Below are 54,087 nucleotides of genomic sequence, written 5' to 3'. Positions count from 1 at the left end.
TCCGCAGCGGCGCGTACGCGTCCTGATGCGGTTCCTCGAGTTGGTCGCCAAAGAGTATGACGCGCTGGCCGAGATATTGGCGCGCGAACACGGCAAGACCATCGCCGACGCCAAGGGTGACATCCAGCGCGGCCTCGAAGTGGTCGAGGTCTGTATCGGTGCGCCGCATATGATGAAGGGCGAGTTCACCGATGGCGCCGGCCCCGGCATAGACGTCTATTCGATGCGCCAGCCGCTCGGCGTCGTCGCCGGCATCACGCCGTTCAATTTTCCGGCGATGATCCCGCTGTGGAAGATCGCGCCGGCCATCGCCTGCGGCAATGCCTTCATTCTCAAGCCGTCCGAACGCGACCCGGGCGTGCCGATGCGCATTGCCGAACTGTTTATCGAGGCCGGTCTGCCGGCGGGCATCCTTAATGTCGTCAACGGCGACAAGGAAGTGGTCGACGCCATCCTCGACGATCCCGACATCAAGGCCATCGGTTTCGTCGGCTCGACACCGATCGCCCAGTACATCTATTCGCGCGGCTGCGCGGCCGGCAAGCGCGTGCAGTGCTTCGGCGGCGCCAAGAACCACATGATCATCATGCCGGATGCCGACATGGACCAGACCGTCGACGCGCTGATCGGCGCCGGCTACGGCTCGGCCGGCGAGCGCTGCATGGCAATCTCGGTGGCCGTCCCGGTCGGCAACGACACCGCCAACCGGCTGATGGAAAGACTGGTGCCGCGCGTCGAGAGCCTGAAGGTCGGTCCGTCGACGGATTCTTCCGCCGATTTCGGCCCGCTGGTGACGGCGCAGGCGTTGGAACGGGTCAAGTCCTATGTCGACACCGGCGTCAAGGAAGGCGCCAAGCTGGTCGTCGACGGCCGCGGCTTTTCCATGCAGGGCTACGAGAACGGCTACTATATGGGTGGCTGCCTGTTCGACAACGTGACCGCCGACATGCGTATCTACAAGGAAGAGATCTTCGGGCCGGTGCTGTCGGTGGTGCGCGCACCGACCTACGAGAACGCCATCAAGCTCGCCAACGAGCACGAGATGGGCAATGGCGTCGCCATCTTCACCCGCGACGGCGACGCGGCGCGCGACTTCGCCTCGCGGGTTCAGGTCGGCATGGTCGGGATCAACGTGCCGATCCCGGTGCCGATCGCCTACTACACCTTTGGCGGCTGGAAGGCGTCCTCCTTCGGCGACCTCAACCAGCACGGGCCGGACGCGTTCCGCTTCTACACCAAGACCAAGACGGTAACGTCGCGCTGGCCGTCCGGCGTGAAGGACGGTGCCGAGTTCGTCATCCCGACGATGAACTGACCGAACGGTTTCCTGTCAGCGCGTCCTCACCTTCGGCTTGGGGCGCGCGGGCCGGCGTGAAGGATGGCGCCGAATTCGTCACCCCGACGATGAACTGATCCAAATCGCAGAAAGCAAGAAAAGGCCCGGGCACCAAGCTCGGGCCTTTTTGTCGCGGTCTTCATCGGCATGAACACTAATGTGATGGAACCAAGAAGGCAGCAATCTTCTTAGGTTGCAGTCCTGCCGCGAAGGAGATGCTGGCAGATCAACCAACGGCGCTGGTGACGGCTCCGGGGGATATCGTCCGGCGCAAAGGAGGTGTCAGATGGCACGTCTCATGGCGACTATAGCTTGCGCTGCGATGGCCCTTTCCGCCGTCCCGGCAATGGCTGCCGAGCAATGTGCGGCACGCGCCGATATGGTCAAGGCGCTCGGCGAGAAGTTTCATGAAAACCCGAGCGCGGTCGGCGTCGTCAATCCGAATGTGGTGCTTGAAGTCTTCGTTTCCGACAAGGGCACATGGACCATCCTCGCCAGCGACACAAAAGGTCAAAGCTGCGTGATTTCAGTCGGCGAAGGCTGGGAGAGCGCGATGACGAAAGCGGCGCTGCCAGGCACCTGAACGATTTATCACGGGTCTGCGCGCCTCGGCATGGCCGCGCGGCCTGTGGCTCATTCTTTCGGCGACAGCCGTAAAACGGATCTGCAGGCGCCCGCTTGGGCGCCTGCTTGCGCTTTTCCATTATCGATACCATATATCGAGAACATAATGGGAACATCTTAAATCGTTCCCACCAATGGCAGACCGGAACACAGAAAGGAACGACGCGATGATGATGACGTCGGAACCGGCCTGGATCGCTCCGGCAAAATGAGGCCGTCAAACCCCTCCTTTGCCGGAACGTGATGGCAAAGGAGGTGCCCTATGGCACGCAAATCGCTGTTGAGATGGGTGAAAACCCTGGTTCTTGCTGGCGCATTGGCGGTGGGTACGAACACCGCAGGCGCGCAATATCAACACTGCGTTGAACATGGCGAGCTCGTCGCCCATTTGAGCGAGAAGTTCCAGGAAAGGCAGTTTGCTTTGGGGCTGATCGGTCATGAGGCGGTCATGGAAGTCTTTGTCGCCGAGACCGGAACCTGGACCATCGTCGTCACCGATATCGCCGGCAGAAGCTGCATCGTCGCGGCCGGCGACAATTGGGAAAACGTGATGGCCCTGCCCGGCCAGGGCGCATGACGAAATGGCAGGCTCAGCGTGTGGCAGCTGCCTCGGCATGGCCGCGCAAAAGCGCCATCAGGCGCTTGGCGTCCTTGGCCGCGGCATCTTCGTCGCCGGCGAGGATCGAACGGATCAGTGCGACATGATGCTCGGCGGATTCGGCCAAGCCGGTATCGGCCTTGTAGCGGAACCAGAAGCGACGGCTATGGGTTTGCAAGGGTGCCGCCAGGCGCGCGGCGAACGGGTTGTCGGCAGCCAGGGCCAGCGCCTCGTCGAGCGCCTTGTCGGCTTGGATAAAGTAGAACACATTTTCCGAAATCACCGCCTTTTGCATGGCAAGGGCAGCGTCATGGAACAGGTCGGCGGCCTCGCGGGTGACGAAGCGGGCGGCCGAGCGGGCAAGCACCACCTCGACGCCACGGCGGGCGTCGAGGACACGCAGCCAGTCGCCGGGGTGAAGCGGCGCGATGGCGATGCCGGCGCGCGGCCGGACCTCGAGCAGGCCCTCCCAGGCCAGCCGCTGGATTGCTTCGCGAACCGGGGTGCGGCCGAGGCCGAGCCTGTCAATCAGCGCCCCCTCGGTGATGAAGCTCGCCGGCGCCAGTTCGAGAGTTACGATCATGTGCTCGAGCCTGCGGTAGGCCTTCGCAGTTGCCGGCTCGGAGCCCGGGCTGTCATATACCAATGCGGCATCTCCTGATATATTGTTGATATATCATATCAGATTCAACGTTGACAGCCGGCTTCTTAAGAAATATACGACTGATATATCAGATGGAGCGATCGACATGTGGGCCGGAGTCTTCCCCGCCGTTACGACCAAATTCACCGAGGACGACGGCCTCGACCATGCCGAGATGGAGCGCTGCTTTGCGCTGCAGATGGAGGCCGGCTGTGACGGCATCATCGTCTGCGGGTCGCTCGGCGAAGGCCCGATGCTGTCGCACGACGAGAAGATCGCGGTGCTGAAGACCGCGCAGAAGATCGCCGGCAAGAAACCGGTGCTGTTGACGGTCAACGAGGCCGGTACACGCGAGGCGGCGGCGATCGCGCGCCGCGCCGCCAAGGAAGGCGCCAACGGTTTGATGGTGGTGCCGAGCCCGATCTACCATACCAATGCCGAGGAGACGGTCGCGGCACTCAGCGCCGTCGCCGCGGCCGGCGACCTGCCGGTGATGATCTACTCCAACCGGCTTGCCTACCGCGTCGACGTTACCGTCGACCAGATGGAGGAGTTGGCGAAGGACCAACGCTTCGTCGCCATAAAAGAGTCCTCCGACGACATCCGCCGCTCGACCGAGATCATCAACCGCCTCGGCGACCGCTACGACCTGTTCACCGGCGTAGACAATCTCGCCTTCGAGGCGCTGTCGGTCGGCGCCATCGGCTGGGTGGCGGGCCTGGTCACCGCGTTCCCGCGCGAGACCGTCGCCATCTACCAGCTGATGCGACAGGGCCGCCGCGAGGAGGCGTTGAAGATCTACCGCTGGTTCCGGCCGCTGCTCGACCTCGACGTTTCGACCTATCTGGTGCAGAACATCAAGCTTGCCGAAGTGCTGGCGATCAACACCAACGACCGCGTGCGCATGCCGCGCCAGCCATTGTCGGGCGAGCGGCGCAAGGCAGTCGAAAAGATCGTCAGGGATGCGCTGGCGGTGCGGCCAGAGCTGCCGACATTCTGATCCAGTCGCTTTGAAGGCATTTGCAGATGTGCAGCGCGGCGCACGGCAATGAATGATAATGCTACGCTCGATGTCGCCATCATTGGTGGCGGCATCATCGGCATCTGCGCCGCCGCCCTTCTGGCAGAGGCGGGGCGAAACGTGACGATCTTCGATCGGACGGGGATCTGTGAGGAAACCAGCTCCGGCAATGCCGCTGCCTTTGCCTTCTCCGATGTGCTGCCGCTCGCCCACAAGGGCATGATCAAGCAGTTGCCGAAATGGCTCGCCGACCCGCTCGGCCCGCTCAGCATCCCACCCGCGTATCTGCCGAAGCTGCTGCCCTGGCTGGTCCGCTTCTGGCGCGCCGGCCGAAGCGACCGCTATGAAGCCGGCCTTGCCGCGCAGGCCGGGATGATGAAGCTCGCCGAGGCGGAATGGATGGGCTTGCTCGACCGTTCCGGCACACGGCCGATGCTGCATGAGGACGGCTCGCTGGAACTCTACGACAGCGAGACCGAGTTCAAGGCTTCACTGCCCGGCTGGGCGGCAAGGCAGCGCTTCGGCATCGGCTTCGGCCATGTCGAGGGGAGCGCTCTCACAGCCCTGCAGCCCGGTCTGTCGCCGCGCTTCGTCAAGGGAACGTTCGTGCCGGGGTGGAAAACCGTTGCCGATCCCAAGCTGCTTGGAAAGGCCTTGTGGGCCTATGCCGAGAGGTTGGGCGCCGTGTTCGAAAGGGCCCGGATCGAGCGTGTCGAGGCGGGACAGGACGGCGCGATCCTGACCACGGCCGACGGCACGCGGCGACGGGCGAAGCACGTCGTCATCGCTGCCGGGGCCTGGTCGCATCTGCTGGCGAGACATCTCGGCGACGGAATCCCGCTGGAGACCGAGCGTGGCTACAACACGACGTTGCCGAAGACTGCCTTCGACGTAAAGCGGCAATTGATCTTCTCCGGGCATGGCTTCGTCATCACGCCGCTCGAGACGGGCCTGCGCGTCGGCGGCGCGGTCGAACTCGGCGGCCTTGAGAGGCCGCCCAATTATGCGCGCTCGAAAGCGCTGCTCGAAAAGGCGCAGAAATTCCTGCCGGGACTGGATCCGGCCAATGGACGCGAATGGATGGGGTTCCGGCCGTCGCTGCCGGATTCGCTGCCGGTGATCGGGCGGTCGCAACAAACGCCGTCGGTGGTGTATGGTTTCGGCCACGGTCACCTCGGCCTGACCCAGGCCGCGGTGACCGGGCGCTTGATCCGCGAGCTCGTTCTCGGGCAGAATCCATCGCTCGATCTCGGCCCGTTCAGCCCGCAACGGTTTTGAGTTCGAAGACAGTCAGTTGGGAGCCGGCATGGCCAAGAATTCCTTCTTCTGCATAGACGGCCACACCTGCGGCAATCCGGTGCGGCTGGTCGCCGGCGGCGGGCCTTTGCTCAAGGGCTCGACGATGATGGAGCGGCGAGCGCATTTCCTGGCCGAATATGACTGGATCCGCACCGGGCTGATGTTCGAGCCGCGCGGCCATGACGTGATGTCCGGCTCGATCCTCTATCCGCCGACGCGTGAAGATTGCGACATCGCCATCCTGTTCATCGAAACCTCGGGCTGCTTGCCGATGTGCGGCCACGGCACCATCGGGACGGTAACTTTTGCCGTCGAGCATGGGCTGATCAAGCCGAAGACACCGGGCGTGCTCAGGCTGGATACGCCGGCGGGCGTGGTCGTAGCCGAGTACAGCCAAGTCGGCGACTATGTCGAGGAGGTGCGCATCACCAATGTGCCTTCCTTCCTCTATGCCGAGGCACTGACGGTCGAATGCCCCGGGCTCGGCGAGATCAGCGTCGATGTCGCCTATGGCGGCAATTTCTACGCCATCGTCGAACCGCAAAAGACCTATCGCGACATGGCCGACCATTCGGCCGGCGAACTGATCGCCTGGAGCCCGGTGGTGCGGCAGCGGCTCAACGAAAAATATACCTTCGTGCATCCGGAGAATCCCGGCATCAATACGCTGTCGCACATATTGTGGACCGGCGCGCCGACCAACCCGCAAGCCGATGCCCGCAACGCCGTCTTCTACGGCGACAAGGCAATCGACCGTTCGCCCTGCGGCACCGGCACCTCGGCGCGCATGGCGCAGCTTCACGCCAAGGGCAAGCTTGGGGTCGGCGACGACTTCGTCCACGAATCGATCATCGGGTCGCTGTTCAAGGGCAGGGTCGAGAAAGAGGTCACCGTCGCCGGCAAGCCGGCAATCATTCCGTCGATCGGCGGGTGGGCGCGGATGACCGGATTGAACACGATCTTCATCGACGACCGCGACCCGTTCGCGCACGGCTTCGTCGTCAAATAGAGAAAACGCTGACGCAAGCGAAAGAAAGAGAGCGCAAACGGATTGCCTTCGACGGCGCAACGATCCCGCTCATCAACTTATTTTGACGGCGATTTCTTCGAAATGGGTCGCATGCTGCGATTGAATCGTCAAAGACATTGCGTTAGGCCAATGGTAGGGTCCGCGATGGTCCAGGGGGCGGACGGGAACCAAACGGGCAATCGGACGACGTGCGGCGAAAACACGCGTAATGATCGAAAAATCACGTTGCAATCCGGGCTCGAAACTTTACGACTAGGGAAAATACGAAAAGGAATGCGTCTGCATGGGCGACATTCCAGGGGAGCCACGACAGCATGCAGTATTTTGTCCAGCAGCTTATCAACGGGCTGACGCTGGGATCGATCTATGGGCTGATAGCGATCGGCTATACGATGGTCTACGGCATCATCGGCATGATAAATTTCGCCCATGGCGACATTTTCATGATCGGCGCTTTCACCGCGCTCATCGTTTTCCTTATCCTCGGTGCATTGTTCTATTCGCTGCCGATCGTCGTTGCGCTGCTGATCATGATGATCGTCGCGATGCTGCTGACCAGCCTGTATAACTGGACGATCGAGAAGGTGGCCTACCGGCCTTTGCGCGGTTCATTCCGGCTGGCGCCGCTGATCACCGCGATTGGCATGTCGATTGCGCTGTCCAATTTCGTCCAGGTGACGCAAGGGCCGCGCAACAAGCCGGTCCCGCCAATGGTGTCCAAGGTCTACAACATCGAAGGCATCAGCGTCTCGCTGAAGCAGATCATCATCGTCCTGGTCACCATAGTCCTGCTGGCGCTGTTCTGGTACCTGGTCAACAAGACCTCGCTCGGCCGGGCACAGCGCGCCTGCGAGCAGGATCGCAAGATGGCCGCACTGCTCGGCGTCGACGTCGATCGCACCATCTCGATCACCTTCATCATGGGCGCCGCCCTTGCCGCCGTCGCCGGCACGTTGTTCCTGATGTATTACGGCGTTGTGGTGTTTTCCGACGGCTTTACGCCCGGTGTGAAGGCGTTTACTGCCGCGGTGCTCGGCGGCATCGGCTCACTGCCCGGCGCCGTGCTCGGCGGGCTGATGATTGGCTTCATCGAAAGCATGTGGTCGGCTTATTTCTCGATCGACTACAAGGACGTCGCCGCCTTCTCCATCCTGGCGATCGTGCTGATCTTCCTGCCTTCCGGCATTCTCGGCCGGCCAGAAGTCGAAAAGGTCTGAGATCATGGCGGTTACCGTGTCTCCGGAAAGCACCGTCGTCGCCACCCCGGTCCAGCGCGCTTTTCGCGAAGCGCTCTATGCCGGCGCCATCTCGCTTGGCCTGTTCGTGCTGTTCATCGGCCTGAAAACCGACCAGAATATCTCCAACGAACTGATCCTGGTGCAACGCTGGGGCTTGCTCGCCGGCGTCGTGATCGCCACCATGGCAGGACGCTTCCTCTATGTCGCCTATGGCCAGCCCTTCCTGGCGAACCAGAAGATCGTCGACGTCGCCACCGGCCTGCTGCCGGTCAGCCTGGCTTCGCGATTCTTCCGCCTTCCCGCGTTCATCGTGGCGCTCGCCGTCGCCGTTATTCTGGTCGCGCTCAGCGGCTTTCTGACCGAGGCCTTAGGGCCGGAACTTTCCGATTTTGTGCGGTTCCTGCGGGCGCTCGCAATCATCTATGCGCTGGCTTGGCTGATATATCGGTTCCGGGCCTTCATTCACGCTCATTTCTCGGCATTGGGCATAACCGCACTGGCGCTCTACCCGATTATCGTGGTGTTGGTGCTGGCTCTATATGCCGGGTCGATGGCCGCCGGTTTCCAGGGCTCGCTGAAATATGTCGACAATTACGGCATCCAGATCCTGATCTACGTGATGCTGGCTTGGGGGCTGAATATCGTTATCGGCTTGGCCGGCTTGCTCGATCTCGGCTATGTCGCCTTCTACGCCGTCGGTGCCTACGCCTATGCGCTGCTCGGCACGCATTTCGGCCTCTCCTTCTGGATCCTGCTGCCCGCCGCTGGCCTGATGGCTGCGTTCTGGGGCGTGATGCTCGGCTTCCCGGTGCTGCGCCTGCGCGGTGACTATCTGGCGATCGTGACGCTCGCCTTCGGCGAAATCATAAGGCTGGTGATCATCAACTGGCGCGAGGTGACCAACGGCTCGGCCGGCATTTCCGGCATCCCGAAGGTGTCTTTCTTCGGCCTGATGTCGTTCAACGTCTCCGATCCGAACTACATCTCGAAGGTGCTCGGCATCGCCCAATCGGGTGCCTACTACAAGATATTCCTCTACTATTTGATCCTTGGGCTCTGTCTGCTGACGGCCTTCGTCACCGTGAGGCTCAGGCGTCTGCCGGTCGGCCGCGCCTGGGAAGCGCTGCGCGAGGACGAGATCGCCTGCCGCTCGCTCGGTATCAACACCACCACCACCAAGCTCACGGCCTTTGCCACGGGCGCGATGTTTGGCGGCTTCGCCGGCTCGTTCTTTGCCGCGCGGCAAGGCTTCGTCAGCCCGGAATCCTTCGTCTTCCTGGAATCCGCGATCATCCTTGCCATCGTCGTGCTTGGCGGCATGGGCTCGCTGGTCGGCATTGCCGTCGCCGCGATGGTGATGATCGGCGGCACCGAAATCCTGCGCGAACTGGATTTCCTCAAGACCGGCCTGAGTTGGGGCAACATCAAGGTTATACCCGGGTTCGGCCCCGACTTCACGCCGGAGCTTTATCGCATGCTGTTGTTCGGCATGGCCATGGTCATCGTCATGCTGTGGAAGCCGCGCGGCTTCGTCGGCAGCCGCGAGCCGACAGCCTTCCTCAAGGTGCGCAGGGCGGTGTCGGGGTCCTTCACCAAGGAGGGACACGGCTGATGAACGCGAGCCCCTCCGTGAACGATGCCATCCTGCAGGTCGATCATTTGTCGATGAAGTTCGGCGGTCTCGTCGCCATCGGCGACCTGTCGTTCCAGGCCAAACGCGGCGAGATCACCGCGCTGATCGGTCCCAACGGCGCCGGCAAGACCACCGTGTTCAATTGCATCACCGGTTTCTACAAACCGTCGGAAGGCATGATCACGCTCAATCGGCGCGACGGCTCGACCTTCCTGCTCGAACGTTTGCCGAACCATGAAATCCCGGCGCGGGCCAAGGTGGCGCGCACCTTCCAGAACATCCGCCTGTTCTCGGGCATGACGCTGCTGGAGAACCTGCTGGTGGCCCAGCACAACAAGCTGATGAAGGCGTCCGGCTATACCATTCTCGGCCTGTTCGGTTATAGCGGATACAGACAGGCTTCGGCGGAATCGGTTGAACTGGCCGAGCACTGGCTGGAAAAGGCCGATCTCGTCGACCGCGCCGACGATCCTGCCGGCGATCTGCCATATGGCGCGCAGCGACGGCTCGAAATTGCTCGCGCCATGTGCACCGGCCCTGAGCTTCTGTGCCTCGACGAGCCGGCCGCCGGCCTTAATCCGAAGGAATCGGCGGCGCTCAATGCACTGCTGATGGACATCAAGGACAACACCGGCACGTCGATCCTTTTGATCGAGCATGATATGGCGGTGGTTATGCAGATTTCGGACCATGTCGTCGTGCTCGAATACGGGCGCAAGATCTCCGACGGCAACCCGCAATCGGTGCGGACCGACCCGCGCGTCATCGCTGCCTACCTCGGCGTCGAAGACGAGGACGTCGAGACGGTGCTGACCGAAGTCGGCGACGAAGACGTCATCGAGCAATTGGATACGGGTCCGGATGCGGCCCATGGCCCAGGCACATCGTCTTCGTATCTCGCCGGACCGGTTGCCGACACGGTTGGCCACAGCGAGGGCGAACGCGTCACCGTGTCAAAGGGCGCTTCGAAAGCCGGGCAGATCGATGCAAGGTCGAGCGCCGCGGCAAAGTCCGGATCGCCGGCCAAAGCCAAATCGGCCGCGAAATCTTCTGCCGCAAAATCTTCCACTGCAAAGCCGGCCTCCAAGGCTCCGGTGAAGTCAAAAACTCCCGGCACCTCTGATCGGCGTGGGGGGCGGAAATAATGGCCGGCACAACGCTGCTCGATATCAAGGGCGTCCAGACCTACTACGGCAACATCAGGGCGCTGAACGGCGTCGATGTCACGGTCAAGCAAGGTGAGATCGTAGCGCTGATCGGTGCCAACGGCGCCGGCAAGTCGACGCTGATGATGACCATCTTCGGTGCTCCCCGCGCCCGCGCGGGTACCATCACATTCGCCGGTACCGACATCACCCAGATGCCGACCCACGAGATCGCGCGCATGCGCATCGCCCAGTCGCCGGAAGGGCGCCGCATTTTCCCGCGCATGACGGTGATGGAAAACCTGCAAATGGGCGCCAGCCTCGACAACCTCGAGCATTATGACGAGGACGTCGAGAAGGTGTTCACGCTGTTTCCACGCCTGAAGGAACGCATTGCCCAGCGTGGTGGCACGCTGTCCGGCGGCGAGCAGCAGATGCTGTCGATCGGGCGCGCGCTGATGGCGCGGCCGAAGCTGCTTTTGCTCGACGAGCCGTCGCTTGGCCTGGCGCCGCTGATCGTCAAGCAGATATTCGACGCTATCCGGGAGCTGAACCGCACGCAGGGACTGACCGTGTTCCTGGTCGAGCAAAACGCCTTCGGCGCTCTGAAGCTCGCCACGCGCGGCTATGTCATGGTCAACGGCAACGTGACGATGAGCGGCACCGGCAAGGAGTTGCTCGCCAATCCGGAGGTGCGCGCCGCCTATCTCGAAGGCGGCCATCACTGAGTTTCAGGAGACATCAATCATGCAGGGCATTGTCTATGAGGAACCCTCGATCTGGCAGTTCTTCTTCGTCACCTGCCTGCTCGGCGGCTGGGCGGCGTGGATGACGGGCAAGGCATGTGCGCAGACGTGGCGCAGCTTCGCCCAGTTGTTCGCCTACATGCTGGGGCTCGGCATCGGCGTAAGATTCATCCATCATGCGCTGTTCGGCGGAACGATGTTTTCGCTGCATTACTACGTGGTCGACACCATCGTGCTGATGATATTGGGCTTCATTGGCTACCAATACACGCGCACCAACCAGATGGTAACGCAGTATAATTGGCTTTACGAAAGAGCCTCTCTTTTGAGCTGGAAACCAAAAGGTTGACATTTATCATTAACGGCGCTTCAGGGATGAATCGGCGTGACAAGTGCCTGAAAATCGGCAAAGTACTCTTTCTGCGAGCAAGAGTGGGCATCGCATGAAAGCAACATCCACGCCCACTCGGTAAATGGGAGCGTTTCAATGAAAAAGTCACTTTTGTCCGCCGTCGCCCTGACCGCGCTTGTCGCGTTCAGCGGCAGCGCGTGGGCTGACATCCTGATCGGCGTTGCCGGTCCGATCACTGGCCCGAACGCAGCATTCGGCGCGCAGTTGCAGAAGGGCGCCGAACAGGCTGCCGCCGATATCAACGCGGCTGGCGGCATTAACGGCGAGCAGATCAAGATCGAGGTCGGCGACGACGTGTCGGATCCGAAGCAGGGCATCTCGGTCGCCAACAAGTTTGTCGCCGATGGCGTCAAATATGTCGTCGGCCACTTCAATTCGGGCGTCACCATTCCGGCGTCAGAGGTCTATGCCGAGAACGGCATTCTCGTCATCACGCCTTCCGCGACCAACCCGAAGCTGACCGAGCGGGGCCTGTGGAACACGTTCCGTACCTGCGGACGCGACGATCAGCAGGGCAAGGTTGCCGGCGACTACCTCGCCGCGCACTTTAAGGACGGTAAGATCGCCGTCGTCCACGACAAGACGCCTTACGGCCAGGGTCTCGCCGACGAAACCAAGAAGGCACTCAATGCTGATGGCGTGACCGAAGCCATGTATGAGGGCATCAATGTCGGCGACAAGGACTTCTCGGCGTTGATCGCCAAGATGAAGGATGCCGGCGTCAACGTCGTCTACTATGGCGGCCTGCACACCGAGGCCGGCCTGATTATGCGCCAGCTCGCCGATCAGGGTCTCAAGGCCCAGTTCATGTCCGGCGACGGCATCGTGTCGAACGAATTGGCCTCCATCGCCGGCGATGCCGTCGACGGCACGCTGATGACGTTCGCTCCCGATCCGCGCAAGAACCCGAACGCCAAGGAACTCGTGGAGAAGTTCCGCGCCGCCGGTTTCGAGCCTGAAGCCTATACGCTCTACTCCTACGCCGCGCTGCAGATCGTCGCCGCCGCCGCCAACAAGGTCGGCTCTTCCGACGACGCGCAGAAGGTTGCGGAAGAGATCAAGAAGAGTGGCCCGTGGAAGACCGCCATCGGCGACATCGGCTATGACGCAAAGGGCGACATCACCCGTCCCGACTACGTCATCTACACTTGGAAGAAGGGTGACGACGGCAAGTACACCTACTTCGAACAATAAGCCGGCAAACGCCTGCAGCCCAAAAAATGCCCGGCGCCTCGCGCCGGGCATTTTTCATTTGTCTTTTGCTTCATCGCATAGGCGCAAGGATTTAAATCGGTTTAGCCGACGTCTCCATTTTTGTTTGCACTGCAGCATTTTCGCGCTAATCATGTCCGGCAGTTCCCTTTCCCGCGTCCGGAGCCCTGTCCTTGGCAATCTCGAAGATCCTTGTCGCCAACCGCTCCGAAATAGCCATCCGCGTCTTCCGCGCGGCCAATGAGCTCGGCCTCAAAACCGTGGCGATCTGGGCAGAGGAGGACAAATACTCCCTGCATCGCTTCAAGGCCGACGAAAGCTACCAGGTCGGGCGCGGGCCGCATTTGGCCAGGGACATGGGGCCGATCGAAAGCTATCTGTCGATCGAGGAGGTTATCCGCGTCGCCAGGCTATCGGGCGCCGATGCCATCCATCCAGGCTACGGCCTGCTGTCGGAAAGCCCGGAATTCGCCGAGGCCTGCGCCACGGCCGGCATCATCTTCATCGGGCCAAAGCCGGATACGATGCGCAGGCTAGGCAACAAGGTCGCCGCTCGCAACCTCGCGATCGAAGTCGGCGTGCCGGTAATTCCCGCCACCGATCCCTTGCCGGACGACATGGCGGCGATAAAGGAACTCGCCAAGACGATCGGCTACCCGGTGATGCTCAAGGCATCCTGGGGCGGCGGCGGCCGCGGCATGCGCGCCATCCGCTCCGAGGCCGATCTCGCGCGCGAGGTCATGGAAGGCAAGCGTGAGGCGAAGGCGGCTTTCGGCAAGGACGAGGTCTATCTCGAAAAGCTGATCGAGCGCGCACGCCATGTCGAGGTGCAGGTACTGGGCGACACTCATGGCAACGCCGTGCACCTGTTCGAGCGCGATTGTTCGATCCAGCGCCGCAACCAGAAAGTGGTCGAGCGGGCGCCGGCGCCCTACCTCGAAATGTCACAGCGCGAGGAGCTTTGCGGCTACGCGCTGAGGATCGCGCGCGAAACCAGCTATATCGGCGCCGGCACGGTCGAGTTCCTGCAGGATGCCGATACCGGAAAATTCTACTTCATCGAGGTCAATCCGCGTATCCAGGTCGAGCACACGGTCACCGAACAGGTGACCGGCATCGACATCGTCAAGGCGCAGATCCATATCCTCGACGGCTTTGCCATCGGCACGGCGGAATCGGGCGTTCCGGAGCAGAAGGACATCAGGCTCAACGGCCACGCGCTGCAGTGCCGCATCACCACGGAAGATCCCGAGCATAATTTCATCCCCGACTATGGCCGCATCACCGCCTATCGCGGTGCCACCGGCTTCGGTATCCGCCTTGATGGCGGCACCGCCTATTCGGGCGCGGTCATCACCCGCTTCTACGATCCGCTGCTGGAAAAGGTAACGGCGTGGGCGCCGACGCCGGCCGAGACCATCGCCCGCATGAACCGGGCGCTGCGCGAATTCCGCATCCGCGGCGTGGCGACCAACCTCACGTTCCTCGAGGCGATCATCAATCACCCGAGCTTCGCCGACAATTCCTACACCACCAAGTTCATCGACACGACGCCGGAACTGTTCGCCAGTGTGAAGCGGCAGGACCGCGCGACCAAGCTGCTCAACTACCTTGCCGACGTTTCGGTCAATGGTCATCCCGAGACGCGCGGCCGGCCGCAGCCAAAGGCCGATGCGGCGCCACCGGTAGTGCCATATCTCAACGGCAACGTGCCTCAAGGCAGCAAGCAGAAGCTCGACGTGCTCGGGCCGGAGAAATTCGCCGCGTGGATGCGCGAGCAAACAGAGGTGCTGGTCACCGACACGACAATGCGCGACGGGCATCAATCCTTGCTCGCGACGCGTGTGCGCACCTATGACATTGCCGGAATTGCCGGCACCTATGCGCGTGCTCTGCCGCAGCTTTTGTCGCTCGAATGCTGGGGCGGCGCCACATTCGACGTCGCCATGCGCTTTCTCACCGAAGACCCATGGGAGCGGCTGTCCCTGGTGCGCGAGGCAACACCCAACCTTCTGCTGCAGATGCTCCTGCGCGGTGCCAACGGCGTTGGCTATACCAACTATCCCGACAATGTCGTCCAGCATTTCGTCCGCCAGGCCGCTGCCGGCGGCATCGACCTGTTCCGGGTCTTCGACTGCCTGAACTGGGTCGAGAACATGCGCGTGGCCATGGATGCGATCGGCGCCGAGGGCAGACTGATTGAAGCGGCGATCTGTTATACCGGCGACATACTCGATCCGGCGCGGGCCAAATACGATCTGAAATACTATGTCGGCCTGGCCAGGGAATTGCAGGCGGCAGGCGCCCATATCATCGCCGTCAAGGACATGGCTGGGCTTCTAAAGCCGAGCGCTGCCCGCGCGCTGTTCAAGGCACTGCGCGAGGCGACGGACCTGCCGATCCACTTCCACACCCACGACACATCCGGCCTGTCGGCGGCAACCGTGCTGGCGGCGGTGGAGAGCGGCGTCGACGCCATCGACGCGGCGATGGATTCGCTATCGGGCAACACCTCGCAGCCGTGCCTGGGTTCGATCGTGGAGGCGCTGAAGGGCACCGAGCGCGATCCGGGCCTCGACCCGCAGTGGATCAGGAACATCTCGTTCTACTGGGAGGCGGTGCGCAACCAGTATTCAGCCTTCGAAAGCGACCTGAAGGGGCCGGCATCGGAGGTCTATCTGCACGAAATGCCGGGCGGTCAGTTCACCAACCTCAAGGAACAGGCGCGCTCGCTCGGGCTGGAGACACGCTGGCACGAAGTGGCGCAGACCTATCACGACGTCAATCTGATGTTCGGCGACATCGTCAAGGTGACGCCGTCGTCCAAGGTCGTCGGCGACATGGCGCTGATGATGGTGAGCCAGGACCTGACCGTCGCCGACGTCGAGAATCCGGCGAGGGACATCGCCTTCCCGGATTCGGTGGTGTCGATGTTGCGCGGCGATCTCGGCCAGTCGCCGGGCGGCTGGCCAAAGCAATTGCAGAAGAAGGTGCTGAAGGGCGAAAAGCCGATCACGGTGCGGCCGGGTTCGCTGCTCAAACCGGCGGACCTCAAGGCCAGTCGCGCGGAGGTCGAGGAAAAGCTCGAGCGCAAGCTCAGCGGGTTCGAGTTCGCGTCGTGGCTGATGTATCCGAAGGTGTTTTCCGATTTTGCCGCCGCGCAGGAGACCTACGGGCCGGTCAGCGTGCTGCCGACGCCGACCTATTTCTACGGCATGAAGCCGGAAGACGAGATTTTCGTCGACATCGAAAAAGGCAAGACGCTGGTGGTGCGCTGCCTTGCCATCGGCGATGTCGACGAAAAGGGCATGGTCACCGTGTTCTTCGAGCTCAACGGGCAGCCGCGCCGGGTGAAGGTGCCGGACCGGGCGCATGGCGCGTCCGCTGCCAAGGCACGGCGCAAGGCGGAGCCGGGCAATGAGGCGCATGTCGGCGCGCCGATGCCTGGCGTCGTCTCGGCGCTTGCGGTCGCTGCCGGCCAGGCGGTGAAGGCCGGCGACGTGCTGCTGTCGATCGAAGCGATGAAGATGGAAACGGCGTTGCATGCCGAACGCGACGGCACCATAGCCGAGGTGCTGGTCAAGGCCGGCGACCAGATCGATGCCAAGGATCTGCTGATCGCGTTCGGGTGAAACAGGCCGGCATCGATAGGGCCTTGTCGGCGCCTGGCAGCAGCCCTTCATGCCGCATCGATAGTACCTTGACCCGCCGCGCCCGGTCGGGCATCGAACCGCTGCAATTCGCCGCTCGGGTCACCCCGAGTCGCGGCGGGAAACGACGCGGAGAGAAGAATATGGCCGACGACATCACCGAGACCAGCCAGACTGTTGCCGCCGGCCAGCTGCGCGCCTTCATCGAACGAATCGAGCGGCTCGAGGAAGAGAAGAAGACGATTGCCGACGACATCAAGGAAGTGTTCGCCGAGGCCAAGGGCACCGGATTCGACACCAAGGCGATGCGGTCGATCATCAGGCTGCGCAAGAAGGACCAGGCCGAGCGGCAGGAAGAGGAATCCATCCTCGATCTGTACAAGGCTGCGCTCGGCATGGTGTAAAGGCCGGCATCGGCGCCGGAGACGATCGCGGGAGAAGCGGTTCTGACCATGGATTCCAGCCATGAGCGAATTCGATTTTGGCGCCCGCCGCGCCTCTGAATTCCGCCAACGCAGCTTCTGGACGCTGTTCGCGGAACGGCATCCGGATGAAAGGGCTCTGTTGGCGAGGCGCGGACCGTGGTTCTGGCAGCGTGGGCTGCCCGATTTCGCGTTGGTCCTTTCCATGTATGTCGCGCCTGCGCACAATCATGTCGGCGTCTTCTTCGGCCGCAACGAGAAGTTCGGTGCCACGCAAGCCTGGTCGCGGTTGAAGCCGTTCCAGCCGGCCATCGAAGACAGGCTGAAGCTCAGGCCAGAACAAAGTTGCGACGGCCTCGGCATCAATTCGATGTGGCGGGTGAATTGTTTTGCCGAGGACAATTGGCCGGCGATGACCGACTGGCTGGTGACGGAAGCCTCACGTTTCGAGCGCGCGATTGCCGACGTTCTGGGTCAGGAATAAAGCAGGGTTTCCAGACGCAATCCTTGTGGAAGGGTTGCTCTGGTGAGCAGCCAGGGAGCCGGTCGATCGATGACGATCATGTCGCGCGTTGCCGCTTTCTTCCGCTCACGCTGGTTCGGCGGCGTGCCGCTCGATCGGCTGTTCTGGCGCGACCTGGTCGTTGTCGGCACAGCGATCAACGTCGCGTCGTCGGTGGCGGCGCTCATTCTGCTAGGATTGAAGCTGCCGCTTGCGCTCGTCCTGGCGGTGCATTTCGCGCCGGTGCCCTACAATATCTTCCTGACCTTTGCCGTTTGGCGAACTGCCGGAAAATCGAGTGGCGTCATGGCCTCGCTGATGACTCTTGGCGCCACGTTGTGGCTGATCCTGGTGGTTGTGGCCTGACGATCAGGCGGCCGGCTCGAATTTGAGCGCCACGCCGTTGATGCAATAGCGCAGACCGGTCGGTGGCGGGCCGTCCTCGAAGACATGGCCGAGATGGCTGCCGCAGCGGGCGCAATGGCATTCGGTGCGGACCATGCCGTAGCTGCGGTCGACGGTGGTCTCGACCGAACCCGGCACTGGGTCGTTGAAGCTCGGCCAGCCGGTGCCGCTCTCGAATTTCAGCTTGGATTCAAACAAGGGCTGGTCGCAGCCGACGCAGGAGAAGGTGCCGGCGCGCTTCTCGTGCAGCAGGGCGCAGCTTCCCGGCCGCTCGGTGCCGTGGTTGCGCATCACCGCATATTGCTCAGGCGTCAGCCGGGCGCGCCATTCGGCATCGGTGCGGGTAACGGGGTAGGTGTGGCTGTCCATTTTTTTCTCTTAGCTTATGTCGCTATTTGGGTTGCCTTCGCAACTTCGCCTGAAATAGGCATTTGTTACGGCGTTTGCTCGTATTTCCTATCCTGCTGCGAAGAATCCCTCAGGCGATGGCCGCGAGATAGCGCGCAACCGATGCTGAAAATGCTGCCTTTGCATCTCCGATGACGTTCTGGTTCCACCATGCGCCGTAGATATGGTCGAACGCGAAAGGCTCCAGCGCGGCCTTGATGCCGAGCACTTTCGTCGCGTTGAGCGGGATATAGTTCGGATAGCTGTACATGAAGCTGACATGACGGCGGGTCGGCGTCACCTGCAGGATGTCGCCGGCCAGGATGGCATTGCCGCGGTCGCGCTTCCAGTGCAGTACCTGGCCACCGGCAAAGTGGCCGCCGCAGCGGATGAGCGTCAGCGACGGGTTTATGGCGCGCATCTCGCCTTCCCAACTGATGATTGCCGGATGCGGCCGCATGATCCACTGACGATCATGGGCGTGCAGATAAATCGGCACGCCGCCAAACGCCTCGCTCCACTCGACCATTGCCGAATAATAATGGCAGTGCGAAATGGCGATGGCGGCCAGGCCGCCCCGGCGGTTGATCTCGGCCACCGCCTCGTCGCTGACCATCGAGATGCAGTCCCACAGCACATTGCCCTGCGGCGTTTGCGCCAGCAATGCGCGCTGGCCGATAGCGAAGCGTGGCTCGATGCCGAAGGCGAGCACGCCGGCATCATCCTTGATCACGACCCGATGGCCGGCGGCGAGCTCTTCCGGCGTGGTCCAGGCCTGGCCCTCCCAGCGCACATATTGCCGCTCGTCCTCGCAGATCGGGCAATGTCGCGGCGGCGTCGCTGTCGCCGCGAACTGGACACCGCATTGCAGGCAAAGGAAACAGGTCGACCGTCCTGTTTTGCGTGGATCCATTCAGTGCTTCCTTGAAAGTTGCTTCGTCGCGGCTTCGAGGCCGGCGAGCGTCAGCGGAAACATGCGGCCGCCAAAAATATCGTGGATCATGGCAATCGAATGGGTAAAACCCCAGTTCTTCGCGTCTTCCGGATTGAGCCAAATGGCGTTCGGCCATTGCTGCAGCAGCCTGCCGAACCAGACGGCGCCAGCCTCCTTGTTCCAATGCTCGACCGAGCCGCCGGGTTGGGCGATCTCATAGGGGCTCATCGAGGCGTCGCCGACGACGATCACCTTGTAGTCGGGGCCATATTTATGGAGGAGATCGAAGGTCGGAATCACCTCGGCATGGCGGCGGCGATTGTCCTTCCACACGCCTTCGTAGAGGCAGTTGTGGAAATAGAAATATTCGAGCTGGCGGAACTCGGCGCGGGCGGCCGAAAACAGCTCCTCGACACTCCTGACATGGTCGTCCATCGAGCCGCCGACATCGAAGAACATCAGCAGCTTCACGGCATTGCGACGTTCGGGTTGTGTCTTAACGTCAAGATAACCGTGCTCGGCGGTGGCGTGGATGGTGCCGGGCAGGTCGAATTCCTGTTCGGCGCCTTCGCGCACCCAGCGGCGCAAGCGCTTCAGCGCGACCTTGATGTTGCGGGTGCCGAGTTCGACGGCGTCATCGAAATTCCTGAACTCGCGTTTGTCCCAGACTTTTACCGCGCGGCGGTTGCGGCTTTCGTGCTGGCCGATGCGCACGCCTTCGGGATTGTAGCCATAGGCGCCGAACGGCGAGGTGCCGCCGGTGCCGATCCATTTCGAACCACCCTGATGCCGGCCCTTTTGCTCCTCCAACCGCTTCTTCAGCGTCTCCATCAGCTTTCCGAAGCCGCCCAGCGCCTCGATCAGCTTCTTCTCCTCGTCGGTCAGGTGCTTTTCGGCGAGCCTCCGCAGCCATCCCTCCGGGATGTTTGCGACATCGACCGCGTTTTCGCCAGCCTGCGCCTCGACACCTTTGAAGATGTGCGAAAAGACCTGGTCGAAGCGGTCGATGTGGCGCTCGTCCTTCACCAGAGCGGCGCGGGCGAGATAGTAAAAGCCCTCGACATCATAGTCGACCAGCCCGGCTTCCAACCCCTCCAGCAGCGACAGATATTCGCGGAGCGAGACGGGAACCCGCGCTGCCTCCAGTTCGAGGAAGAAGGGGATGAACATGGTCCGACTTTATCTGTGTCCCTCGATCTTCTCCCGTGCGGCGCTAGCGATAAAGGCGGAACGCGTCAGACCACGCCGACCCGCTTCTTCGTCGATTGCCGCCAAAAGACCTGCGTCGAGCGACAGATTGGCCCGGACAGGCCGTCCGGAATCGATCAGCACAGGGATCATCACGGCGGATTCACCGGCAGCGCTATCGATTTCGCCCAGTCGGAGCAGATCTGCCACAGTGCGCGCCGCGGGCAAGGGCAAGTTCTTCGCCATTCGTGTCTCTGCCCATTCGCGAACGGCAGAAGTCGCATCGGCTATCGCCTCTTCGGGACTTGCGCCACCGCCGTGACATCCGGGAAGATCAGGCACCCGCACTCCCCAGACTTCATCTGCGCCGTCAAGAATTCCGACATAGTGCGTCATGATTCGTCCTTAAATCCATCCAGCAAGCCGGGCGATCGACCGCGCAACACCCAGAGATTGTTCGCGATGCCGCGGCACGATAATCATGATCTCCGGCCTTTCCGGATGCTCGTACTTCTCGTGTTTGCCGCCGCCTACGTTCACCCAGCCGTCACGTAAAAGCCTCGTGACAATCTTGCGCGTGTTGGTCTCGATCAGCGGCACTGTCGCCCCTGATCATGCGCAATATATTGCGCACAGGTGATTATTTCAATCGTTGGCTTCATCATAGCAGATCGTACTCGATGAAGCCGGTCCGCCGCGCCACGTGGTCGTAGAGCTTGCGTGCCGTGGTGTTGGTTTCGTGGGTCATCCAGTAGACGTTCTTGACGCCGATCTTGCCGGCTTCCTGCTTGACCGCTTCGATCAGGGCGGCGCCGACGCCCTTGCCGCGTACATCGGGGTCGGCGAACAGGTCCTGCAGATAGCAGTTGTTTATCTGCGACCAGCAGGAGCGATGGTAGAGATAGTGCGTCAGGCCGACGGCCTTGCCGTCGAGGGTGGCGATGAAGCCTTTCGGCTCGAACTCGCCCGCCGTGAACAGCCGCTTCCAGGTGACGGCGTAAACCTCTTCCGGCAGCTTGGTTTCGTAGAAGGTGAGATAGGCGGTCCAAAGACGCCGCCAATCGGCGTGGTCGGATTGCACAAGCGGGCGGATGGTGATCTCGGTCATTTCATTTCCCTCTGAAGTCGGCAACCCGAAGCTGCCTTCACGCCTCGCCGGCGGCAACGGTCCAGCACCGGGAAAGCGCTGTCCGGCGGCTTTCGTCGGCCCCTCACCCCTGCCGTCTCGCCATGAAGGCCAGGCGCTCGAACAGATGCACGTCCTGTTCGTTCTTCAGCAAGGCGCCGTGCAGCTTGGGCAGCACGTTCTTCGGGTCGGCGCGCAGGTCCTCGGGCGCGATCTCGTCGGCGACCAGCAGGCGGATCCAGTCGAGTGCCTCGGAGGTCGACGGCTTCTTCTTGAGGCCCGGCACGTCACGGATTTCATAGAATTGCGTGAGTGCGGCGCGCACCAGGTTCTGCTTGATGCCGGGATAGTGCACGTCGACGATTTTGTGCAGCGTCTCGACGTCGGGAAAGCGGATGTAGTGGAAGAAGCAGCGGCGCAGGAAGGCGTCCGGCAGCTCTTTTTCGTTGTTGGAGGTGATGATGACGATCGGCCGGACGGTGGCACGGATGGTCTCGCCGGTCTCGTAGACGAAGAACTCCATCCGATCCAGTTCCTGCAACAGATCGTTGGGGAACTCGATATCGGCCTTGTCGATCTCGTCGATCAGAAGCACGACTTTCTTGCCGGCAGCAAAGGCGTCCCACAGCTTGCCGCGCTTGATGTAATTGCGGATGTCGTTGAAGCGCTCGTCGCCGAGCTGGCTGTCGCGCAGCCGCGAGACGGCATCATATTCATAGAGGCCCTGCTGCGCCCGCGTGGTCGATTTGACATGCCATTCGATCAGATCGAGGCCGAGCGCCGCCGCCACCTGGCGGGCAAGTTCGGTCTTGCCGGTACCGGGCTCGCCCTTGACCAGCAACGGCCGCTCGAGCGCGATCGCCGCGTTGACCGCCACCATCAGATCCTTGTCGGCGACATAGGCTGCCGTGCCTTCAAAACGCATTTTTGCTCCCGGGTTCATCGCGCGACCCTAAGGAGGCGGCCTTCGCTGTGCAAGGCGCTGCTGGCAAAGCGGGGATCTTGCCGGCGCGACCCTCGTCGAGCGGTTCTGCGTCGATTTAAGACTCGAAACATGTCGTCTCTCTGGCGCTTGGTCTGCCGTCTGCCTATATTGGCGGAGACGGTCTGCGCTTCCCGGCAGGAGAACATTTTCCCCGGGGCCTTAATGATCCCTAGGGAGCTGTCCCTGGGAAGACCCGTGGGTTTTCTCATACGGCGCCCACCTACTTTGTAGGTTCCCGGGATCGCTCTCTCCACCGGTTGTGTGGATCGTCACCTGTCGAAAAGGCAATGTCTGGCGGATCTTGTCGTCGCGCCGCTTTGTGCGGTGCTCTCACGAACGAAAGCTCGCCCCGCTCCTCCAAAACGTCGCTCGTAAAACTCCATCCAAATCTGACCTTTTCTAACGTCGGCGCATGACATCCCCAAAAGACCTGAAAAAAACTCTCCGCAACCAAGCCCTCGGGCGCCGCGACGCGCTCGATCCTTTCTGGCGGGTGGAGGCAGCACTCGAAATGGCCGAGACGGCGCGCGACCGGATCACGGTCGAGCCGGCCCAGATCGTCTCAGGCTTCTGGCCGATGCGCTCGGAAGTCGACGTCCGGCCGCTGATGTTTGCCTTGCGCGAAAAGGGGGCAAGGCTCTGCCTGCCGGCCATCCTCAACAAGACCACCATCGTTTTTCGCGAACTGGTGCGCGGCGCGCCGATGATCGACATGGGCTTCGGCACCGTCGGGCCGCATGAGGAAGCCGAGGTGCTCGATCCCCAAATGATGCTGGTGCCGCTTGCCGCCTTCGATGCGCGCGGCCACCGCATCGGTTACGGCGCCGGCTATTATGACCGGGCGATCGCGCGGCTGGCCGACAAGGGGCAGCAGCCGCGGCTGATCGGCATTGCCTTCGACTGCCAGGAGGTGGCCCTGGTGCCGGACGAGCCGCATGACGTGATCATTCCGGAAATACTCACCGAGAGCGGGTTGCGCCGGTTCGCGCCGAAATTGTAGATAAGTTCCTGGACGCATGGTCTTTTCCGAAAGTCATGCAGCTTTTTGCTTCGCTGACCTTCGGTTCGGGATCACGCTTATATGAGACTTCTCTTCCTCGGCGACATGGTCGGCAAGACAGGACGTACGGCGGTGTGGGAACAACTGCCTGGCCTGATCTCGGATTTCAAGCTCGACTTCGTCATCGTCAATGGCGAGAACGCCGCCGGCGGCTTCGGCATCACCGAGGAAATTTTTCGCGAGACGATCTCGGCCGGCGCCGATGTCGTCACCACCGGCAACCATGTCTGGGACCAGCGCGATGCGCTGATTTTCGCGCCGCGCGAAGAGCGCTTCCTGCGTCCGTCCAATTTCCCCAAGGGTACGCCGGGGCGCGGCTCAGGCGTCTACGTCGCCAGGAACGGCGCGCGCGTGCTGGTCGCCAACATCATGGGCCGGGTGTTCATGCATCCCGAGCTCGACGATCCGTTCCAGGCCGGCGAGCGCGAACTTGCCGCTTGTCCGCTTGGTGAGCAGGCCGATGCGATCGTCATCGATTTCCATGCCGAGGCGACCTCGGAAAAAATGTGTTTCGCCCACTTTGTCGACGGCCGTGCCAGCCTTGTTGTCGGCACCCACACGCATCAGCCGACCGGCGATCACCAGATCCTCAATGGCGGCACCGGTTATATTTCCGATGCCGGCATGTGCGGCGATTACGATTCCTCGCTCGGCATGGACAAGGAGGAGCCGCTCAACCGGTTCCTGTCCAAGGTGCCGAAAGGCCGCTTCGAGGCGTCGACCGGACCGGCGACATTGTGCGGCGTCGGCGTCGACATTTCCGACCGTAGCGGCCTGACCGAACGGATCGCGCCGTTTCGCCGCGGCCCGCGGCTGGAGGAAACGGCGCCATCCTTCTGGTCGTGACATTGATATGGACGCTTGCAGTACCCAATTGCCGGCGAAACTGCTCTAGATCGTAGAGGGGACGACCTCCATGCAGCTAGTCGAATTCCTGGCGCCGCATTTCGCCTTTGTCTCCGACCCGACGGCATGGGTCGCGCTGCTGACGCTGGTCGTGCTGGAGGTCGTGCTCGGCATCGACAATCTGATCTTCATCTCGATCCTGACCAACAAATTGCCGGTAGCGCAGCGGGCCCGCGCCCGGCGGCTCGGCATATCCGCCGCGCTGGTGATGCGGCTGATCCTGCTGGCCACCATCTCGATCATCGTCCAACTGACGACGCCGATATTCACCGCCTTCGGCCACGGCTTTTCATGGCGCGACCTGATCCTGATCGCCGGCGGCCTGTTTCTCGTCTGGAAGGCGACCAAGGAGATCCACCACACGGTTGATCTCGATGATCACCAGGACACCATGATGGGCGAGACGCTGCAGCTTTCGCTGGCCGGCGCGATTTTCCAGATATTGCTGCTCGACCTCGTCTTCTCGATCGACTCGATCATCACCGCCGTCGGCATGACCGACGAAATCGCGATCATGTACATCGCGGTGATCGTGGCGGTGAGCGTGATGATGCTGGCGGCCGGGCCGCTGGCCGATTTCATCGCCAGGAACCCCAGCATCGTCATGCTGGCCCTCGGCTTCCTGCTGATGATCGGCATGACGCTGATCGCCGACGGCATGGGTTACCACGTGCCGAAAGGCTACATCTACGCCGCCATGGGTTTTTCGGCCTTGGTCGAAGGGCTCAACATGCTGGCTCGGCGGCGGAAGAAGGCAAAGGGCGGGGGCGGGCATTGACTTGACTCTTACAGAATTGTGCGTACAATTTTGTAAATAACGGTGCCGCCATATTGCGATTTGGATGGGATCCCGAGAAGGCCAAGCGCAACCGTGCGAAGCATGGTGTTGCGTTCGATCTCGCCAAAGATGTCTTCAAGGATCCGCTTCATCTGATTGTGCCTGACCGGTTTGAAGATGGCGAGCAAAGGTGGCATGCGATCGGGATGAGGGCTGGTGGTACTGCTCGTTGTTCACACTTATCCCGATCTCGAAGATGAGGAACGAATTCGGATTGTCGGTGTCCGGAAAGCAACGCCGCATGAATGGAGGCGCTATGAGCAGGAAGGAACTTAGCCAAGATCAGCGCAACCAGCTCGCCAATTTGGCAGATTTGCCTGACAGCGAAATTGACACGTCCGACATTCCGGAAACTTCGGCCGAGAATTGGGTTCATGCTCGCCGAGGGCACCTCTACCGGCCACTAAAGCAGCCGGTGACCATTCGGCTTGACGCTGATGTGCTGTCCTGGTTCAAGGAGCATGTCGAAGGCGGTGGCTATCAAACGGAGATCAACCGCGTGCTCCGCCGTCATGTGCTAGAGCAGGAAAAGCGGCGTTCCTGAGCATTCGCGGTCTGTTGCCAGCCGATCTTGGCTCGCCGTTACTTAATTTGCTGGAACGTCCTTCGGGTGGCGGTCGCCGATCAGGCCGAGCATCACGCCTTGCTCCAGCCACGCCTTGGCGCCGGCGAGCACCAGCGCAAAACCGCCGGTCGAGCCGATCGCCTGCTTGACCTGCTCGTCAGGGCTGCCGGCAAAGCCGAAATTGCGGACCTCGACAAAGGTCGTGTTGCCCGGCATCTCCTCGAAAGTCCAGACCACCGTAGTCGGCGGATCGCTCCATTGCATGACGATCTTCTTGTTATCGACGATCTCACTGACATTGATCGTCGTCGAGACGCCATACATGCGCCATTCCCAGCGAACTTTGTTGCCGCTGTCCAGCCTGTTGCTGCCATGGGTGAACCAGAACTTCGTCGTGATCGCCGGATCGACGAAGGCTTCGAATACGTCGGCGACCGGCCGCCTTATCAGCATGCCGGCTTCGGCGGTCGGTGTTTCACGGATTTTCATAGCGTCCTCCTTTCCACGGCGCCGCCCTGTTCACCAGGCATCGGGTTCGCGTACGAGGTGAATGATGTTGGCCGGATTGGTGATCCAGCCGCCGCGAAAGCCTTCACCCAGTGCCTCGATGGCATCGCAGCGCACGACGCCGGCCTCGGCGAGATGCTCCGCCGCGCCTGGAAAATCATCGGTGAACAGTTCCAGCCAGATCTCGGCCTGGCTCATCATCGGCGCCTCGTCGATCCACAGTCGATTGGGACCGAGTTCGAACCCGATGGCCGGCGATTTGGCCGTGAATGGCTTCAGGCCGATGACGTCGCGATAGAAGGCGATCGTTGCCTGGTATTGATGTGGCGGGACCTTCATCGCGATGTTGATGCCGCCGGTGATCTTCGCGGTCATTCTTACTCCATTTGCTCTCAGATGTTGTTCTCGTTGGCCGGCTCGCCCTTCATCTCGCTGCGGTAATAGCCGTCGCGCAGATTGATGCCGTATTCGACATAGGCCTTCATGCAGGCCAGCATCTGCGACCAGCCCTCGCAATTGAGGTAGGATTTCTTCAGGCCGACCGCGTTCTCGTGCCAGCCGGTTTCGGCGATGGTGACGAAGGTGCCGCCATCGTCGAGCGGCTCGAAATTCATCTCGATGCGGGTCTTGTAGGCTGGCTTGCCGTCGGCGTCGGTGGCATCCCAGCGCAGCACGATGCGGCTGTCTTTCTTCACCTCGTCGACCTCGACGGGAACCTTGCCCCACCAGATGACGGTGGCGCCCGCCACCAGCAGTGCGCTGGCGCCGCCGATCGTGGTGAAGTAGCCGCTAAGTTTCTTCGGATTGACGACCGCATCGAAGACTTCGGCGACGGGTTTGCCGATGCGGCCAGAAACCCTGAATCCAAGAGACATATCCACAGCTCCTTCCTTGAATGGCTCAATGATATGTTATAGAAATATAACATGTCAAGCCAATCGCGGGACGACGATGTTTTCAAGGCGCTGGCGCATCCGCGCCGGCGTGCGTTGCTCGACCGGCTGAAGGATGCGCCGCAGACCACCGGCATGTTGTGCGATGCCTTCCCCGACATGGACCGTTGCACGGTCATGCTGCACCTGAAGGTGCTGGAGGAGGCCGACCTGGTCGTGGCGCGGCGCGAGGGGCGCGAACGCTGGAACCATCTCAACGCGCTGCCGATCAAGCACATCCACGACCGCTGGATCAGTCAATATGCCACGCACGCGATCGGCATCCTCGACCGGCTGAAATCCGATCTTGAGGGATGAAAGGTTTGCCGAAGCCTGCCGATTTTCGGATCTTGAAAGCCTTGCGTGCCGGCAGCAATGGCGCGGCTGGACGAATTGAGCCGATTTATCTATAAGCCGGCCATTCCGACAGCGAGCGCCGTCCGTCCGTCAGGGACGCAGCAGGACGTTCCGAAATTTTGAATTCGAGCATTTTTGCAAGATGCCGGGTGGTTCACCAGGCGGCAGATGCTCTAGCCGAGAAGATGACAGGGGTGCCATGGCTGGCCATTCACAGTTCAAGAACATCATGCACCGCAAGGGCCGCCAGGATGCGGTGCGGTCGAAAATGTTTTCCAAGCTGGCGCGCGAAATCACCGTCGCCGCCAAGAGCGGCACGCCCGATCCATCGATGAACCCGCGCCTGCGCCTTGCGGTGCAGAACGCCAAGGCGGTGTCGATGCCGAAGGACAATATCCAGCGCGCCATCAACAAGGCGTCGATGGGCGATGCCGAGACCTACGAAGCCGTGCGCTACGAGGGTTACGGGCCAGGCGGCGTCGCGCTGATCGTCGAGGCGCTGACCGACAACCGCAACCGCTCGGCGTCGAATGTGCGCGCTGCCTTCACCAAGGCGGGCGGGGCGATGGGCGAGACCGGCTCGGTATCGTTCATGTGGGACCGCGTCGGCGAGATCTACTATCCGGCATCGGCCGGCAGCGCCGAGAAGGTGATGGACGCGGCGATCGAGGCCGGCGCCGACGACGTCCAGTCGGACGAGGACGGCCACACGATCTACTGCGCTTTCGAGAATCTCGGCGAAGTGTCGAAGGCGCTGGAGGGCGCGCTCGGAGAGGCTGAATCGGTGAAGCCGATCTGGAAGCCGCAGACCAATATCGCGGTCGACGAGGAGCGGGCACAATCGCTGATGAAGCTGGTTGCGACGCTCGAGGACGACGACGACGTGCAGAGCGTCTACGCCAATTTCGAGGTCGACGAGGAGACCTTGGCAAAGCTCAGCGCGGCATGATCCAACACGCGCTGCCCACAGTCCGCATCACCTATTGCACGCAGTGCCTGTGGCTGCTCAGGGCCGGCTGGATGGCGCAGGAGCTGCTGTCGACCTTCGGCACCGATCTGGGCGAAGTGACGCTGGTGCCCGGCACCGGCGGCATCTTCACCATTTCCTGCAATGATACGCTGGTCTGGGACCGCAAGCGTGACGGCGGTTTTCCCGACGCCGCAAAGCTCAAGCAACTGGTTCGCGACGTCATCGATCCGGATCGCGATCTGGGCCATGCCGACCGCAAGGGCCATAAGTCAAAAGACCCTGCCTGACGGCCTTTTAGGACTTCCGTCCTGCATTCACCGCCATGCGAAGATGAAGCAGCCCAGCGCCACGATGGCGGTGATGGTGCGGACATGGTTCCACATCACCCAGTCCCTGAGATAGGTGGCCCATACCGCGGCGCCGTTGGCGCTTGCCGGATCGACCGCGGCCAGGGCGTTGTTAAGCGGCACGTTGAACATCATCGTCACGATTGGGTTGCCGACGAGGTAGATCAGGGCGCCGGCGAGGAGCCAGAACGAACCCGGTTGGCTCCAGCCGATAAGAGCGCCGGCGGCAAGGACAAGACAGACCAGCCCGGTGCCGAAAAGCGCGGTCATGAATGCCGGCGTAATCACGGTGATGTTGATCGAATTCATGGCGGCGATGCCGCCTCCGGCAGGCAAGCGGGCGAGCGCCGGCATGATAAAGTTGGAGAAGGCGAAGAAAACGCCGCCGGCAACGCCTGAGCCAATGGCAGCGACGAAGGTGAGGGTGGGAAGCAGTTTCATGATCATGTCAGTTCCTCCGGTTTCGGGGTTCGAGCAATTTGATTGGCACGCCCACCAAATGTGAATAATCCTCATGTTTGCAAAACGTGATAAACCCTCGTATTTTGCGAGTCAAGGCAATTTGTTGATTGTTCGTCTGGAGACAGTGATGGGAGGCTCTGCCGTATCGGATTCACAGAACGGCCAGATCGCATCGCCGCGCCGGGCGCCGAGCCAGCAGCGCAGCCGCGAGCGGGTCGAGCGCATGCTGGCCGCCGCCTCGGCGTTGATCGCCGAGCAAGGCAGCGACGCCATGCGCATGGGCGAGGTGGCCGAGAGGGCCGGCGTGTCGATCGGCTCGCTCTACCAGTTCTTCCCCGACAAGAGGGCGCTCATCTGGGCGCTGGCCGAACGCTACACCGCCGAAAGCCAGGCCTGCATTGCGGCAGCGCTAGCCGAGGTCAATGACGCCGAAGGCCTGCGCCGGGCATTTTCGGAACTGGTGGATATCTACTACGGAATGTTCCTGGCGGAGCCGGTGATGCGCGACATCTGGTCGGGCACGCAGGCCGACAAGGCGTTGCGCGAACTCGAGCTTGCCGATAGCCGGGCCAACGCCGAATTCCTTACAGCCGTGCTGAAACGGCTGCGGCCATCCGCCGATCCGGAAGCGCTCGAAACGACGGCGTTTCTAATCTGGCAGATGGGCGAGGCCGCAATGCGGCTGGCGATCTCGGTCGGGCGGCAAGAAGGCGACCGGCTGGTTGCCGCCTACAAGCGGATGGCGCTGCGGGAGTTGCTCGATCGGTAGGCCCGCGCCTAGGCAACAAAAAACCCGCCACGAGGGGCGGGTTTTCGATGTACGAAAGGTCGTTGGCTTAGAGGCCGAAACCTTCGAAGCGCTTCTTGAACTTCGACAGGCGGCCACCGCGGTCGAGCAGGGTCTGCTGGCCGCCGGTCCAGGCCGGGTGGGTGGTCGGGTCGATATCGAGATTCATCGTATCGCCTTCCTTGCCCCAGGTCGAACGGGTCATGTATTCGGTGCCGTCGGTCATGACGACCTTGATGGTGTGGTAGTCGGGATGGATATCGGTCTTCATGGGTCTGTTCCTGGCTTGCCGGGTGCTGCCGACGGGCTGAAGCCTGCGTCGATGCGCCCCTTTTTAAAACTCGAAGCCGCAGCTATTGAGGAGCCACGGCTTCTAAAACGGTCGGCGAGCCTATACATCAGCCGGAATTGAATCACAAGGCCGCGGCAAGCGCATATTGATGGCGCAAGCCTCAAAGGGCCAAAGGAAACGGTCATGGCGAACATCAGCGGCGATGCAGACGAGCGCAGGCGCTCGCTGAGGCCGCTGCAGCGCCTGTTTCCCTACATTACGCATTACCGCAAAATGGTCATCGGCGCGATCGTCTCGCTGGCCGTCGCTGCGGCGACGACGCTGGCGCTGCCGCTGGCCGTGCGGCGGATGATCGACCACGGTTTTTCCGCTTCCGATTCCAGCTTCATTGCCGAATATTTCGCCATGCTGGTGGTGATGGCCGCCGTTCTGGCGGCGGCGTCGGCCAGCCGCTACTATTTCGTCATCACGCTCGGCGAGCGCGTCGTTGCCGATATCCGCCGCGATGTCTTTGCCCACGTCACAACACTGTCGCCATCCTTTTTCGACACGGCCCAGTCGGGCGAGATCGTCTCGCGGCTCGCCGCCGACACGACACAGGTCAAATCGGCCGTCGGTGCCACCGCCTCGGTGGCTTTGCGCAACGTCATCCTCGGCCTTGGCGCCGTGGCGATGATGGTCTTCACCAGCCCAAAACTGTCCGGCTTGGTCATCGCGGCCATTCCGCTAATCGTGCTGCCGCTGGTCGCCTTCGGCCGCTCGGTGCGGCGCAAGTCACGGCTGGCGCAGGATACTCTGGCCAATGCCACCGCCTATGCCAGCGAGCAGATCGGCGCGGTGCGCACCCTGCAGGCCTTCACCAACGAGAAGCTTGTAACCGGGTATTTTTCATCCGCCGTGGAAGCAGCGTTCGAAGCGGCGCGGGCCTCGATCTTTGCCCGCTCCTTTCTCACCTTCTTTGCCATCTTCATGATCTTTTCCTCGGTCGTGGCGGTGCTGTGGTTCGGTTCGCGCGACGTGCTCGACGGCACGCTGTCGCCAGGCACGCTTGGCCAATTCCTGCTCTATTCGGTGTTCGCCGCCGGCGCGCTCGGCGCCCTGTCGGAGGTCTGGGGCGAACTGTCCCAGGCAGCGGGCGCTGCCGAACGGCTGACCGAGATCCTGGCCGAGAAACCCGCGATCCAGGCGCCCGCCGATCCGAAGCCGCTGCCGGCAAAGGCGAGAGGTGCGATCAGCTTCGACGATGTCTCCTTCTCCTATCCGGCCCGGCCCGACCGCGCCGCCGTCCATGGCCTGAGCTTTCAGGTCAAACCCGGCGAGACGGTGGCGATCGTCGGGCCCTCGGGCGCCGGCAAGAGCACCGTGTTTTCGCTGCTTCTGCGCTTCTACGATCCGGAGGCCGGCAGGATCGTCATCGACGGGGTCGATCTGCGCGAGGCCGATCCGGCGGCGATCCGCGCGCGCATCGCCATCGTGCCGCAGGACGTCACCATCTTTGCCGCAAGCGCGCGCGACAATATCGGCTTTGGCCGGCCTGGCGCCAGCCAGGCCGAGATCGAGGCGGCGGCGAAGGACGCGCTTGCCGACGAGTTCATCCTGAAACTCGAAAAGGGCTATGACAGCCAGGTCGGCGAGCGCGGCGTGACGCTGTCGGGCGGCCAGCGCCAGCGCGTGGCGATCGCCCGCGCCATTTTGCGCGATGCGCCCATCCTGCTGCTCGACGAGGCGACCTCGGCGCTAGATGCCGAAAGCGAGACGCTGGTGCAGACGGCGCTGGACCGGCTGATGCAGGGCCGCACCACGATCGTCATCGCCCATCGGCTGGCAACCGTGCTGAAGGCCGATCGCATCCTGGTCATGGATGGCGGCCGCATCGTCGAGGAAGGCACGCATCAGAGCCTGGTCGCCAAGGGCGGCATCTATGCGCGGCTGGCCAAGCTGCAGTTCGATACCGGGGCGAGTGCTTTCAGGGGCGCGGCAGAGTAGCATCGCTCCATCCCGATGAAATCGGGATGAGGCTCCATCTTCTTGTTTGACCATGATCTTTTCCGAAAACCGGCAGCCAATTTTCGGGATCATGGAGCCCAGCGGCCGCCGAGATTCTTCAGCTACCGAAAGCTCGGCGTTTGCCGCGTCGATAGGCGATGAACAGGGGAACGCCGACAAGCAACGACAACAAAAGCATGCTGGCGACGGTCTGTCGCTGCTCCTTTGCCGGATCGCTGAGTTGCACATCGGCAGGCGGCTCTTCATAGGTAAAATCGTACTGCCAGCGAACCTGGTCTGCGAGGTCATCGACGGTTTTCAGATAATCGGCAATCGCCTTGGCCGGTACTTCAGTCGCCAGCGTCTGAAAGTTCCATTCAACTTGAAATTCGGTGGGCGTGTTGGACCAGGATGCCTTGAGAGACAGATAGGGCGTCACGACGTTTTTCATCGACTCGCCGGAAAACCTCGCCTTGAGGTTGCGCACGGTCACCTTGTGGCGGCGGTAGAACTGGGGGCCGAGGGAGACGGGCCCGGTTCGGTCGACGATTGTGGGGGTTGGAAGAGAGTTGTTGCCGAGATCGGCCGCGCGGATCGGGAAATTCTTTGCCAGATCGTTGGCCGCCAGCGCCTCCGCCGGCAAGCGATAACTTTCCTTCACGCTCACTATGTTGCCGTCGCGGCGATCCACGATTTCCGGCTTGGCGATGGTTTGGATGCCCGGATATTGCTTGTTGTAGTATTTCAGGTAGGCGTCCGACACCTCGCTCAGCGACCGGCTGGCGAAATTGCCGCGCATCCAATCGGCATCGGCGTCCTCATATGTCGAGAAGACCGTCAGCACGAGGGGATCGCCCGGTTTCCGCGGAAAGTCGAATTCCTCGGCGATCTGGATCGATGGGCTGGTAAGCACAGGGCTCGGCATCTTCTCCAACCCGCCGGTGCTGGAAAGCGGCAGCGCGAAGCCGTAGTCGGGCTGTGCGAGATTGTGCGCCCCGCCGCCCTGAAGATAGTTCGTGGCGTCCAGCCAATATGTCTTTGCTCCGATCCTTGCCTTGACGATGGCATGGTCGAAATCGCGGAGCGCCGGCAGATGCTGGTCCAGGGCCCGTCCCTCGTCGAGATCGGCCAAGGCGACGTCGGCAGCAATGCCAAGCCGCACAAGCGACGAAACCAGCAGCAGGGCCTTGTCCTTGCAGTCACCGAACCCGCTCAGGATGACCGTCGCGGGATCACGCGGAACGTAGGAACCGGCACCCATCGACAGGCTTACATAGCGGATCTGGTCCTGCACCAACCGCATTGCCTCGACCATCCGGTCTTCGGGCACCGGATGCCGCAGAGCGATGTCGTCGAGCTTTGCGGCAAAAGCCGGGGGAAAAACGGTCGCTGGCTTGTAATAGGGCGCAACGGCATCGACCACACTTTGCCAATTCGCGCTAGACGCGACATCGATGGAGCCCCAGCCTGGATAGGTCACGGGCAGGTTGTCCTCGACATTGACCGGTTTCGGGTTTGGAATCTCCCATAGATAGGTGGTGTCCGGTCCAGTCGGGGAGATTGAGGGCTTGAGTCGGGTTCCCCGTGTCTTGATCTGGAGCGGCTGGTCCGAAGGCCAAATGATGCTTGTGCGGATAAGCGCTACCGGCTCTTCCCATTCGGTGGAGAAATTCTTGAAGAAAAGGTCCTTGCCGACCAGCGGCGTTATCTCATAGGTCGACCCGTAGTCGACGATGTCGCCGGTGCGCACATCATCGATGTTGACATGTGCTGTCAGCCAGCCGTCGAAGACACCCTTCTCGGCGTCTCTTTCCCTGCGGAAGATGTCGAATTCGACACCTTCCAGCCGGTCCAAAACGGCGCCATCGCGGATGATGTGAAGATGGTTGAGCGTGACCTTGTGCCGGGACGGATCGAACTGCAGATCGATACTCGCGCCACGATCCAGGCCGGGACGGTCGACGATCTTATAGACGGTGCGCGAGTACTCGACATAGCCGCCGGCGCGATGCGTGATCTGGTCGTCCGAGAGCAGCCATGAAACGCCATTCTTGATTTGATCCGATCGGGTGGGATCGGCAGCCGGAATATCAAGCTGCTTTACCCAGCTTTCTGCCGGACCCTTGAGAACCATGTCGTCGGCCATGGCCGGAGAACTCAGGCCGATCAATAAGATGAAAAATACCAAGCGGGGCCAGAAAGACTTCATCCTATGAAAACTGTAACAGACAGACATCTACGCTCGCCCAACTTGGAAGAACTCCTTTTTCAGAGGCTTTCCCACCAAAGTAAAGGCCAGTTTCGCGGATTTCTGCAGTCACCGCGGCAAGAACCTGGAATAGACGAAGCGGCTCAGTTCCCGTACCGCTTCTTCAGGTGATCGGTGAAATGCACGGCATTGAGCTTTTCGCCGGTAGCGCGTTCGAGCAGTTCTGGCGTCGACCAGCGCGAGCCTTGCGACCAGATCCTTTTGCGGCGCCAGTCGTTGATCGCGGCGAAATCTCCCTTGGCGAGGTCTTCGTCGGCTGAAGGATGATCCCTGGTCAGCGCCGCCCATTGCTGCGCCGCCATCATGGCGCCCAGCGTGTAGGAGGGGAAATAGCCGAAGGCGGCACCCGGCCAGTGGACGTCCTGCATCGGACCATCAGCCGGATTGTCTGATGTCGACAGGCCGAGATAATCGCGCATCTTGGCATCCCAGGCTTCGGGCAGGTCGGCTGCTTCCAGCCGTCCCGAGACAAGCTCCTGCTCCAGCTCGTAACGCAGGATGACGTGCAGCGGATAGGTGACCTCGTCGGCATCGACGCGGATCAGGCCGCGCTCGACCCGGTGCACATGCGGCAGGATGTCGTCGATCCTCCAGCGCTCGCCGAGGTGTCTTTCGACCACCGGCAGCGCCCAGCGCCAGAATTCTGGATTGCGGCCGATCTGCTTTTCGACGAACAGGCTCTGGCTTTCATGCACCGCCATGCCGCGCGCTCTGCCGAGCGGCCAGTGCGCCCACGCCTTCGGCAGATTCTGCTCGTACAGCGCATGGCCGGTCTCGTGCAGCACGCCCATCAGCGCCGACAGGAAATCCGAGGTCTTGTAGCGGGTGGTGATGCGCACGTCGCTCGGCACGCCGCCGCAGAACGGATGGTGCGAAACCGACAGCGAGCCGTGGGTGAGGTCGAAGCCGACTGCCGCCATCATGGCGAGGCCGAGCTCGCGCTGTTTGTCCAAGGGGTAGCTGCCGGAAAGCGGCTTCAGCGGATGTTTCGCCAGCCGCTCTTCCTGCACGGCCAGTGCCTCCGGCACGAAACCTTTCAGGAAGGTCTTCAACTCGGCAAACACAGGCGTGACGTCGGCGGTGCGATTGCCCGGATCATATTGCTCCATCAGCGCGTCGTAAGGCTCGAGCCCGAGCACCTCGGCGCGAAGGGCCGCCTCCTCGCGGACCAGCGCCACGACGCCTTCCAGCGCCGGCAGGAAGCCGGCCCAGTCGTTCTTGGCGCGCAGGTCGCGCCACAGCTGCTCGGAGCGCATGCGCGCGGTCGTCTGGCGCTCGACGAACTCGACCGGCAGGCAGGTCAGGTTGGTATATTGCCGGCGGAATTCCCTGACCGCGGCCTGCTGCTCTTCGTTCAGCGCCTCCTGCTCGGCCGCCGCGATCCAGTCGGCAATCTCCGGCGCAGTCGCCCGGGCATGGTGCATGCCGGCAAGCACCGACATTGCCTCTGCGCGCTTCTCGCCGCCGCCGACCGCCATATGGGTCGCCTCGTCGGCGCCGAGGATGGCGAGGGCGTGTTCCAGTGCTTCGAGCTTGTGGCCGAGGTCGTCGAGTTTTTGAAAGGACATTGTGGGTTCCGCTGATTTGACGGCGGGAAAAGATACCAATGCAAAACTGTTGGCAACCCCTGAAGACCGTCCGCGACCGATGCATCGACTGCCGGCCGCAACGGTCGAAAGGCACCTCGCGGAAGCGGTGGCGTGCGTGATCAATGTCGTCCGGCGGCGGCAGACCGCGATGGGGGAGACGAAACGTGATCGCCAATGTGCTGGTCGGGCTGGTGGCCGTGATCCACCTCTGCATCGCCTATCTGGAGATGGTGCTGTGGGACACGCCGCGCGGCCACATGGTGTTCAGGCTGACGCCAGAATTCGCCAGGGCCTCGAAAGTGCTTGCTGACAATCAAGGGCTTTACAACGGCTTTCTCGCAGCCGGGCTGATCTGGGGCTTTACCTCGGCGAAGCCGGTTTCCCGTTCAAAGTCTTCTTCCTGCTCTGCGTCGCCGTCGCCGGCCTTTACGGCGCGGCAACGGCGGGCCGCAAAATCCTCTTCATCGAGACAGTGCCGGCAGTACTGGCGCTGATTGCGCCGGCGTTGGACTAGCGCATGATCCCTGAACCGAAAGCTGGAAAAGGATCATGGGCAAAATCAATTGCCACAGCGCCGTGCATTGCGGCCGATTTCAGCCGCCTGGATAAGTTGGGCCATAGCCGTTGGGATAGTATCCGCCATCGGCGCCGTTGCCGATGAGGAAGGCACTGCCGGTGTCAGCGCGCAGCTTTTGGCTGATATCGTCGAGCTGCGCCATCAACTGCTGATATTGCGTGCTCGGCATCGTTCCACGGCGAGCGGCCCTCTGGGCGGCCCGATCGAGCTGAGCGACCTGCGTGCGCAAGTCACGTGCCTCGCCCGGCTCGAGCTTGTTCGCCCGGATGGCGCCCTGGATACCCGCCTCCACGCTCTGGATCTGATTGATCAAGGCCGTCTCACGCGGGCCGGCGTAAGCGCCAGCAAACGGAACGGCGAGGAGAAGTGTGGCGAGCGTAGCAGTCCTGAGATTCCTGGGAGCGAAGAAGCGCATGGTTGCGTCTCCTTTACTGGGGAAGGCGGTGGTTGGGAGGGTCCTGCCTTCCGGCCGCGGGCCGTCAGGTTCCGTCGCGTCGCGATGAGCGGTTCCACCGCCGGCGGTTCTCGGCCCATGACCAAGGCTAAAAGGCCATGGCGGCAAAGTGTAATTAAAAAAAGGTAATTTTTTCAGTTCTTGCCGCTGCCGCACCAGTGCCCTAAATGCCGCCGACTTGAGCCGGCTCGACCTGGCGCATGATACAAGCCAAAGGCTTGCAGATCACCGCTCGGTCAGCTTCAACTCGATGCGGCGGTTCTTGTTGCGCGCCTCTTCGGTATCGGCGGGGTCGAGCGGCTGGAATTCGCCGAAGCCGGCCGCGACCAGCCGGTTGGCCGGCACGCCGTTCTCGATCAGGAACTTGACCACCGATGTCGAGCGCGCCGTCGACAATTCCCAATTGTCGCGGTAGCGGCCGGTACCGGAGAGCGGCTTGTTGTCGGTGTGGCCATCGACGCGCAGCACCCAGTTGATCTCCGGCGGGATTTCCTTTTGCAATTCGATGATGGCATCGGCAAGCTTCTTCATCTCGAGCTTGCCGGCATCGTTGATCACCTCGGAGCCGGTCGGGAAAAGCACTTCCGACTGGAAGACGAAGCGGTCGCCGACGATGCGGATGTTCTCGCGGTCGGCAAGAATTTCACGCAAGCGGCCGAAGAAATCGGAGCGGTAGCGGTTTAGCTCCTGCACGCGTTGCGCCAGTGCGACATTGAGGCGGCGGCCGAGATCGGCGATCTTGGTGTTGGATTCGCGGTCGCGCGTTTCGGACACGTCGAGCGCTTGTTCGAGCGCTGCGATCTGCCTGCGCAGCGCCGAAATCTGCTGGTTGAGGATCTCGACCTGGCTCAGCGCCTGCTGGCTGATCTGGCGCTGGCTGTCGAGCTCGCCGGAAAGTGCCGTCGCGCGCTGGTTGGCGGCATCGCCGGCACCGGCGCCTTGCGCCAGCAATTGCTCGAGCCGGCTCTTTTCCGCCTCCGATGCGGACAGCGATGCCTGCAAATTGGCAAGGGTGTCCTCCTTGTCCTGCGTCGTCGAGCGTTCCAGCGCCAGAAGCTGGGTCAACTCGTTGATCTGCGAATTGAGGCGGTTGAGCACCGTGTCCTTGCCGGAGATCTCGCGGCCGAGCAGGAACTGCGCCAGCACGAAAACAGTCAGCAGGAACATGATCGCCAACAGCAGCGTCGACAGCGCATCGACGAAGCCCGGCCAGTAATCGATGCGGCGGTCGGAGCGCCGGCCTCGTGCCAACGCCACGTCAATGCACTCCAGGCTTCTTCAAGGCGTCGGCGATCTTCTCCAGGGTGTTGCGCATCGCCTTCTGCTCGTCCGACTGGGCCTCGACCCAGTCGCGCATGATCTGCTGTTCCGAGCGCATGTTCTTGACCAGGCCGGAAATGCCGTCGGCGAGATTGGCCATGGCGGTGGCGACGCGCGGATTGGAGCCGCCGCCATTCTCCTGCAGAGTGCGCAGCTTTTCCGACAACAGCCGGATTTCCTCGGAGGGTTCGGTCTTGGCCGTGTCGGCAACGACGATGTCGGAGGACAGGTCGGTGACCGAGGACAGCCAGTTTTCGAGTTCGGTATAGAAGCGCGTCTGGGCGCGGCCGGCCTGCAGGTCGAGGAAGCCGAGCACCAGCGAGCCGGAGAGGCCGAACAGCGAGGACGAGAAGGCGGTGCCCATGCCGGCCAACGGAGCGGAAAGCCCCTGCTTCAGGGATTCGAGCACGGCCGCGGCATCGCCGGTGCCGGGATCGAGCGACTCGATGGTTTCGCGGATCGAGCCGATCGTGTTGAGCAGGCCCCAGAAGGTGCCGAGCAGGCCGAGGAACACCAGCAGTCCGACAAGGTAGCGCGACGTGTCGCGGCTTTCGTCGAGCCGGGTGGCGATCGAATCCAGCATGGTGCGCATCGAACTGGTCGAGAAGGCAATCGTCGAGGAGCGGCCGATCATCGCCTTCATCGGCGCCAGCAGCACCGGTTCGGTGGTTTCGGAACCGGCGCGGAACGAGTTGACCCAGCGCACCTCGCGGAACAGCCGGCCGACCTGGACGAAGGCCAGCAGGATGCCGACCGCCAGCACGCCGATGATCAGGCCGTTGAGGCCGGGATTGGTGACGAAGGCGGTCGAGATCTGGCGGGTCAGGATGGCGGCGATGAAGGCCACGATGAACAGAAAGATCACCATGGTCAGCAGAAACACCTGAGGGCTCGACAATTTGTGCGGGTCGTAGATCAGAACGTCGGAGCGCCTGCCCATGCCGAAGGATCTGAGAAGAGTCATCCGTGCCCCGTTTCCGATGCCGTCGCCGCCGATCAATTTGTGTTTGCGACTCTAAACGGAATTGTGACGAAATTGAATGGCGCTTGGCAATATTGCCACTGTCCGCGACCGGAGGTCAAAGCCGGTTGATGACCAGGCAGTCGACCATGGCGGCCAGATGCAGGCCGGCGCCGGTGACGACAAAGCCATGCCACAGCGCATTGTGGAAGCGCAGGCCCTTCCAGGCGAAGAAGATCACGCCACAGGAGTAGACGATGCCGCCGGCAACGATGAGCGCGATCGATGTCGCCGGCAGCGTCCGCACGAGCGGCTCCACCAGAACGATACCGCTCCAGCCGATGGCTAGGTAGAAGACGATCGCCAGCCGGTCGAAACGGCCGGGAAGAAAGACCTTGATGGCGATGCCGACCGCCGCGGCGGTCCAGACCAGGACGATCATGGAAACGGCCAGCGGCGAGCCGCCGAGCTGCGCCAGGAAAGGCGTGTAGGTGGCAGCGATCAGCAGATAGATCGCGGCATGGTCGAAGCGCCGCAATATCCATTTTGCCGGCGACGACACCGGCCAGACATTGTAGGCCAGCGAAACCGACAGCACGGTGAGCAGCGAGACTACATAGAAGGCGGCGGCGACGTATTCGCCGGGGCCGGTTCGATAGGCGGCCAGTGCCAGCAGCGTCGAGCCGGCAGCGATCGCCAGCACGATGCCCACGGCGTGGACAATGCCGTCGGCGATGATCTCGGCGCGCGAGTAATGCCAACGCCCCATGAAGGGAATGTCGAGCTGGGAGAGTTCGCTCTGGGGTTGGGGCCGGCTGTTCGTCATCGATGATCCTGCGCCACCTTATCTGGGCGGCAGCGGGACAGTATTTCAAGCTTTGGTTGCGGTTTTGCGACTGCGGCGGTTCAGCGCGGCGTGCCTCTATCAGCCGGCTGAGAGTGGCCTTTTGATAGTCTTCAACAGCGCGCGCTGGATGAGTTCGTTGCCGGCGACCAGTGAACCGGCGTTCAGCACATCCTGTCCCCCGGCGAAATCGGAGACGAAACCGCCTGCCTCGCGGATCAGCAAAATGCCGGCGGCGACATCCCAGGCCGACAGGCCGGTTTCCCAGAACCCGTCCATGCGGCCAGCGGCGACGTAGGCGAGATCGAGCGAGGCGGAGCCGAGACGGCGGACGCCAGAGACCTCGGCCATGACATTGCGCAACTCGATGAGGAAATTGCCGTGCTGGCCACGCCCGAGATGCGGCATGCCGCAGCCGATCACCGCATCGACCAGCTTGGTGCGGCCGGCGACGCGCAGCCGGCGGTCGTTCATGAAAGCGCCGCCGCCGCGCTCGGCGGTATAGAGCTCATCCATCGCCGGATTGTAGACGACGCCGGCGACGATCTGGCCCTGGCGCTCCAGCGCGATCGAAACGGCAAAGAGCGGAATGCCGTGCAGGAAATTGGTGGTGCCGTCGAGCGGGTCGACGATCCAGCGGTGCTGGCCGTCGTCGCCCTCGATCACGCCGCGTTCCTCCATCAGGAAGGCGTAGCCGGGCCGCGCCTTGGAGAGTTCGGCAAAGACGATGTCTTCGGCCTTGCGGTCGGCCTGGCTGACATAGTCGCCCGGCCCCTTCATCGAGACCTGCAGGTTCTGCACTTCGCCGAAGTCACGCGACAGCGAGCGGCCGGCCTTCATTGCGGCCTGGACCATGACATTGAGGATCGCGGAACGCGCCATTGCTGTTCTTCCTGTCGCTGCGCCTATTTGCCTTGACGCATGATCTTATCCAAAAAGTCTGCAACTCTTTGGGATCACGCCTTAGTCGGCGCGGCGCACGTAAGTGATTTCGTTGGTATCGACGATGATGCGCTCGCCCGAGCCGATGAACGGCGGCACCAGCACGCGGATGCCGTTTTCGAGTATCGCCGGCTTGTAGGACGAGGCTGCCGTCTGGCCCCTCACCACCGGGTCGGCCTCGGTGATGGTCAGCATCACCTGGTCGGGCAGCGAAATGCCGATCGGCCTTTCGTCATAGAGCTGGACCGTCACCATCATGCCGTCCTGCAGGAAGGCGGCGCGATCGCCGACGAACTCCTTTTGCAATTCGAGCTGCTCGTAGCTTTCGGTGTCCATGAACACCAGCGCGTCGCCCTGCTCGTAGAGGAAGGAAAAATCCTTCAGATCGAGCCGGATCTGCTCGACCGTCTCGGCCGAACGGAAGCGCTCGTTGAGCTTGGTGCCGTTGATCAGGTTCTTGAGTTCGACCTGGTTGTAGGCGCCGCCCTTGCCGGGTTTGACGGTGTTGGTCCTGACCGCCACCCAAAGGCCGCCATCATGCTCGATGACGTTGCCGGGACGGATTTCGTTGCCATTGATCTTGGCCATGGTGAGGTGATCCGGAAATGAGATGATCGCCGCAAAGGGCAATTTGGCGCCTCCAAGACCACAAATCGCCAGCAGAGGCAAGGAGCGCCTTCCGATGAAGCGGGAACGAAGCTGGCCCGGCAGCGCGGCGTGGTGGCCTCAGTCCGCCCTGACAGTCGCGGTGACGGCCTCGGTCACCGCGTCGGCGACCTCTCTCAAAAGATGCAGGTGCGGCGAACGCAGCACGACAATTCGCAGCGACAGCTCGAGGCCGGGAGCGTCGACCAGGGCAATGCCCTCAGGCAGCTTTTCCCGCAGCAGCCGCCTGGGCAGCAGGCCAAGGCCTTGGCCTCGACGAACCCAGTCGATCTGCAGCGCGCTGTCCTGAATCTCGGCGCCGACCATCAACCTGTGGCCGCCCTCGGCCAGGGCAGCCGCCAGCCGCCGGCGCGCGTCGCAGGGTTCAGGGCTGAGGACCCAGGGCATGGTCTTGACGTCGGCTTGCCGACTGGTGTTTTCGGCAGCGATGATGCCGAGGGCCTCGGTTCCGACAACGCCGTCTCCAGGTTTGGAATTGCTGCCGTCCAGGATGAAGGCGAAGTCGAGCTGTCCGCGCTTGTGCTGGTCGGCCAGCTCAAGACTCCAGCCGCTCTTCAGACGCAGCGAGACCTTCGGAAACCGCGCCACGGCATCACCGATGGCAGCGGCCACGGCTTTGTCGCAAAGTCCATGCGCGAGGCCGAGCCGCAGCAGGCCCTCCGGCTCGTCGCCCTTGGCGAATGATCTCAGCGCGTCGACGGCGGCGAGAATGTCCTTGCCGCGTGCCAGCACTTCTACGCCGGCCGGGGTCAGTCGCGACGGCTTTAGCCGGCGGTCGAGCAATTCCGTGCCGAGCATCTCCTCCAGCCGCTGGATCTGGCGGGTGACGGCCGGCTGCGTCAACGGCAGGCGTTGCGCCACCTTCTGAATCGAACCCTCCTCGGCAAAGAGGGCCAGTGTTTTCAGTTCTTCAAGCACGACACCCGAACATGTCATAGAAGCATAATTATGCTGAACATTATGAATTTGAAATCCGGTGGATGGCAAGCGATTTTCCTCTGGCAGGACCCAGCTGAAAAGGAACGACGATGAAAGCGATCGAATTGCAGAGCCCGGGCGGCCTCAAGACCCTCAGAATGGTCGAGCGGCCGATGCCTGAACCGGGGCGCCAGGAGATGATTGTGAAGGTCAAGGCGACGGCGCTGAACTACCGCGATGCCGAGATCGTCCGCGGCAGCTATCACACGAAGTTTGCATTGCCGCTGGTGCCGCTGTCGGACGGCGTCGGCGAAGTCGTTGCCATCGGCGCCGAGGTCAGCCGGTTCAAGATCGGCGACCGGGTCTGCGGCACGTTCTGGCAACGCTGGGTCGGCGGCAGTTTCGCGATGGCCGAGCCCTCCTATCAACGCGGCGGCCCGATCGACGGGCTGCTCAGCGAATTTGCCCGGCTCGACGAACAGGCGGCGGTGCTGGCGCCGGCCAATCTGAGCGACCCCGAAGCGGCGACGCTGCCATGCGCCGGCGTGACGGCATGGCACGCGCTGTTTACGGAGGGCAGCGTCAAACCCGGCGACACCGTGCTTTGCCTCGGCACCGGCGGCGTTTCGCTGTTTGCAGTGCAGTTCGCCGCCGCTGCCGGCGCGCGCGTCATCGTGACGTCGAGCAGCGACGAGAAGCTTGCGCGGGCGAGGCAACTTGGCGCGCAGGACGGCGTGAACTATCGCAGCGTCCCCGACTGGGCATCGGCCGTGCTGGGATTGACGGATGGCCGCGGCGCCGACCATATCATCGAGGTTGGCGGACCGCAGAGTTTTGCACAATCGCTGAGGGCAGCGGCGCGCGGCGCCCAGATCAACGTCATCGGCTATCTCGGCGGCAGTGACGGCGCCATCAACCCGCTCGACATCTTCCGCCGGCAGGTCCGGGCGCGAGGCATACCGGTGGGCTCACGCGAATCCTTTGAAGAGATGAACCGCGCCATTGTCGTCAACCGGTTGAGACCGGTGATCGACCGGGTCGTGCCATGGAGCCGGGCCGCCGAAGCCTTTCGGTACCTTGAACACGGCTCGCCCTTCGGCAAGGTCGTGCTCGATCATACCCAATGAGCCCGCCTGACGAGCCCGGTGCGATGAGTCTCGAGACCGCGGTCAGGGCAGGCGGTTGGCCCGTTGCAGCGCCTGCTGCGTCTGCTCGTCGGTCAGGCCCTGCAGGAAATCGTCCATCTCTTGGTCGATGAGCCCGGCGCGGCGGGCGACAACATACCAGGCGCCGGCGAGGATCAGATCCGGGTCGGTGCCGATGCCGTTCATGTAGAGCTTGGCGAGACGGTTCTGGGCGGCGACATTGCCGCCCTCGGCGGCCTGCTTCATCCAGTTGAAGCCGGATTTCAGGTCGCGGGCGCCGCCGCGCCCCTCGATCATCCAGGTTGCGAGATCGATCTGTGCCGTGTCGTAGTTCTGCCGCGCGGCCTGTGCCAGCAGGCCGCGGGCGCGGACATCGTCGCGCGGCTTGCCGCCGGCGCCATTGGCGTAGACCTGTGCCATCGCATATTGTGCGTCGGCAAGCCCGGTCGCGGCAGCGCGCTCGTAATAGGATACGGCTTTGGCAATACCGGCATCGCCGGGCTCCTGTTCGACCATCAGCTGCGCAAAATTGAACTGCGCCAGGCGGTTGCCGGCCTCGGCGGCGGCCTGCATCAGCGCATAGGCCTCCTTCTCGTCCTTTTTGACGTAGCGGCCGTCGAGCAGCATCAGCGCATACTGGAATTGCGATTCCGGCACGCCCTGCTCGGCGGCAATCGCATACCAGTTCGCCGCCCCTGCCGCGTCGACCGGCACGCCGAGGCCGCGCGACAATATCTCGGCCACCAGCGTCTGTGCCGCCGGATCGCCGTTTTGAGCGCGGGAGAGCGCAAGGTTGTAGGCCGTCTTGTAGAGCCCGCGCTGAAAGGCGCCGTAGGCAGCATCGGACGGCTTTGCGCCGAAGCGGTCGGGGTTGATGGTGTCGGCCGACGGCAACGGGGTGGTGGTGGCGGGCTGCGGCAATTGTGCGGCGATCGGCTTGTCGGCAGGTTCGCTGGAATCCGGCCTGGGCTGCGGCAGCGGAACGGGTTCCGCCGCTATCGCCTGCGTCACGGCCGTTGCAAGAAAGGCGCTGAAAAGGATTTTCCGCGAGAGCACGTCAGTCCTCGAAGCGCGGCGCGGTTTCGTCGAGCAGCGCGTTGGCGGCGGCGACCGCCATCTTCGGATCGACGTCGTCGGCGAAAACGGCGCTGGACAGTGCCACGAATTCGGCGCCGGTGGCGGCGACCGCTTCCACCGAGGCAAGATCCGATCCGGCCATGACGATGCAGGGGATCTGGATGACGTCCGCCCACCATTGCCCGAGCGACAGGTTGCGGGGGTGCGGCTCAGGCTTGTTGTCGTAACCGAAACGGCCGAAGAAAATGTAATCAGGCCTGACCTCGCCGAGTTCCAGCGCATCGTCGCGGGTCTTGGCGCCGCCGGTGCCGACCATCATCCTGGCCTGGAAGTGTTCGATCGTTTCGGCGAGCTCGTCCTTGCCGACCTCGACATGAATGCCGTCGGCCTGGACGCGGCCGGCGATGCGGGTGTCGCCGGCAATGATGACCGCAATGCCGGCCGCTTGCGCCACCGGCACGATCTGCTCGGCAAAGGCTTGGAAAGAGGCCTCGTCCATACCGTTTTCCGGCAGGATAAGCGAGGCGACGTCACCGCCGTCGAAGGCCGCGGCGATGCGCTCGGCCGGCACGTTCGGCGGCGCGATCAGCACGATGCGGCAGCGGTTGGGCGGCGTTGCGTCATTCATTGGTGTTCGGTCCCGGTTATCGCCTATGCCGGGCGAAGATGGTTGCATTGCGGCATAGAGCAAAGTGCGGGAGTTGAACAGGCGGCAGGGGGATCACGTTTGCCGTCAACGATTTTATGGGGCTCGGCGCATGGCTGCCGTTGGCCGAAATTCTCCCCGCCGGTCGCTTGCGGCCCCTACGCAGGCACCTTCGATTTCCACAGCGACCAGCCGAGATTCATGCCGGCGGCGGCGACCAGGATGGCGGCGGCGCCGACGATCTGCGCCGGATGCAGCCGATGGCCGAAGGCGACGACATCGACGAGGATGGCGACGACGGGATAGATGAAGGACAGCGATCCCTGCAGATGCGTCGGCAGCTTCTGGATGGCGCCGTACATGAGGATGTACATCAGACCGGTATGGACGATGCCGAGTGTCGCCAGCATGACCCAGCTCCGCGCATCGACGGGAAGGTGGGTGAGATTGGCGAAGGGTGCCAGCATGAGAACGCCGACGCAGACCTGGATCAGGGCGATCAGGTGCGGCGGCGTGCCTTTGAGCTTCTTGGTGACGATAGCCGCAACGGCCCAGAAGAAAGCCGCGGCCAGCGCCATCGCAATGCCGGTAAAGTAATCCGTACCATGATCGCCTGCATCGGGCGCGGCCTGCACGATCAGCAGCATGCCGGCAAAGGCGATGCCGAGCCAGGTCAGCTTGGTCATCGTCAGCCGTTCGGAGAAGAAGAGCGCGCCAAAACCCACCAGCATGAAGGGCTGCGTGTTGTAAACGGCCGTGGCGATCGAGATCGACGCGCGGGAAAACGCGCTGAACAGCAACAGCCAGTTGATAACGATGGCAGCACCGCCAAGAGCCGCGATCGCGACAATGCGAAGCGACAGCCTGCCACGCAGCAGTCCCAGCGCCGCGCAGATGATCAGCAGCGTTACCGTCCCGAAAGCACAGCGCCAGAACACCACGTCCATGATAGGTTGGCCGGAAAGGACGACGAACCAGCCGATCGTGCCGAGGATCGCCATCGCCGCCGTCATTTCGATCGTGCCGCGTACCGTGTTGTCCATGGATGCTCCTGAAACCCGTTGAGATTTTATAATCCCACGGCGGATCGGGTATTTCCATGACTTGCAGCTGGTGATATACAGGACGAACCTCATTTAATTAGGTAGACATCGGCTTTTTCCTGGAATTGTAAAATGCTGGACGAGCTCGACAGAAAGCTCCTCGATATCCTGGTCAAGGATTCACGGACCTCGCTGAAGGAACTGGCGCTGCAGGTCGGGTTGTCGTCGCCAAGCGTTTCGGAGCGGCTTCGGCGGCTTGAGGATCGCGGCGTCATCCGCGCGTTCACCATTGACATCGATCCGCAGGCGCTCGGCTACGCCTTGCAGGCGATCGTTCGCATCCGGCCATTGCCGGGCAAGCTGCACATCGTCCAGAAGCTGATCGAGGAAATCCCGGAATTCGGCGAATGCGACAAGGTGACGGGCGATGACTGCTTCGTTGCCCGGCTGTTCGTCCGCTCGATCGGCGAGCTCGACGGGATTCTCGACCGCATCGCCGACAAGGCCGAAACCAGCACCGCCATCATCAAGGCGCAGCCGATCCGGAGACGCCCGCCGCCGCTCGACATGCCAAACATGTGACGATTTCGGTGGCGTGGCCCACATATTTGCGTTTGCGGTCGCGGTCTGGCCATTTCTGGTCTATTCCAGAGTTCAACTTTCCCTCCAGCGTCCCTTCCCCATGTCAGGCCTGCTCGTCGATCCCTGGTTCTATGCCGCGGCCATTCCGGCCGTCATCCTCGTCGGCCTGTCGAAAGGCGGGTTCGGAGGCGCCGTCGGTTTTGTCGGCGTGCCGTTGATGGCGCTGACCATGCCGCCGGTTCAGGCTGCCGCAATTCTTCTGCCAATTCTGTGCCTGATGGACATTGTCTCGGTGTGGACGTGGTGGGGTATCTTCGACCGCAAGATGCTGGCCGACATGATGCCGGGCGCCGTGATCGGCATTGCCCTTGGCTGGCTGACGGCGGCACTTGTAACCGAAGAGATGGTGCGGCTGATCGTCGGCGCGGTTGCCCTGATCTTCGTGCTGCGCTGGCTCTATTTGCAACTCCGCCACGGTGCCGGCCACGCAGCGGAGCCCAACCGCGTCGCCGCCGGCTTCTGGGGTACCGTTGCCGGGTTCACCAGCTTCGTCGCCCATGTCGGCGGCCCGCCTTTTCAGGTCTATGCGCTGCCGATCAGGCTCGATCCGAAGGTGCTGTCGGGCACCGCGGCGATCTTTTTCGCCGTCACCAATGCGCTGAAGCTCATCCCTTATTTCGCGCTCGGCCAGTTCGATACCACCAATTTGACGGCGTCGGCGGTGCTGATGCCACTGGCGCCGCTGTCGACAATCGCCGGTGCCTGGCTGGTGCGGCGGATGCGGCCGGAGCTGTTCTATCCCTTCACCTATGCGACCGTGGCGGTCGTCGCGGTCAAGCTTCTGTGGGACGGCATCGCCGGCCTCCTGTAAGACGGCGGCCCCATTCGGCCGCCGCCGGATTCCTTACACCTCAGGCGGCACTCGGCAGCAGCTGCCGCGTCCTGCCAAGCGCCAGGGCAATGCCGGTTGCCAGCACGAACGCCATGCAGCCCAGAATGGTGATGTCGTGCAGCGTCGGCTTCAGCACCATGTCCGCGATGATCACCAGCATCACCGAATAGTCGAAGCGCGCGGCGCTGAGGACGCGCTGGCCCTGGGCAAGCACTGCCGGCGTCACGCCGTCCTTGGCGATCATGCCTGCCATGCGGTCGGCAGTCGGCTTGAAGATGAACATGCCGATGCAGAAGGTCGTCGCATAACCGGCTAGGCCGATCAGCACCCACAGATCGGAAAAGCCGACCCAGAAGCCGCACATGATGAGGCCGAAAAGCAATGTCAGCATCGACATCGGCGCGAAGAACCGGTTGCCGAGCTCGCCGGTGGCGCGCATCGCCTGCAGCATGCCTTCGACGTTTCCAGCGCGGTCGGCGCGTACCGCGAGCAGCATCAGCGTGAAGCCGCCGCCGACCCAGAGGATCGCCGAGACGATGTGCAGAAATTTAACGGCCGAGTACCAGTCCATTGTTCGCTCCTTGAGAGATTGTCATGATTGCCGGAGCGCAAGGTTTGCTCCGCCTCGTTGCGAGGAACGGGCGTTTAGCGCGGCGCCTGTTTCGGAACGATGTCGCGCGCAGTGCCGTTTTGTTTCGGTAAGCCGGTCACCATTTGGAGGAAACCATGGCGCAAGCGCGTCGCCCCGACTTTCCAGGCGGTGGTGTGAACGGCGCCGTGGCCAGTCAGCTGTGTTGTTACGGCACAGATGCTGGGCGCTTGATCGAAAAATATGCCCCGCGTTAAGGCTTCGTTAAGCTTTACAGGCGTTTACTATGTCCATCCAGTGATCTGGATTCTTACCGAGTGGTTGGAGCCACTTTGTTTGACGCCTCCCTGTTAAACTCCTGAGAGCCGCCTTATCCGCGGCTCTTTTTTTGTGCGCCTGCATGGGCGTCCTTCCGGCTAAATGCGGCCGTTAACCCCGGCTAAATGCGGCCGTTAACCGTTTGTTAAACATGTGCTTGCCTTCGCTGGCAGCGAAGCGCATTTTCAAGCTTCAGTCGTTTAGGCTGCCGGATATGGCGGCCAAGAGCCGAATCGGCCGGCTGTCAGGCAAGTGCAGGGGCGTAGCGATGAACGAGCCTTCGAAGGCGAGCGCGAAAACCATCAAGCTGGCGGAGCGCCGGGTTTTCTCCCAATCCTTCAAGCCGCTCTATCAGGAAGGCATGGGCCTGGTCGAGCAGGCGGCCGAATATCTCGACGGCAAGGGCCGCGCCGAGGCCAAGAAGCTGTCGAGGCTGGCGGCGACGCTTTATGCGGCCGAATCGATGCGGCTGACCACCAGGCTGATGCAGGTCGCCTCGTGGCTGCTTTTGCAGCGGGCGGCGAATTCCGGCGAGATGACCCGCGATCAAGTGGCCTCAGAAAAATCCAAGGTGCGTCTCGATACCGCCTCGGCGCATGACGAGGCGCCCGGCTGGGCCGAGCTGCCGACGGATTTCATCGACCTCGTCAACCGTTCGCTGCGGCTGCAGGCGTTAGTGCGCCGGATGGACGAGGAGATCTATGGCGGCCTTGCCGAGGTGCCGCCGTCGAGCCGTCGCCTCAATCCGGTCTCCGACCAGATCACGCTGCTCAACACGGCTTTCGCCCGCGGCTGAGAGACCGTTTCATAATTCTACTCCGGCGGCCATCTAGACTAACCGCGAAGGGATGGGCTCGCGATCATCAGGCGGGGAGAATCACGCAGCAGCAGGCGCGATCCGACCTCCACGATAGACCTGATCGCTGGGAGCAGCTCCTGCCCCAATGACGTCAGCTCATACTCCACGGTCGGCGGCGATGTCGGCATCACGTGGCGTGCGAGGACGCCACGCCCCTCGAGATCGCGCAACCTGCCGGTCAGCACCTTCGCCGAAATGGCTGGGATATCGCGGCGCAATTCGGAGAACCGGCGCGGGCCGTCGCTCAAGGACCAGAGCACCTCGGGTGTCCAGCACCCGCCAAGCAGCGCCATGCACCTCGACATGGGGCAGCCGGGAAGCGCCTTCACCTTCGTTCGCATCCTGAGGACCATGGCGCATCTTCCATGTGAGTTTCCAGTTGGTTACCGGAAAATGATGGTAACTACAAGATACGTGGTTTCCGCGGGTAACGAGAGCCGCTATCTGAGGCTCTCAATCCATCCAACCACGAAATGGACAGAACGATGTACGCAATAACTGGAGCAACAGGACAGCTTGGCCGTCTCGTGATCGACGCGCTGCTGAAGACAGTTCCGGCGAGCCGGATCGTTGCGGCGGTTCGTGATCCGGCAAAGGCCAGCGATCTTGTCCAACGCGGCGTAGTCGTGCGGGAGGCGGACTATAATCGTCCCGACACGCTCCCGATGGCGCTGGCCGGCGTCGATAGACTGCTGCTGATTTCCTCGACCGAAGTCAGCGGCCGCTTGCCGCAGCATCGGTCAGTGATCAGGGCCGCCCAACGGGTGGGGGTTTCGCTGATCGCTTACACAAGCATGCTGCATGCGGACACGTCTCCCGCGAGGCTCGCGGTCGAACATCGGCAGACGGAGGAGGTCATCGCGGCCTCCGGCCTACGCGCCGTCATCCTGCGCAACGGCTGGTACACCGAGAACCATCTGATGGCGCTCCCGGCGGCTCTGGAGCACGGCGCCTTCATCGGCGCCGCAAATGAGGGGCGCTTCTCGTCCGCGGCGCGGCAGGATTATGCCGAGGCCGCGGCCGTGGTGCTGACGAGCGAGGATCAAGCAGGGAGGATTTACGAGCTCGCGGCGGACCAAGCGTTCACGCTCGCCGAGCTTGCGGCGAAGGTCTCGCGGCAATCGGGCAAGGCGATCGCCTACAACGATCTTGCCGGGGTGGCCTATGAGGGCGTGTTGACAGGCGCCGGGCTGCCCGCCGATCTCGCCGCTATCCTGGCCGATGCCGACATTGCAGCCTCACGCGGAGCGTTGTTCGATGACGGCGGCGCCATGAGCCGGCTGATCGGTCGACCGACAACGCCACTGGAGAGCGTCGTTGCGGCAGCATTGCGCGGTTGAAACCGAGATGGCTGTCACATCCGCCAAAGGTTCAGAGGACCGTCTGTCGCTCGCGCCAACAGTTATTCAAACGACAAGACTAGCGCAGCTTTCCGCGCTTCCGGTGCTCGCGTACTTATGTACGCTCCGCTCCGGTCTCGAAAACCACGCTATCTGTCTCGCCAGAACGATTCTCAAACATTCTCTAAACAGACTCGGCTTGCTGTTTCTGGTTTGTTTCACATTTCGCTGGCATCGCTGTCCCCCGAAGGTAGACTTGACGGATGGGGGAAGCGATTCGCATCATCGGCATCGATCCGGGGCTGAGGCGCACCGGCTGGGGCATCGTCGAGAGCCTCGGCAATTCGCTGCGCTTCGTCGCTTCCGGCACGGTGCGGTCCGACGACAAGGCCGCCCTGGCGGTGCGTCTTTGCCAGTTGTATGACGGGCTCGCCGAGGTCCTGCATGCCGCGATGCCGCAGGAGGCGGCGGTCGAGCAAACTTTCGTCAACAAGGACGCCGCAGCGACGCTGAAACTCGGCCAGGCACGCGGCATCGCCATGCTGGTGCCGGCGCGTGCCGGCCTTGTCGTTGCCGAATATGCGCCAAACGCCGTCAAAAAGGCGGTGATCGGCGTCGGCCATGGCGACAAAAAGCAGATCCACATGATGGTCAAGGTGCTGATGCCGAAGGCGACGTTCGACAGCGATGACGCCGCCGACGCGCTGGCTATCGCCATCTGTCACGCGCATCACCGGCAGAGCGCCGCCTACAGGATGGTGGCGCTGGCCGGATAAGGTTGTTCTTGACTTGTTCTCCAGTGGGCAATAAGTAATACCAACGAGGTATTACCATGCGCGTTACCACCAAGGGCCAAGTGACCATCCCGAAGGAAATACGGGATCATCTGGGTATCGGCCCGGGCTCGGAGGTGGAGTTCGTCCCCACCGAGGACGGGGCTCGTGTCATAGCCGTCGACGAAAACATGTCGGAGGAGGAAGCCTCGCGCAGATTCAGCCAGATGCTCGGCCGTATGGCCGGTACGCTGAATCTGGGAGGCATGACGGCGAACGAATATATGGAATGGCTGAGGGGCCCACGTGAAGATCTCGACATTGATTGACACAAATGTCCTGATCGACGTTTGGGGTCCTGCCGGACGGGAGACGAAATGGTCGGCATCCGCGATTACCGCATGCCGGCGCGACGGCGCACTCGTAATCAATGCAATCGTCTGGTCCGAGCTCGCGCCGTTGATTGCGACCGAACAGGCCCTTCGCCAAGCAGTCGACATGCTCAAGATGGATCGCGAATTCCTGCCGTGGGAAGCAGCCTTCCTCGCTGGTGTCACGCATTCCCGCTATCGCCGCGCCGGCGGCATTGGCGAACGAACGCTGCCGGATTTCTTTATCGGCGCCCATGCGGTTGTCGCTGGGCATCGGCTGCTGACGCGCGATGCCGCGCGCTATCGCAGCTACTTCCCGGACCTCGATATCATCTCTCCGGAAACCCACCCGGCATGATCGGCAAGCTCAAATGATCGGCAAGCTAAAAGGCACGCTGGACGAGATCGACGAGGATTTCTGCATCGTCGACGTGCATGGCGTCGGCTACGTCGCCTATTGCTCGGCGCGCACGCTTGCGGCATTGCCGCCGCCCGGCGAGGCGGTGGTGCTGTTCATCGAGACCTATGTGCGCGAGGACATGCTGCGGCTCTATGGGTTCCAGTCGGTGCTGGAGCGCCAGTGGTTCCGGCTGCTGATGAACAATGTGCAGGGCGTCGGCGCCAAGGTGGCGCTGGCAATCCTGTCGACGCTGGCGCCGGCCGACCTCGCCAATGCGATTGCGCTGCGCGATATCGCCATGGTCAGCCGCGCGCCCGGCGTCGGCAAGAAGGTCGCCGAGCGCATCGTCACCGAATTGAAGAACAAGGCGCCGGCCTATGCGGGCACTGCCTCCGGCACCATCGGCCTGAAGCAGGAGCTCGGTGAGGGCGTTGCCTCGGCGCCGATTACCGACGCCGTCTCGGCGCTGGTCAATCTCGGCTATTCGCGTGACACCGCCGCCAATGCGGTGGCGGCGGCGCTGAAGACGGCAGGCGAGGAGGCGGACGCATCGAAGCTGATCCGCTTCGGGCTGAAGGAGCTGGCACGCTGAGACGTTGCCCGACAAATAAATTCCGACTAGGAACAAGAGCATGGTCGGATATGCAAGCTTGACCTCCAGGGGGCAGCTTACGATTCCAAAGAAAGTCCGGAACGAGTTGTCGCTCAAGTCAGGCGATACTGTTGCGGGGACGGTCGTGGATGGTCTCCTGATAGGAACGCCGCGCAATCTCGAATTTGCCGACGTCGCTGGATTTCTAGGCGATCCACCTGACGGGCCTGCTGCGCTGGAACAGATCGACGCGGTGGTAAGAGATGCAGTGGGCCGCCATGCTGTTGGCAAGGAGCACGGCGACGAACGAGAGGATGCCGGGTGACGTTGATTGGTATCGATACAAACTTTTTCTTTCGGGCGGTATGCGCATGA

The 54,087-nt window shown here is 62.3% G+C and carries 64 protein-coding genes, 1 other RNA gene and 1 pseudogene (2 of these 66 running past the window's edge); 39 read left to right on the top strand and 27 right to left on the bottom strand.

Annotated elements, in window-relative coordinates; genetic code table 11:
- The 3 genes from NKH33_RS06605 to NKH33_RS06595 all read left to right on the top strand — a co-directional run.
- Positions 1–1,315: the 3' portion of a CoA-acylating methylmalonate-semialdehyde dehydrogenase gene (locus tag NKH33_RS06605; protein ID WP_352471248.1), read on the top strand. The gene continues 182 nt to the left of window position 1, outside the view; 1,315 of the gene's 1,497 nt are visible here — the last part of the coding sequence; the start codon falls outside the window, past its left edge; it ends in the stop codon at positions 1,313–1,315.
- A 307-nt stretch (positions 1,316–1,622) separates the two neighbouring features.
- Entirely contained in the window at positions 1,623–1,919 is a 297-nt protein-coding gene (locus tag NKH33_RS06600) for a hypothetical protein (RefSeq protein ID WP_352471247.1), read from the top strand.
- Between the two features lie 303 nt (positions 1,920–2,222).
- The gene (locus NKH33_RS06595) at positions 2,223–2,537 is read left to right on the top strand and encodes a hypothetical protein (protein ID WP_352471246.1); all 315 of its coding nucleotides are present in this window, start codon (positions 2,223–2,225) and stop codon (positions 2,535–2,537) included.
- Between the two features lie 13 nt (positions 2,538–2,550).
- Here NKH33_RS06595 and NKH33_RS06590 read toward each other — a convergent pair whose 3' ends face one another.
- Positions 2,551–3,141, bottom strand: a complete 591-nt coding sequence (locus tag NKH33_RS06590) for a GntR family transcriptional regulator (RefSeq protein WP_502893709.1) — start codon at positions 3,139–3,141, stop codon at positions 2,551–2,553.
- 166 nt (positions 3,142–3,307) lie between these two features.
- Here NKH33_RS06590 and NKH33_RS06585 point away from each other — a divergent pair, with 166 nt between their 5' ends.
- The 13 genes from NKH33_RS06585 to NKH33_RS06525 all read left to right on the top strand — a co-directional run bounded on the left by NKH33_RS06585 (position 3,308) and on the right by NKH33_RS06525 (position 17,877).
- A complete protein-coding gene (locus NKH33_RS06585) occupies positions 3,308–4,201 on the top strand; it encodes a dihydrodipicolinate synthase family protein (RefSeq protein ID WP_352471244.1) in 894 nt (297 codons plus the stop codon).
- A gap of 48 nt (positions 4,202–4,249) precedes the next feature.
- Positions 4,250–5,500, top strand: a complete 1,251-nt coding sequence (locus tag NKH33_RS06580; RefSeq protein WP_352471243.1) for an NAD(P)/FAD-dependent oxidoreductase — start codon at positions 4,250–4,252, stop codon at positions 5,498–5,500.
- 28 nt (positions 5,501–5,528) lie between these two features.
- Entirely contained in the window at positions 5,529–6,530 is a 1,002-nt protein-coding gene (locus tag NKH33_RS06575; RefSeq protein ID WP_352471242.1) for a 4-hydroxyproline epimerase, read from the top strand.
- 335 nt (positions 6,531–6,865) lie between these two features.
- Entirely contained in the window at positions 6,866–7,768 is a 903-nt protein-coding gene (locus NKH33_RS06570) for a branched-chain amino acid ABC transporter permease (RefSeq protein ID WP_352454929.1), read from the top strand.
- Positions 7,769–7,772: 4 nt separating this feature from the next.
- A complete protein-coding gene (livM, locus tag NKH33_RS06565) occupies positions 7,773–9,401 on the top strand; it encodes a high-affinity branched-chain amino acid ABC transporter permease LivM (protein ID WP_352613328.1) in 1,629 nt (542 codons plus the stop codon).
- Positions 9,401–10,567 carry an ABC transporter ATP-binding protein gene (locus tag NKH33_RS06560; protein WP_352918534.1) on the top strand — a complete coding sequence of 389 codons (1,167 nt, stop codon included), beginning with the start codon at positions 9,401–9,403 and terminating at the stop codon, positions 10,565–10,567. The genes livM and NKH33_RS06560 overlap by 1 nt, the downstream gene beginning before the upstream one ends.
- Positions 10,567–11,295: an ABC transporter ATP-binding protein gene (locus NKH33_RS06555; RefSeq protein WP_352471239.1), complete on the top strand. Its 729-nt coding sequence runs from the start codon at positions 10,567–10,569 to the stop codon at positions 11,293–11,295. Before NKH33_RS06560 ends, NKH33_RS06555 begins: the two co-directional genes overlap by 1 nt.
- 19 nt (positions 11,296–11,314) lie before the next feature.
- The gene (locus tag NKH33_RS06550) at positions 11,315–11,662 is read left to right on the top strand and encodes a DUF6867 family protein (RefSeq protein ID WP_352471238.1); all 348 of its coding nucleotides are present in this window, start codon (positions 11,315–11,317) and stop codon (positions 11,660–11,662) included.
- Between the two features lie 138 nt (positions 11,663–11,800).
- The gene (locus NKH33_RS06545; protein ID WP_352471237.1) at positions 11,801–12,919 is read left to right on the top strand and encodes a branched-chain amino acid ABC transporter substrate-binding protein; all 1,119 of its coding nucleotides are present in this window, start codon (positions 11,801–11,803) and stop codon (positions 12,917–12,919) included.
- A 191-nt stretch (positions 12,920–13,110) separates the two neighbouring features.
- Positions 13,111–16,569, top strand: coding sequence for a pyruvate carboxylase (gene pyc, locus NKH33_RS06540; protein ID WP_352918532.1), 3,459 nt, complete (start codon positions 13,111–13,113; stop codon positions 16,567–16,569).
- Positions 16,570–16,730: 161 nt separating this feature from the next.
- Positions 16,731–16,991, top strand: a complete 261-nt coding sequence (locus tag NKH33_RS06535; RefSeq protein WP_023719653.1) for a DUF2312 domain-containing protein — start codon at positions 16,731–16,733, stop codon at positions 16,989–16,991.
- Positions 16,992–17,052: 61 nt separating this feature from the next.
- Positions 17,053–17,493: a hypothetical protein gene (locus NKH33_RS06530; protein ID WP_352683328.1), complete on the top strand. Its 441-nt coding sequence runs from the start codon at positions 17,053–17,055 to the stop codon at positions 17,491–17,493.
- 69 nt (positions 17,494–17,562) lie between these two features.
- Positions 17,563–17,877: a hypothetical protein gene (locus NKH33_RS06525; protein ID WP_023678043.1), complete on the top strand. Its 315-nt coding sequence runs from the start codon at positions 17,563–17,565 to the stop codon at positions 17,875–17,877.
- A gap of 3 nt (positions 17,878–17,880) precedes the next feature.
- Here the strand turns inward: NKH33_RS06525 and msrB are convergent, their stop codons facing one another.
- The 7 genes from msrB to NKH33_RS06490 form a co-directional block, all read right to left on the bottom strand.
- Complete coding sequence (msrB, locus tag NKH33_RS06520) at positions 17,881–18,285, bottom strand: peptide-methionine (R)-S-oxide reductase MsrB (RefSeq protein ID WP_027152870.1); 405 nt, start codon at positions 18,283–18,285, stop codon at positions 17,881–17,883.
- 109 nt (positions 18,286–18,394) lie between these two features.
- Positions 18,395–19,216 (bottom strand): MBL fold metallo-hydrolase, encoded by an 822-nt coding sequence (locus NKH33_RS06515; RefSeq protein WP_352918531.1) that lies wholly within the window; start codon positions 19,214–19,216, stop codon positions 18,395–18,397.
- Positions 19,217–20,407, bottom strand: a complete 1,191-nt coding sequence (locus NKH33_RS06510; RefSeq protein ID WP_352918529.1) for a vWA domain-containing protein — start codon at positions 20,405–20,407, stop codon at positions 19,217–19,219.
- A 9-nt stretch (positions 20,408–20,416) separates the two neighbouring features.
- Positions 20,417–20,821, bottom strand: a complete 405-nt coding sequence (locus NKH33_RS06505; RefSeq protein ID WP_352471230.1) for a type II toxin-antitoxin system HicB family antitoxin — start codon at positions 20,819–20,821, stop codon at positions 20,417–20,419.
- 9 nt (positions 20,822–20,830) lie between these two features.
- Positions 20,831–21,025, bottom strand: a complete 195-nt coding sequence (locus tag NKH33_RS06500; protein ID WP_126104508.1) for a type II toxin-antitoxin system HicA family toxin — start codon at positions 21,023–21,025, stop codon at positions 20,831–20,833.
- Positions 21,026–21,086: 61 nt separating this feature from the next.
- A complete protein-coding gene (locus NKH33_RS06495) occupies positions 21,087–21,533 on the bottom strand; it encodes a GNAT family N-acetyltransferase (protein ID WP_352918527.1) in 447 nt (148 codons plus the stop codon).
- A gap of 103 nt (positions 21,534–21,636) precedes the next feature.
- Positions 21,637–22,476, bottom strand: a complete 840-nt coding sequence (locus NKH33_RS06490; RefSeq protein ID WP_352471229.1) for an AAA family ATPase — start codon at positions 22,474–22,476, stop codon at positions 21,637–21,639.
- 176 nt (positions 22,477–22,652) lie between these two features.
- On the opposite strand from NKH33_RS06490, the gene ssrS reads away from it, so the two are divergent.
- The 6 genes from ssrS (at position 22,653) to NKH33_RS06460 (ending at position 25,884) form a co-directional block, all read left to right on the top strand.
- A non-coding RNA gene (gene ssrS / locus NKH33_RS06485) (6S RNA) lies at positions 22,653–22,808 on the top strand.
- Between the two features lie 140 nt (positions 22,809–22,948).
- Positions 22,949–23,536 carry a 5-formyltetrahydrofolate cyclo-ligase gene (locus tag NKH33_RS06480; protein WP_352450855.1) on the top strand — a complete coding sequence of 196 codons (588 nt, stop codon included), beginning with the start codon at positions 22,949–22,951 and terminating at the stop codon, positions 23,534–23,536.
- Between the two features lie 81 nt (positions 23,537–23,617).
- Positions 23,618–24,442: a TIGR00282 family metallophosphoesterase gene (locus NKH33_RS06475; RefSeq protein ID WP_352831305.1), complete on the top strand. Its 825-nt coding sequence runs from the start codon at positions 23,618–23,620 to the stop codon at positions 24,440–24,442.
- A gap of 70 nt (positions 24,443–24,512) precedes the next feature.
- Positions 24,513–25,280: a TerC family protein gene (locus NKH33_RS06470; protein WP_352454918.1), complete on the top strand. Its 768-nt coding sequence runs from the start codon at positions 24,513–24,515 to the stop codon at positions 25,278–25,280.
- 53 nt (positions 25,281–25,333) lie between these two features.
- Positions 25,334–25,540 carry a BrnT family toxin gene (locus NKH33_RS06465; protein ID WP_352768394.1) on the top strand — a complete coding sequence of 69 codons (207 nt, stop codon included), beginning with the start codon at positions 25,334–25,336 and terminating at the stop codon, positions 25,538–25,540.
- A 56-nt stretch (positions 25,541–25,596) separates the two neighbouring features.
- Positions 25,597–25,884: a BrnA antitoxin family protein gene (locus NKH33_RS06460; RefSeq protein ID WP_352450852.1), complete on the top strand. Its 288-nt coding sequence runs from the start codon at positions 25,597–25,599 to the stop codon at positions 25,882–25,884.
- A 42-nt stretch (positions 25,885–25,926) separates the two neighbouring features.
- On the opposite strand, the gene NKH33_RS06455 is transcribed toward NKH33_RS06460, so the two are convergent.
- The 3 genes from NKH33_RS06455 to NKH33_RS06445 are packed head-to-tail and all read right to left on the bottom strand — an operon-like array spanning position 25,927 to position 27,287.
- Complete coding sequence (locus tag NKH33_RS06455) at positions 25,927–26,394, bottom strand: SRPBCC family protein (protein WP_352831307.1); 468 nt, start codon at positions 26,392–26,394, stop codon at positions 25,927–25,929.
- Positions 26,395–26,424: 30 nt separating this feature from the next.
- Positions 26,425–26,787: a VOC family protein gene (locus NKH33_RS06450; RefSeq protein WP_352540322.1), complete on the bottom strand. Its 363-nt coding sequence runs from the start codon at positions 26,785–26,787 to the stop codon at positions 26,425–26,427.
- Between the two features lie 17 nt (positions 26,788–26,804).
- A complete protein-coding gene (locus NKH33_RS06445) occupies positions 26,805–27,287 on the bottom strand; it encodes an SRPBCC domain-containing protein (RefSeq protein WP_352574684.1) in 483 nt (160 codons plus the stop codon).
- 51 nt (positions 27,288–27,338) lie between these two features.
- Here NKH33_RS06445 and NKH33_RS06440 point away from each other — a divergent pair, with 51 nt between their 5' ends.
- The 3 genes from NKH33_RS06440 (at position 27,339) to NKH33_RS06430 (ending at position 28,958) form a co-directional block, all read left to right on the top strand.
- On the top strand, positions 27,339–27,662 hold the full coding sequence (locus NKH33_RS06440) for an ArsR/SmtB family transcription factor (RefSeq protein WP_352918525.1): 324 nt from the start codon (positions 27,339–27,341) through the stop codon (positions 27,660–27,662).
- A 238-nt stretch (positions 27,663–27,900) separates the two neighbouring features.
- A complete protein-coding gene (locus tag NKH33_RS06435; RefSeq protein WP_352540320.1) occupies positions 27,901–28,650 on the top strand; it encodes a YebC/PmpR family DNA-binding transcriptional regulator in 750 nt (249 codons plus the stop codon).
- Positions 28,647–28,958: an Rdx family protein gene (locus NKH33_RS06430; RefSeq protein WP_352683337.1), complete on the top strand. Its 312-nt coding sequence runs from the start codon at positions 28,647–28,649 to the stop codon at positions 28,956–28,958. Before NKH33_RS06435 ends, NKH33_RS06430 begins: the two co-directional genes overlap by 4 nt.
- 27 nt (positions 28,959–28,985) lie before the next feature.
- Here the strand turns inward: NKH33_RS06430 and NKH33_RS06425 are convergent, their stop codons facing one another.
- On the bottom strand, positions 28,986–29,465 hold the full coding sequence (locus NKH33_RS06425; protein WP_352613351.1) for an anthrone oxygenase family protein: 480 nt from the start codon (positions 29,463–29,465) through the stop codon (positions 28,986–28,988).
- Between the two features lie 142 nt (positions 29,466–29,607).
- Between NKH33_RS06425 and NKH33_RS06420 the strand changes: the two genes are divergently transcribed.
- Positions 29,608–30,249, top strand: a complete 642-nt coding sequence (locus NKH33_RS06420) for a TetR/AcrR family transcriptional regulator (RefSeq protein WP_352918522.1) — start codon at positions 29,608–29,610, stop codon at positions 30,247–30,249.
- A gap of 67 nt (positions 30,250–30,316) precedes the next feature.
- Here NKH33_RS06420 and rpmE read toward each other — a convergent pair whose 3' ends face one another.
- Entirely contained in the window at positions 30,317–30,538 is a 222-nt protein-coding gene (gene rpmE / locus NKH33_RS06415; RefSeq protein WP_006327661.1) for a 50S ribosomal protein L31, read from the bottom strand.
- 204 nt (positions 30,539–30,742) lie between these two features.
- Here rpmE and NKH33_RS06410 point away from each other — a divergent pair, with 204 nt between their 5' ends.
- Positions 30,743–32,545 carry an ABC transporter transmembrane domain-containing protein gene (locus tag NKH33_RS06410; protein WP_352918521.1) on the top strand — a complete coding sequence of 601 codons (1,803 nt, stop codon included), beginning with the start codon at positions 30,743–30,745 and terminating at the stop codon, positions 32,543–32,545.
- 118 nt (positions 32,546–32,663) lie between these two features.
- On the opposite strand, the gene NKH33_RS06405 is transcribed toward NKH33_RS06410, so the two are convergent.
- Positions 32,664–34,691 carry a DUF3857 domain-containing protein gene (locus NKH33_RS06405; RefSeq protein WP_352918519.1) on the bottom strand — a complete coding sequence of 676 codons (2,028 nt, stop codon included), beginning with the start codon at positions 34,689–34,691 and terminating at the stop codon, positions 32,664–32,666.
- Between the two features lie 206 nt (positions 34,692–34,897).
- Positions 34,898–36,382 (bottom strand): carboxypeptidase M32, encoded by a 1,485-nt coding sequence (locus NKH33_RS06400; RefSeq protein WP_352918518.1) that lies wholly within the window; start codon positions 36,380–36,382, stop codon positions 34,898–34,900.
- Positions 36,383–36,567: 185 nt separating this feature from the next.
- On the opposite strand from NKH33_RS06400, the pseudogene NKH33_RS06395 reads away from it, so the two are divergent.
- Positions 36,568–36,917: pseudogene (locus tag NKH33_RS06395) on the top strand (DUF1304 domain-containing protein).
- A gap of 79 nt (positions 36,918–36,996) precedes the next feature.
- Here the strand turns inward: NKH33_RS06395 and NKH33_RS06390 are convergent.
- From NKH33_RS06390 to NKH33_RS06360, 7 genes are all read right to left on the bottom strand, one after another.
- Positions 36,997–37,395, bottom strand: coding sequence for a hypothetical protein (locus NKH33_RS06390; protein WP_352918516.1), 399 nt, complete (start codon positions 37,393–37,395; stop codon positions 36,997–36,999).
- A 264-nt stretch (positions 37,396–37,659) separates the two neighbouring features.
- Positions 37,660–38,691 (bottom strand): peptidoglycan -binding protein, encoded by a 1,032-nt coding sequence (locus NKH33_RS06385; protein ID WP_352683348.1) that lies wholly within the window; start codon positions 38,689–38,691, stop codon positions 37,660–37,662.
- 1 nt (position 38,692) lies between these two features.
- Entirely contained in the window at positions 38,693–39,718 is a 1,026-nt protein-coding gene (locus NKH33_RS06380) for a MotA/TolQ/ExbB proton channel family protein (RefSeq protein WP_352471212.1), read from the bottom strand.
- A gap of 115 nt (positions 39,719–39,833) precedes the next feature.
- Positions 39,834–40,541 (bottom strand): PAQR family membrane homeostasis protein TrhA, encoded by a 708-nt coding sequence (trhA, locus tag NKH33_RS06375; RefSeq protein WP_023678018.1) that lies wholly within the window; start codon positions 40,539–40,541, stop codon positions 39,834–39,836.
- Between the two features lie 99 nt (positions 40,542–40,640).
- Complete coding sequence (locus tag NKH33_RS06370; RefSeq protein WP_023678017.1) at positions 40,641–41,441, bottom strand: inositol monophosphatase family protein; 801 nt, start codon at positions 41,439–41,441, stop codon at positions 40,641–40,643.
- Positions 41,442–41,522: 81 nt separating this feature from the next.
- A complete protein-coding gene (efp, locus tag NKH33_RS06365; protein ID WP_352918514.1) occupies positions 41,523–42,089 on the bottom strand; it encodes an elongation factor P in 567 nt (188 codons plus the stop codon).
- A 138-nt stretch (positions 42,090–42,227) separates the two neighbouring features.
- A complete protein-coding gene (locus tag NKH33_RS06360) occupies positions 42,228–43,103 on the bottom strand; it encodes a LysR family transcriptional regulator (RefSeq protein WP_352918512.1) in 876 nt (291 codons plus the stop codon).
- A 92-nt stretch (positions 43,104–43,195) separates the two neighbouring features.
- Here NKH33_RS06360 and NKH33_RS06355 point away from each other — a divergent pair, with 92 nt between their 5' ends.
- Positions 43,196–44,212 (top strand): zinc-dependent alcohol dehydrogenase family protein, encoded by a 1,017-nt coding sequence (locus tag NKH33_RS06355; protein WP_352918510.1) that lies wholly within the window; start codon positions 43,196–43,198, stop codon positions 44,210–44,212.
- 42 nt (positions 44,213–44,254) lie between these two features.
- Here the strand turns inward: NKH33_RS06355 and NKH33_RS06350 are convergent, their stop codons facing one another.
- From NKH33_RS06350 to NKH33_RS06340, 3 genes are all read right to left on the bottom strand, one after another.
- Entirely contained in the window at positions 44,255–45,286 is a 1,032-nt protein-coding gene (locus tag NKH33_RS06350) for a tetratricopeptide repeat protein (RefSeq protein WP_352918508.1), read from the bottom strand.
- Position 45,287: 1 nt separating this feature from the next.
- Positions 45,288–45,935, bottom strand: a complete 648-nt coding sequence (locus NKH33_RS06345; RefSeq protein ID WP_352918506.1) for a thiamine phosphate synthase — start codon at positions 45,933–45,935, stop codon at positions 45,288–45,290.
- A gap of 176 nt (positions 45,936–46,111) precedes the next feature.
- Entirely contained in the window at positions 46,112–46,996 is an 885-nt protein-coding gene (locus NKH33_RS06340) for a DMT family transporter (RefSeq protein ID WP_352767607.1), read from the bottom strand.
- 132 nt (positions 46,997–47,128) lie between these two features.
- On the opposite strand from NKH33_RS06340, the gene NKH33_RS06335 reads away from it, so the two are divergent.
- Complete coding sequence (locus tag NKH33_RS06335; protein ID WP_023678010.1) at positions 47,129–47,578, top strand: Lrp/AsnC family transcriptional regulator; 450 nt, start codon at positions 47,129–47,131, stop codon at positions 47,576–47,578.
- Between the two features lie 100 nt (positions 47,579–47,678).
- Positions 47,679–48,449: a sulfite exporter TauE/SafE family protein gene (locus NKH33_RS06330; RefSeq protein WP_352450835.1), complete on the top strand. Its 771-nt coding sequence runs from the start codon at positions 47,679–47,681 to the stop codon at positions 48,447–48,449.
- Positions 48,450–48,489: 40 nt separating this feature from the next.
- Here NKH33_RS06330 and NKH33_RS06325 read toward each other — a convergent pair whose 3' ends face one another.
- Entirely contained in the window at positions 48,490–49,041 is a 552-nt protein-coding gene (locus tag NKH33_RS06325) for a DUF2269 family protein (RefSeq protein ID WP_352918504.1), read from the bottom strand.
- Positions 49,042–49,645: 604 nt separating this feature from the next.
- On the opposite strand from NKH33_RS06325, the gene rcdA reads away from it, so the two are divergent.
- A complete protein-coding gene (rcdA, locus tag NKH33_RS06320) occupies positions 49,646–50,173 on the top strand; it encodes a protease adaptor protein RcdA (protein ID WP_352767611.1) in 528 nt (175 codons plus the stop codon).
- 38 nt (positions 50,174–50,211) lie between these two features.
- Here the strand turns inward: rcdA and NKH33_RS06315 are convergent, their stop codons facing one another.
- Positions 50,212–50,529 carry a winged helix-turn-helix transcriptional regulator gene (locus NKH33_RS06315; RefSeq protein WP_352918503.1) on the bottom strand — a complete coding sequence of 106 codons (318 nt, stop codon included), beginning with the start codon at positions 50,527–50,529 and terminating at the stop codon, positions 50,212–50,214.
- A 192-nt stretch (positions 50,530–50,721) separates the two neighbouring features.
- Here NKH33_RS06315 and NKH33_RS06310 point away from each other — a divergent pair, with 192 nt between their 5' ends.
- The 7 genes from NKH33_RS06310 to ruvB all read left to right on the top strand — a co-directional run.
- Complete coding sequence (locus NKH33_RS06310; protein ID WP_352918501.1) at positions 50,722–51,576, top strand: SDR family oxidoreductase; 855 nt, start codon at positions 50,722–50,724, stop codon at positions 51,574–51,576.
- A gap of 263 nt (positions 51,577–51,839) precedes the next feature.
- The gene (ruvC, locus tag NKH33_RS06305) at positions 51,840–52,352 is read left to right on the top strand and encodes a crossover junction endodeoxyribonuclease RuvC (RefSeq protein WP_352918499.1); all 513 of its coding nucleotides are present in this window, start codon (positions 51,840–51,842) and stop codon (positions 52,350–52,352) included.
- Between the two features lie 56 nt (positions 52,353–52,408).
- Positions 52,409–52,678, top strand: a complete 270-nt coding sequence (locus NKH33_RS06300; RefSeq protein ID WP_352918497.1) for an AbrB/MazE/SpoVT family DNA-binding domain-containing protein — start codon at positions 52,409–52,411, stop codon at positions 52,676–52,678.
- On the top strand, positions 52,656–53,078 hold the full coding sequence (locus NKH33_RS06295; protein ID WP_352471201.1) for a type II toxin-antitoxin system VapC family toxin: 423 nt from the start codon (positions 52,656–52,658) through the stop codon (positions 53,076–53,078). Before NKH33_RS06300 ends, NKH33_RS06295 begins: the two co-directional genes overlap by 23 nt.
- 13 nt (positions 53,079–53,091) lie before the next feature.
- On the top strand, positions 53,092–53,712 hold the full coding sequence (ruvA, locus tag NKH33_RS06290) for a Holliday junction branch migration protein RuvA (protein WP_352918495.1): 621 nt from the start codon (positions 53,092–53,094) through the stop codon (positions 53,710–53,712).
- A 40-nt stretch (positions 53,713–53,752) separates the two neighbouring features.
- On the top strand, positions 53,753–54,037 hold the full coding sequence (locus NKH33_RS06285) for an AbrB/MazE/SpoVT family DNA-binding domain-containing protein (RefSeq protein ID WP_352918493.1): 285 nt from the start codon (positions 53,753–53,755) through the stop codon (positions 54,035–54,037).
- A 46-nt stretch (positions 54,038–54,083) separates the two neighbouring features.
- On the top strand, positions 54,084–54,087 hold the 5' portion of the coding sequence (gene ruvB / locus NKH33_RS06280) for a Holliday junction branch migration DNA helicase RuvB (protein WP_352454896.1). Its footprint extends 1,037 nt past the window's final position; the window shows 4 of its 1,041 coding nt (coding positions 1–4); it begins with the start codon at positions 54,084–54,086; its stop codon lies beyond the right edge, outside the window.

It is taken from the genome of Mesorhizobium sp. M1182, from assembly GCF_040318335.1.
GTDB lineage: Bacteria > Pseudomonadota > Alphaproteobacteria > Rhizobiales > Rhizobiaceae > Mesorhizobium.
The sequence above is the reverse complement of the archived record's forward strand: the minus strand, read 5'-3'. Positions and strand labels throughout refer to the sequence as shown.

Bases quoted from the DNA above. Each gene is read 5' to 3' on its own strand.
- ruvA (WP_352918495.1), top strand. From the start codon at position 53,092: ATGATCGGCAAGCTAAAAGGCACGCTGGACGAGATCGACGAGGATTTC.
- NKH33_RS06480 (WP_352450855.1), top strand. From the start codon at position 22,949: ATGACATCCCCAAAAGACCTGAAAAAAACTCTCCGCAACCAAGCCCTC.
- NKH33_RS06460 (WP_352450852.1), top strand. From the start codon at position 25,597: ATGAGCAGGAAGGAACTTAGCCAAGATCAGCGCAACCAGCTCGCCAAT.
- NKH33_RS06355 (WP_352918510.1), top strand. From the start codon at position 43,196: ATGAAAGCGATCGAATTGCAGAGCCCGGGCGGCCTCAAGACCCTCAGA.
- rcdA (WP_352767611.1), top strand. From the start codon at position 49,646: ATGAACGAGCCTTCGAAGGCGAGCGCGAAAACCATCAAGCTGGCGGAG.
- NKH33_RS06325 (WP_352918504.1), bottom strand. From the start codon at position 49,041: ATGGACTGGTACTCGGCCGTTAAATTTCTGCACATCGTCTCGGCGATC.
- efp (WP_352918514.1), bottom strand. From the start codon at position 42,089: ATGGCCAAGATCAATGGCAACGAAATCCGTCCCGGCAACGTCATCGAG.
- NKH33_RS06380 (WP_352471212.1), bottom strand. From the start codon at position 39,718: ATGACTCTTCTCAGATCCTTCGGCATGGGCAGGCGCTCCGACGTTCTG.
- NKH33_RS06585 (WP_352471244.1), top strand. From the start codon at position 3,308: ATGTGGGCCGGAGTCTTCCCCGCCGTTACGACCAAATTCACCGAGGAC.
- NKH33_RS06470 (WP_352454918.1), top strand. From the start codon at position 24,513: ATGCAGCTAGTCGAATTCCTGGCGCCGCATTTCGCCTTTGTCTCCGAC.
- NKH33_RS06285 (WP_352918493.1), top strand. From the start codon at position 53,753: ATGGTCGGATATGCAAGCTTGACCTCCAGGGGGCAGCTTACGATTCCA.
- NKH33_RS06525 (WP_023678043.1), top strand. From the start codon at position 17,563: ATGACGATCATGTCGCGCGTTGCCGCTTTCTTCCGCTCACGCTGGTTC.
- NKH33_RS06450 (WP_352540322.1), bottom strand. From the start codon at position 26,787: ATGACCGCGAAGATCACCGGCGGCATCAACATCGCGATGAAGGTCCCG.
- NKH33_RS06535 (WP_023719653.1), top strand. From the start codon at position 16,731: ATGGCCGACGACATCACCGAGACCAGCCAGACTGTTGCCGCCGGCCAG.
- NKH33_RS06570 (WP_352454929.1), top strand. From the start codon at position 6,866: ATGCAGTATTTTGTCCAGCAGCTTATCAACGGGCTGACGCTGGGATCG.
- NKH33_RS06560 (WP_352918534.1), top strand. From the start codon at position 9,401: ATGAACGCGAGCCCCTCCGTGAACGATGCCATCCTGCAGGTCGATCAT.
- ruvC (WP_352918499.1), top strand. From the start codon at position 51,840: ATGGGGGAAGCGATTCGCATCATCGGCATCGATCCGGGGCTGAGGCGC.
- NKH33_RS06510 (WP_352918529.1), bottom strand. From the start codon at position 20,407: ATGTTCATCCCCTTCTTCCTCGAACTGGAGGCAGCGCGGGTTCCCGTC.
- NKH33_RS06335 (WP_023678010.1), top strand. From the start codon at position 47,129: ATGCTGGACGAGCTCGACAGAAAGCTCCTCGATATCCTGGTCAAGGAT.
- NKH33_RS06310 (WP_352918501.1), top strand. From the start codon at position 50,722: ATGTACGCAATAACTGGAGCAACAGGACAGCTTGGCCGTCTCGTGATC.
- NKH33_RS06420 (WP_352918522.1), top strand. From the start codon at position 29,608: ATGGGAGGCTCTGCCGTATCGGATTCACAGAACGGCCAGATCGCATCG.
- NKH33_RS06455 (WP_352831307.1), bottom strand. From the start codon at position 26,394: ATGAAAATCCGTGAAACACCGACCGCCGAAGCCGGCATGCTGATAAGG.
- NKH33_RS06400 (WP_352918518.1), bottom strand. From the start codon at position 36,382: ATGTCCTTTCAAAAACTCGACGACCTCGGCCACAAGCTCGAAGCACTG.
- NKH33_RS06575 (WP_352471242.1), top strand. From the start codon at position 5,529: ATGGCCAAGAATTCCTTCTTCTGCATAGACGGCCACACCTGCGGCAAT.
- NKH33_RS06345 (WP_352918506.1), bottom strand. From the start codon at position 45,935: ATGAATGACGCAACGCCGCCCAACCGCTGCCGCATCGTGCTGATCGCG.
- NKH33_RS06410 (WP_352918521.1), top strand. From the start codon at position 30,743: ATGGCGAACATCAGCGGCGATGCAGACGAGCGCAGGCGCTCGCTGAGG.
- NKH33_RS06495 (WP_352918527.1), bottom strand. From the start codon at position 21,533: ATGACCGAGATCACCATCCGCCCGCTTGTGCAATCCGACCACGCCGAT.
- NKH33_RS06440 (WP_352918525.1), top strand. From the start codon at position 27,339: ATGTCAAGCCAATCGCGGGACGACGATGTTTTCAAGGCGCTGGCGCAT.
- NKH33_RS06530 (WP_352683328.1), top strand. From the start codon at position 17,053: ATGAGCGAATTCGATTTTGGCGCCCGCCGCGCCTCTGAATTCCGCCAA.
- NKH33_RS06580 (WP_352471243.1), top strand. From the start codon at position 4,250: ATGAATGATAATGCTACGCTCGATGTCGCCATCATTGGTGGCGGCATC.
- NKH33_RS06425 (WP_352613351.1), bottom strand. From the start codon at position 29,465: ATGATCATGAAACTGCTTCCCACCCTCACCTTCGTCGCTGCCATTGGC.
- NKH33_RS06315 (WP_352918503.1), bottom strand. From the start codon at position 50,529: ATGGCGCTGCTTGGCGGGTGCTGGACACCCGAGGTGCTCTGGTCCTTG.
- NKH33_RS06590 (WP_502893709.1), bottom strand. From the start codon at position 3,141: ATGATCGTAACTCTCGAACTGGCGCCGGCGAGCTTCATCACCGAGGGG.
- rpmE (WP_006327661.1), bottom strand. From the start codon at position 30,538: ATGAAGACCGATATCCATCCCGACTACCACACCATCAAGGTCGTCATG.
- msrB (WP_027152870.1), bottom strand. From the start codon at position 18,285: ATGGACAGCCACACCTACCCCGTTACCCGCACCGATGCCGAATGGCGC.
- NKH33_RS06340 (WP_352767607.1), bottom strand. From the start codon at position 46,996: ATGGACAACACGGTACGCGGCACGATCGAAATGACGGCGGCGATGGCG.
- livM (WP_352613328.1), top strand. From the start codon at position 7,773: ATGGCGGTTACCGTGTCTCCGGAAAGCACCGTCGTCGCCACCCCGGTC.
- NKH33_RS06505 (WP_352471230.1), bottom strand. From the start codon at position 20,821: ATGACGCACTATGTCGGAATTCTTGACGGCGCAGATGAAGTCTGGGGA.
- NKH33_RS06330 (WP_352450835.1), top strand. From the start codon at position 47,679: ATGTCAGGCCTGCTCGTCGATCCCTGGTTCTATGCCGCGGCCATTCCG.
- NKH33_RS06370 (WP_023678017.1), bottom strand. From the start codon at position 41,441: ATGGCGCGTTCCGCGATCCTCAATGTCATGGTCCAGGCCGCAATGAAG.
- trhA (WP_023678018.1), bottom strand. From the start codon at position 40,541: ATGACGAACAGCCGGCCCCAACCCCAGAGCGAACTCTCCCAGCTCGAC.
- NKH33_RS06545 (WP_352471237.1), top strand. From the start codon at position 11,801: ATGAAAAAGTCACTTTTGTCCGCCGTCGCCCTGACCGCGCTTGTCGCG.
- NKH33_RS06430 (WP_352683337.1), top strand. From the start codon at position 28,647: ATGATCCAACACGCGCTGCCCACAGTCCGCATCACCTATTGCACGCAG.
- NKH33_RS06445 (WP_352574684.1), bottom strand. From the start codon at position 27,287: ATGTCTCTTGGATTCAGGGTTTCTGGCCGCATCGGCAAACCCGTCGCC.
- NKH33_RS06490 (WP_352471229.1), bottom strand. From the start codon at position 22,476: ATGCGTTTTGAAGGCACGGCAGCCTATGTCGCCGACAAGGATCTGATG.
- NKH33_RS06360 (WP_352918512.1), bottom strand. From the start codon at position 43,103: ATGACATGTTCGGGTGTCGTGCTTGAAGAACTGAAAACACTGGCCCTC.
- NKH33_RS06390 (WP_352918516.1), bottom strand. From the start codon at position 37,395: ATGCGCTTCTTCGCTCCCAGGAATCTCAGGACTGCTACGCTCGCCACA.
- NKH33_RS06475 (WP_352831305.1), top strand. From the start codon at position 23,618: ATGAGACTTCTCTTCCTCGGCGACATGGTCGGCAAGACAGGACGTACG.
- NKH33_RS06555 (WP_352471239.1), top strand. From the start codon at position 10,567: ATGGCCGGCACAACGCTGCTCGATATCAAGGGCGTCCAGACCTACTAC.
- NKH33_RS06550 (WP_352471238.1), top strand. From the start codon at position 11,315: ATGCAGGGCATTGTCTATGAGGAACCCTCGATCTGGCAGTTCTTCTTC.
- NKH33_RS06435 (WP_352540320.1), top strand. From the start codon at position 27,901: ATGGCTGGCCATTCACAGTTCAAGAACATCATGCACCGCAAGGGCCGC.
- NKH33_RS06515 (WP_352918531.1), bottom strand. From the start codon at position 19,216: ATGGATCCACGCAAAACAGGACGGTCGACCTGTTTCCTTTGCCTGCAA.
- NKH33_RS06600 (WP_352471247.1), top strand. From the start codon at position 1,623: ATGGCACGTCTCATGGCGACTATAGCTTGCGCTGCGATGGCCCTTTCC.
- NKH33_RS06300 (WP_352918497.1), top strand. From the start codon at position 52,409: ATGCGCGTTACCACCAAGGGCCAAGTGACCATCCCGAAGGAAATACGG.
- NKH33_RS06595 (WP_352471246.1), top strand. From the start codon at position 2,223: ATGGCACGCAAATCGCTGTTGAGATGGGTGAAAACCCTGGTTCTTGCT.
- NKH33_RS06405 (WP_352918519.1), bottom strand. From the start codon at position 34,691: ATGGCCGACGACATGGTTCTCAAGGGTCCGGCAGAAAGCTGGGTAAAG.